This window comes from Caenimonas sedimenti (genome assembly GCF_007833165.1).
GTDB lineage: Bacteria > Pseudomonadota > Gammaproteobacteria > Burkholderiales > Burkholderiaceae_C > Ramlibacter > Ramlibacter sedimenti.
In genome coordinates this window covers 1-54,607 of record NZ_VOBQ01000011.1, presented here as the reverse complement: position 1 = coordinate 54,607, position 54,607 = coordinate 1, and the positions used below count along the sequence as shown (strand labels likewise).

General features: G+C 69.0%; 55 protein-coding genes and 1 riboswitch (1 of these 56 cut by a window edge). Of the genes, 29 read left to right on the top strand and 26 right to left on the bottom strand.

Annotated features, from left to right (window positions below; genetic code table 11):
* The 3 genes in view from FN976_RS13600 to FN976_RS13590 are tightly spaced (at most 42 nt apart) and all read right to left on the bottom strand, a layout consistent with a single transcriptional unit that may run on beyond the window.
* Positions 1–324, bottom strand: the start of a protein-coding gene (locus FN976_RS13600) for a DUF6929 family protein (RefSeq protein ID WP_145893584.1). The gene continues 600 nt to the left of window position 1, outside the view; only the first 324 of its 924 coding nucleotides appear in the window; it begins with the start codon at positions 322–324; its stop codon lies off the left edge, out of view.
* Positions 321–755: a DUF1810 domain-containing protein gene (locus FN976_RS13595; protein WP_255440411.1), complete on the bottom strand. Its 435-nt coding sequence runs from the start codon at positions 753–755 to the stop codon at positions 321–323. Before FN976_RS13595 ends, FN976_RS13600 begins: the two co-directional genes overlap by 4 nt.
* Positions 756–797: 42 nt before the next feature.
* Positions 798–1,811: a BLUF domain-containing protein gene (locus FN976_RS13590; RefSeq protein WP_186510883.1), complete on the bottom strand. Its 1,014-nt coding sequence runs from the start codon at positions 1,809–1,811 to the stop codon at positions 798–800.
* Between the two features lie 415 nt (positions 1,812–2,226).
* On the opposite strand from FN976_RS13590, the gene FN976_RS13585 reads away from it, so the two are divergent.
* Both FN976_RS13585 and FN976_RS13580 read left to right on the top strand, forming a co-directional pair.
* Positions 2,227–2,433: a hypothetical protein gene (locus FN976_RS13585; RefSeq protein ID WP_145893581.1), complete on the top strand. Its 207-nt coding sequence runs from the start codon at positions 2,227–2,229 to the stop codon at positions 2,431–2,433.
* A gap of 226 nt (positions 2,434–2,659) precedes the next feature.
* On the top strand, positions 2,660–3,205 hold the full coding sequence (locus tag FN976_RS13580; RefSeq protein WP_145893580.1) for a hypothetical protein: 546 nt from the start codon (positions 2,660–2,662) through the stop codon (positions 3,203–3,205).
* A gap of 13 nt (positions 3,206–3,218) precedes the next feature.
* On the opposite strand, the gene FN976_RS13575 is transcribed toward FN976_RS13580, so the two are convergent.
* The 3 genes from FN976_RS13575 to FN976_RS13560 form a co-directional block, all read right to left on the bottom strand.
* Positions 3,219–3,500, bottom strand: a complete 282-nt coding sequence (locus tag FN976_RS13575) for a hypothetical protein (protein ID WP_145893579.1) — start codon at positions 3,498–3,500, stop codon at positions 3,219–3,221.
* A 179-nt stretch (positions 3,501–3,679) separates the two neighbouring features.
* A complete protein-coding gene (locus tag FN976_RS13570) occupies positions 3,680–4,900 on the bottom strand; it encodes a hypothetical protein (protein ID WP_186510882.1) in 1,221 nt (406 codons plus the stop codon).
* Between the two features lie 96 nt (positions 4,901–4,996).
* Positions 4,997–6,064: a serine hydrolase gene (locus tag FN976_RS13560; protein WP_145893577.1), complete on the bottom strand. Its 1,068-nt coding sequence runs from the start codon at positions 6,062–6,064 to the stop codon at positions 4,997–4,999.
* 181 nt (positions 6,065–6,245) lie between these two features.
* Here FN976_RS13560 and FN976_RS13555 point away from each other — a divergent pair, with 181 nt between their 5' ends.
* Positions 6,246–6,566 (top strand): hypothetical protein, encoded by a 321-nt coding sequence (locus tag FN976_RS13555; protein WP_145893576.1) that lies wholly within the window; start codon positions 6,246–6,248, stop codon positions 6,564–6,566.
* A gap of 19 nt (positions 6,567–6,585) precedes the next feature.
* Here the strand turns inward: FN976_RS13555 and FN976_RS13550 are convergent, their stop codons facing one another.
* Together FN976_RS13550 and FN976_RS13545 are read right to left on the bottom strand one after the other, a co-directional pair.
* Positions 6,586–6,909 carry a hypothetical protein gene (locus FN976_RS13550; RefSeq protein WP_145893575.1) on the bottom strand — a complete coding sequence of 108 codons (324 nt, stop codon included), beginning with the start codon at positions 6,907–6,909 and terminating at the stop codon, positions 6,586–6,588.
* Between the two features lie 83 nt (positions 6,910–6,992).
* Complete coding sequence (locus FN976_RS13545) at positions 6,993–7,235, bottom strand: hypothetical protein (protein ID WP_145893574.1); 243 nt, start codon at positions 7,233–7,235, stop codon at positions 6,993–6,995.
* 51 nt (positions 7,236–7,286) lie between these two features.
* On the opposite strand from FN976_RS13545, the gene FN976_RS13540 reads away from it, so the two are divergent.
* The gene (locus tag FN976_RS13540; RefSeq protein ID WP_145893573.1) at positions 7,287–7,928 is read left to right on the top strand and encodes a LysE family translocator; all 642 of its coding nucleotides are present in this window, start codon (positions 7,287–7,289) and stop codon (positions 7,926–7,928) included.
* Here FN976_RS13540 and FN976_RS13535 read toward each other — a convergent pair.
* On the bottom strand, positions 7,894–8,787 hold the full coding sequence (locus FN976_RS13535; RefSeq protein WP_145893572.1) for a glycosyltransferase family 25 protein: 894 nt from the start codon (positions 8,785–8,787) through the stop codon (positions 7,894–7,896). The two genes, FN976_RS13540 and FN976_RS13535, sit on opposite strands and share 35 nt — an antisense overlap.
* 1 nt (position 8,788) lies before the next feature.
* The gene (locus FN976_RS13530; RefSeq protein WP_145893571.1) at positions 8,789–9,661 is read right to left on the bottom strand and encodes a glycosyltransferase family 25 protein; all 873 of its coding nucleotides are present in this window, start codon (positions 9,659–9,661) and stop codon (positions 8,789–8,791) included.
* A gap of 91 nt (positions 9,662–9,752) precedes the next feature.
* On the opposite strand from FN976_RS13530, the gene FN976_RS13525 reads away from it, so the two are divergent.
* Positions 9,753–9,953: a hypothetical protein gene (locus FN976_RS13525; protein ID WP_145893570.1), complete on the top strand. Its 201-nt coding sequence runs from the start codon at positions 9,753–9,755 to the stop codon at positions 9,951–9,953.
* On the opposite strand, the gene FN976_RS13520 is transcribed toward FN976_RS13525, so the two are convergent.
* Positions 9,928–10,782 carry a dienelactone hydrolase family protein gene (locus FN976_RS13520; RefSeq protein WP_145893569.1) on the bottom strand — a complete coding sequence of 285 codons (855 nt, stop codon included), beginning with the start codon at positions 10,780–10,782 and terminating at the stop codon, positions 9,928–9,930. The genes FN976_RS13525 and FN976_RS13520 overlap by 26 nt on opposite strands.
* Before the next feature lie 73 nt (positions 10,783–10,855).
* Here FN976_RS13520 and FN976_RS13515 point away from each other — a divergent pair, with 73 nt between their 5' ends.
* Positions 10,856–11,836, top strand: coding sequence for a GlxA family transcriptional regulator (locus tag FN976_RS13515; RefSeq protein ID WP_145893568.1), 981 nt, complete (start codon positions 10,856–10,858; stop codon positions 11,834–11,836).
* A 9-nt stretch (positions 11,837–11,845) separates the two neighbouring features.
* On the opposite strand, the gene FN976_RS13510 is transcribed toward FN976_RS13515, so the two are convergent.
* On the bottom strand, positions 11,846–12,880 hold the full coding sequence (locus FN976_RS13510; protein ID WP_222432814.1) for an AraC family transcriptional regulator: 1,035 nt from the start codon (positions 12,878–12,880) through the stop codon (positions 11,846–11,848).
* Positions 12,881–13,060: 180 nt separating this feature from the next.
* Between FN976_RS13510 and FN976_RS13505 the strand changes: the two genes are divergently transcribed.
* The 12 genes from FN976_RS13505 (at position 13,061) to FN976_RS13450 (ending at position 23,802) form a co-directional block, all read left to right on the top strand.
* Complete coding sequence (locus tag FN976_RS13505; protein ID WP_432417865.1) at positions 13,061–14,620, top strand: carboxyl transferase domain-containing protein; 1,560 nt, start codon at positions 13,061–13,063, stop codon at positions 14,618–14,620.
* Between the two features lie 5 nt (positions 14,621–14,625).
* Entirely contained in the window at positions 14,626–15,765 is a 1,140-nt protein-coding gene (locus tag FN976_RS13500) for an acyl-CoA dehydrogenase family protein (protein ID WP_145893566.1), read from the top strand.
* Between the two features lie 10 nt (positions 15,766–15,775).
* The gene (locus tag FN976_RS13495) at positions 15,776–16,561 is read left to right on the top strand and encodes an enoyl-CoA hydratase/isomerase family protein (protein ID WP_145893565.1); all 786 of its coding nucleotides are present in this window, start codon (positions 15,776–15,778) and stop codon (positions 16,559–16,561) included.
* A 10-nt stretch (positions 16,562–16,571) separates the two neighbouring features.
* Positions 16,572–17,207, top strand: a complete 636-nt coding sequence (locus tag FN976_RS13490) for a DUF4126 domain-containing protein (protein ID WP_145893564.1) — start codon at positions 16,572–16,574, stop codon at positions 17,205–17,207.
* Between the two features lie 5 nt (positions 17,208–17,212).
* Positions 17,213–19,201, top strand: a complete 1,989-nt coding sequence (locus FN976_RS13485) for an acetyl-CoA carboxylase biotin carboxylase subunit (RefSeq protein ID WP_145893563.1) — start codon at positions 17,213–17,215, stop codon at positions 19,199–19,201.
* Between the two features lie 93 nt (positions 19,202–19,294).
* Entirely contained in the window at positions 19,295–20,215 is a 921-nt protein-coding gene (locus tag FN976_RS13480; protein ID WP_145893562.1) for a 2-hydroxyacid dehydrogenase, read from the top strand.
* A 4-nt stretch (positions 20,216–20,219) separates the two neighbouring features.
* On the top strand, positions 20,220–21,128 hold the full coding sequence (locus FN976_RS13475; RefSeq protein WP_145893561.1) for a hydroxymethylglutaryl-CoA lyase: 909 nt from the start codon (positions 20,220–20,222) through the stop codon (positions 21,126–21,128).
* Positions 21,129–21,137: 9 nt separating this feature from the next.
* Positions 21,138–21,965 (top strand): helix-turn-helix domain-containing protein, encoded by an 828-nt coding sequence (locus FN976_RS13470; RefSeq protein WP_145893560.1) that lies wholly within the window; start codon positions 21,138–21,140, stop codon positions 21,963–21,965.
* A 24-nt stretch (positions 21,966–21,989) separates the two neighbouring features.
* Complete coding sequence (locus FN976_RS13465; RefSeq protein ID WP_145893559.1) at positions 21,990–22,424, top strand: SRPBCC family protein; 435 nt, start codon at positions 21,990–21,992, stop codon at positions 22,422–22,424.
* A 21-nt stretch (positions 22,425–22,445) separates the two neighbouring features.
* Positions 22,446–22,946 carry a YbaK/EbsC family protein gene (locus tag FN976_RS13460; protein WP_145893558.1) on the top strand — a complete coding sequence of 167 codons (501 nt, stop codon included), beginning with the start codon at positions 22,446–22,448 and terminating at the stop codon, positions 22,944–22,946.
* On the top strand, positions 22,943–23,167 hold the full coding sequence (locus tag FN976_RS13455) for a DUF1289 domain-containing protein (RefSeq protein WP_255440410.1): 225 nt from the start codon (positions 22,943–22,945) through the stop codon (positions 23,165–23,167). Before FN976_RS13460 ends, FN976_RS13455 begins: the two co-directional genes overlap by 4 nt.
* Positions 23,164–23,802 (top strand): 2-hydroxychromene-2-carboxylate isomerase, encoded by a 639-nt coding sequence (locus FN976_RS13450; RefSeq protein ID WP_145893557.1) that lies wholly within the window; start codon positions 23,164–23,166, stop codon positions 23,800–23,802. Before FN976_RS13455 ends, FN976_RS13450 begins: the two co-directional genes overlap by 4 nt.
* A 16-nt stretch (positions 23,803–23,818) precedes the next feature.
* Here FN976_RS13450 and FN976_RS13445 read toward each other — a convergent pair whose 3' ends face one another.
* The gene (locus tag FN976_RS13445) at positions 23,819–24,577 is read right to left on the bottom strand and encodes a transglutaminase-like domain-containing protein (protein ID WP_145893556.1); all 759 of its coding nucleotides are present in this window, start codon (positions 24,575–24,577) and stop codon (positions 23,819–23,821) included.
* A gap of 363 nt (positions 24,578–24,940) precedes the next feature.
* Here FN976_RS13445 and FN976_RS13440 point away from each other — a divergent pair, with 363 nt between their 5' ends.
* Both FN976_RS13440 and FN976_RS28880 read left to right on the top strand, forming a co-directional pair.
* Entirely contained in the window at positions 24,941–26,605 is a 1,665-nt protein-coding gene (locus FN976_RS13440; RefSeq protein ID WP_145893555.1) for an MFS transporter, read from the top strand.
* 77 nt (positions 26,606–26,682) lie between these two features.
* Entirely contained in the window at positions 26,683–26,847 is a 165-nt protein-coding gene (locus tag FN976_RS28880) for a hypothetical protein (protein ID WP_186510881.1), read from the top strand.
* 6 nt (positions 26,848–26,853) lie between these two features.
* On the opposite strand, the gene FN976_RS13435 is transcribed toward FN976_RS28880, so the two are convergent.
* Positions 26,854–27,177, bottom strand: a complete 324-nt coding sequence (locus FN976_RS13435; protein ID WP_145893554.1) for a hypothetical protein — start codon at positions 27,175–27,177, stop codon at positions 26,854–26,856.
* Positions 27,178–27,337: 160 nt separating this feature from the next.
* Between FN976_RS13435 and uvrA the strand changes: the two genes are divergently transcribed.
* From uvrA to FN976_RS13415, 4 genes are all read left to right on the top strand, one after another.
* A complete protein-coding gene (gene uvrA, locus FN976_RS13430; RefSeq protein WP_145893553.1) occupies positions 27,338–33,061 on the top strand; it encodes an excinuclease ABC subunit UvrA in 5,724 nt (1,907 codons plus the stop codon).
* Positions 33,062–33,200: 139 nt separating this feature from the next.
* Complete coding sequence (locus FN976_RS13425; RefSeq protein ID WP_145893552.1) at positions 33,201–33,701, top strand: hypothetical protein; 501 nt, start codon at positions 33,201–33,203, stop codon at positions 33,699–33,701.
* Positions 33,695–34,471, top strand: coding sequence for a gamma-glutamyl-gamma-aminobutyrate hydrolase family protein (locus FN976_RS13420; protein WP_145893551.1), 777 nt, complete (start codon positions 33,695–33,697; stop codon positions 34,469–34,471). Before FN976_RS13425 ends, FN976_RS13420 begins: the two co-directional genes overlap by 7 nt.
* A complete protein-coding gene (locus FN976_RS13415) occupies positions 34,468–35,310 on the top strand; it encodes a gamma-glutamyl-gamma-aminobutyrate hydrolase family protein (RefSeq protein WP_186510880.1) in 843 nt (280 codons plus the stop codon). Before FN976_RS13420 ends, FN976_RS13415 begins: the two co-directional genes overlap by 4 nt.
* Here the strand turns inward: FN976_RS13415 and FN976_RS13410 are convergent.
* From FN976_RS13410 to FN976_RS13400, 3 genes are read right to left on the bottom strand one after another with little or no spacing between them, the layout of a single operon-like run.
* On the bottom strand, positions 35,241–36,032 hold the full coding sequence (locus FN976_RS13410) for an HAD-IIB family hydrolase (protein WP_145893549.1): 792 nt from the start codon (positions 36,030–36,032) through the stop codon (positions 35,241–35,243). The genes FN976_RS13415 and FN976_RS13410 overlap by 70 nt on opposite strands.
* Positions 36,033–36,049: 17 nt before the next feature.
* Positions 36,050–37,219, bottom strand: a complete 1,170-nt coding sequence (locus FN976_RS13405; RefSeq protein ID WP_145893548.1) for a S41 family peptidase — start codon at positions 37,217–37,219, stop codon at positions 36,050–36,052.
* Between the two features lie 18 nt (positions 37,220–37,237).
* Entirely contained in the window at positions 37,238–38,878 is a 1,641-nt protein-coding gene (locus FN976_RS13400) for a peptide chain release factor 3 (protein ID WP_145893547.1), read from the bottom strand.
* Positions 38,879–38,970: 92 nt separating this feature from the next.
* On the opposite strand from FN976_RS13400, the gene FN976_RS13395 reads away from it, so the two are divergent.
* Both FN976_RS13395 and ligD read left to right on the top strand, forming a co-directional pair.
* Positions 38,971–39,531, top strand: coding sequence for a hypothetical protein (locus FN976_RS13395; RefSeq protein WP_145893546.1), 561 nt, complete (start codon positions 38,971–38,973; stop codon positions 39,529–39,531).
* 54 nt (positions 39,532–39,585) lie between these two features.
* Complete coding sequence (gene ligD, locus FN976_RS13390; protein WP_145893545.1) at positions 39,586–40,821, top strand: non-homologous end-joining DNA ligase; 1,236 nt, start codon at positions 39,586–39,588, stop codon at positions 40,819–40,821.
* Positions 40,822–40,824: 3 nt separating this feature from the next.
* Here ligD and FN976_RS13385 read toward each other — a convergent pair whose 3' ends face one another.
* From FN976_RS13385 to FN976_RS13345, 9 genes are read right to left on the bottom strand one after another with little or no spacing between them, the layout of a single operon-like run.
* Positions 40,825–41,910: an ATP-dependent DNA ligase gene (locus FN976_RS13385; RefSeq protein WP_145893544.1), complete on the bottom strand. Its 1,086-nt coding sequence runs from the start codon at positions 41,908–41,910 to the stop codon at positions 40,825–40,827.
* Between the two features lie 9 nt (positions 41,911–41,919).
* Positions 41,920–42,870 carry a lysylphosphatidylglycerol synthase transmembrane domain-containing protein gene (locus tag FN976_RS13380; protein WP_145893543.1) on the bottom strand — a complete coding sequence of 317 codons (951 nt, stop codon included), beginning with the start codon at positions 42,868–42,870 and terminating at the stop codon, positions 41,920–41,922.
* Positions 42,871–42,874: 4 nt separating this feature from the next.
* On the bottom strand, positions 42,875–43,273 hold the full coding sequence (locus FN976_RS13375; RefSeq protein WP_186510879.1) for a GtrA family protein: 399 nt from the start codon (positions 43,271–43,273) through the stop codon (positions 42,875–42,877).
* Positions 43,273–44,571, bottom strand: a complete 1,299-nt coding sequence (locus FN976_RS13370; RefSeq protein WP_145893541.1) for an NAD(P)/FAD-dependent oxidoreductase — start codon at positions 44,569–44,571, stop codon at positions 43,273–43,275. The genes FN976_RS13375 and FN976_RS13370 overlap by 1 nt, the downstream gene beginning before the upstream one ends.
* Entirely contained in the window at positions 44,571–45,512 is a 942-nt protein-coding gene (locus FN976_RS13365; RefSeq protein WP_145893540.1) for an NAD-dependent epimerase/dehydratase family protein, read from the bottom strand. Before FN976_RS13365 ends, FN976_RS13370 begins: the two co-directional genes overlap by 1 nt.
* Positions 45,509–47,611 (bottom strand): hypothetical protein, encoded by a 2,103-nt coding sequence (locus tag FN976_RS13360; RefSeq protein ID WP_145893539.1) that lies wholly within the window; start codon positions 47,609–47,611, stop codon positions 45,509–45,511. The genes FN976_RS13365 and FN976_RS13360 overlap by 4 nt, the downstream gene beginning before the upstream one ends.
* Before the next feature lie 14 nt (positions 47,612–47,625).
* Entirely contained in the window at positions 47,626–48,384 is a 759-nt protein-coding gene (locus FN976_RS13355; protein WP_145893538.1) for an SDR family NAD(P)-dependent oxidoreductase, read from the bottom strand.
* Between the two features lie 3 nt (positions 48,385–48,387).
* Complete coding sequence (locus FN976_RS13350) at positions 48,388–49,695, bottom strand: FAD-binding oxidoreductase (protein WP_145893537.1); 1,308 nt, start codon at positions 49,693–49,695, stop codon at positions 48,388–48,390.
* The gene (locus FN976_RS13345; RefSeq protein WP_255440409.1) at positions 49,689–51,155 is read right to left on the bottom strand and encodes a UbiA family prenyltransferase; all 1,467 of its coding nucleotides are present in this window, start codon (positions 51,153–51,155) and stop codon (positions 49,689–49,691) included. The genes FN976_RS13350 and FN976_RS13345 overlap by 7 nt, the downstream gene beginning before the upstream one ends.
* 62 nt (positions 51,156–51,217) lie before the next feature.
* Positions 51,218–51,303, top strand: a riboswitch (S-adenosyl-L-homocysteine riboswitch).
* A 67-nt stretch (positions 51,304–51,370) separates the two neighbouring features.
* Here FN976_RS13345 and ahcY point away from each other — a divergent pair.
* The 3 genes from ahcY (at position 51,371) to metF (ending at position 54,482) form a co-directional block, all read left to right on the top strand.
* Positions 51,371–52,816, top strand: a complete 1,446-nt coding sequence (ahcY, locus tag FN976_RS13340; protein WP_145893535.1) for an adenosylhomocysteinase — start codon at positions 51,371–51,373, stop codon at positions 52,814–52,816.
* A gap of 93 nt (positions 52,817–52,909) precedes the next feature.
* Complete coding sequence (locus FN976_RS13335) at positions 52,910–53,647, top strand: TlyA family RNA methyltransferase (RefSeq protein ID WP_145893534.1); 738 nt, start codon at positions 52,910–52,912, stop codon at positions 53,645–53,647.
* 10 nt (positions 53,648–53,657) lie between these two features.
* Positions 53,658–54,482 carry a methylenetetrahydrofolate reductase [NAD(P)H] gene (gene metF / locus FN976_RS13330; protein WP_145893533.1) on the top strand — a complete coding sequence of 275 codons (825 nt, stop codon included), beginning with the start codon at positions 53,658–53,660 and terminating at the stop codon, positions 54,480–54,482.
* Positions 54,483–54,607 lie beyond the last annotated feature (125 nt).

Sequence of the window (54,607 nt, the reverse complement as noted above, 5' to 3'; positions counted from 1 at the left end):
CAGCAAGGCGCCCTGGGGGTGGCCGCTCCAGGGCGGCAAGGCCAGCAAAGCCTCGCAGTCCGGCTTGTGTTTCTTGCGCGCCTCCTTGTCGCCGGGCAGCTCGCCGGGGCGCAGGCGGTGCAATGCGACGGGGTGGTCGTCGCCCGCATGGGCGAGCGGCAACGCGCCGAGGTGGTGCTCGTCATCGGCGACCAGGTACAGCCAGCCACCGGCCAGCACCAGCCCGCTGGCGGAACTCAGGTGCCGCTGGCCGCGCGGATGCAGCGCCGGCGACACCCGCAACTCGCGCAAGGGCTCGGTCAGCAACTCGCCGGCGGCCGTCACGCGCACAGCTCCAGCGTGCGCGGATCGGCTTGCCCGCCGTAGAACTTGCGCAGGCATTGCGCGAACAGCGGTTCGGCGGGCTCGGCCAGCCCGAACAGCGTGACGCAGGAACGGAACTTCAGGTCGTCCGGCGAACCCAGGATCGCATGCGCATCATGGCCCGGTGCCTGCAGCATCAGCGTGCAGCATTCGCGCAGCCGCGGGCCCAGCACGGGGTGGGCGAGGTAGGCCCTGGCTTCCTCCACCGATGCCAGCCCGTAATGCCGCGCCATCTGGCTGCGGCCCAGGGCCGTCAGCTGGGGGAACACGAACCACATCCAGTGGCTGGTCTTGCGGGCGGCGCGCAGTTCCGCCCGCACCGCCTCGATCATGGGGGCCTGGGCGGCGACGAAGCGCTCGAGCTGGTGCGGGTCCGCGTCCACATGGGCCATGGTGTCCATTCTGCGGCAAGCCGCCCGCGCTTTGCGCGGCGATCAGCTCACCCAGTTCGGCTGCGTCATGTCCCACTGCGAACTGCGCGGCGGGCCGATTTCCCGCAGCCGTTCGGCCACGGCGGACCACACCGCCGCGGAGTCCCTGATATCGAACAGGCCGAGCTGCGTGTACGAGAGCCCCGCCATGCGGCTGGCGACCGAGATGCGCGCATGGACCGCCGGGTCCATGGCCACACCGAGCAGGTGCGGCACGACCGGCAACCCCATGAAGGCCTCCCGCACCCGCTCCAGCAGGGCGGCGTTGCGCTTCGCGTCGTCTCCGAACAGCAGCAGCAGGAACGGCCAGTCGGGCAGGAAAGCGCGGCGCAGGCCGTGCTGCAGGCCGGCACGCGAGACGGCGATCACCCGGCATGGCCAGCCGTCCTGCAGGAACTCCGCATAGTCGCTGCCGCTGTCGAGATCGTGCTCGCCGGCGACCCGGCGCGTCTGGCCCGAGGCGTCCCGGCGGGTCGCGAGCCAGCGCACCAGCTCGAAGCTGCGGCCCTCGTCAGCCGAGCAGACGCCCACGCGGTGGAAGGACTCCGGCGCATCGGCCGTTTCCGGCCCGCGGACGCGCAGTGGCGCCGCGAGGCGCCGCATCACGGAAGTGGGCGGGAACTGCGTGCCGCGCTGGCGGGCCTGGAACAGCTGGCCGACCCGCAGGCCGAAATCCGCGAAGGTTTCGGTGGAGGGGTTCAGCATCATCGACCAGGCCGTGGGCAGGTAGCGCTCGCCGCGGCTGTGGTGCAGCAGATGGTGGGAGTGATGGCGCGGATCCTTGTCCACGCGCGCCAGCAGTTCGCGCAGCATGTCGCCAGGACCTTCGGCCCAGTGCACGTACCAGCCGCTCTGGTAGAGCAGCGCCGCGTGGATGCCGCCACGCTCGTTGTGCCGCATCGAGCTGACCCGGATGCGCTCCATCTCCGAATACTGCGAGAGTGGGCGCGTGACCATGCTGGCGCGGATGATCCTTTCGACCTCGGACGGGCCGGCCGAATGGGTGCGCGCGCTCATGGAGCACGCGCGGAGCTTGCCTGGTCGTCGTCCGCTGCGCCGCGCATCCGTGGGTTCCGCCTCTCGTGAGGACGCATTGGAAGGCTTCCAGCGGGATTCGGCGCCTACGGAGTTCCGTAGGGCCGCGCGTGGCAGGCGAGCGGGAGCCTGGTGGGCGCCACTGTGTGTCCCTACAGGGCGCGGTCCGGGCGTGAAGGCGGCGTGTCGCAACTTCGCTGGCCGGTAAAGCCCGCGTGCAGGCGTCAATGTTCGTCGGCAGCGGCGGCGGGTAGGACGTTTCCTAGGCATGCACGGCGCCTGCGGGCGCGCGGCTCGGACGGCACGCCGCCCTCTTGGGCGCCCCCGCTGATACCGCGCGACCCGCGGCATGCCGATAGTGAAGACATTCGCGGCGATGCTGTGAAGGAGATCAGAAATGTTGAATTCCGCGTCCGACCAGTTCCAGCTTTGCTTCCGCTCCCTGTTCGACAGCGGCCGCGGTTTCGCATTCCCCTGCGGCCCGGACGGCCAGGTGGACCTCGACCACCTGAGCGAACGCGCCCGCAACAACTACCTCTATGCCCGTGCGATGGTGGGCCGCGAGCTCGCAGTGCCGGCGGTGGAGCGCAGCGCGCTGCATTGACCGTTCGGTGAGGGGCCGGCCGGGCTGCCCTGCTCCCCCCGGCGCATCCTGGCCATCCTGCTGATGGCCGCGGCCGCCACCCTGTCGACGGCCCCGGTCGTGATGCTTTTCACGGCACGCCCCGGTCTGTCGGCCCTGACTGACAAATAGTCCCCCAGGCGTCCTACAGTCCAGCACCCTCCGCTCGCTTCAAGCATTCGCCGCAAGGCGGTACGCTACTTTTCTCATGGATTGGCTGATCGTCCTCGTCGCCCTCGCCACTTTTCTCGGCTTCGCGCTGGCCTGGCGCTTGGCTCGCCTGCGCGTGGAGCGTGCGGCCACGGCGCGCCGCAAGGCCGCGCGCGACCTGGTGGACAGCATGAAGGCCTATGGCGCCTGGATGGATGCGCGCCGCGACGAGCCGCTGGACGACAGCAGCCTCGATGAACTGACCGTGCCGCCGCCCTTGCGCCGCGCGGTCACCATCAAGGACGAGGCCTTCCCGCAGATGGCGCCCGCCATGGTGCGGCTGCTGAAGTCGCACAGCGCGATGATCGAGTTCCTGTGGCAGCAGAACATCCTGCGGATCGGCCACGCCGCGCCCGGTGTCCCGATCCATGCCGACCCGCGCTACCAGTCGCTGCGCGACAACCAGGACGCCGCGATCGACAGCATCATCGCGCAGAGCCGGCAGCTGATCGGCGAAGACCAGCCGGTCTGGCACGGCACCCGCAGCGATTTCATCTATTCCAGCGGATTGAGCCTGCCGTCCCACCCGTTCTCGCGCAGGTGAAGCGCACGCCGCTTCAATGCGGCTGGTTGTTGGTGAAGATGGCGTTGTAGCCGCCCACCGGGCCGTCGGCCTCGAACAGCTCGTCGCGCATGTCGCGCCCGTCGAGGCACGAGATGACGTTCATGTATTCCTGCGGGTTGTCGGTCTCGATGCTGAGGCAGATGTCGCCGTACTGGTTGCGGACGCCCACGCGCATGTGTTCCCCCGGGCCCGGCGCTTCGCAAAGCTCGAGCAGGGCCAGCAGTTCATCGTGATCCCGACGAATGTTGGTGCTTGGGACGCGCTTGATCCTCATTCGCTCACACCCTCCGACCCCTCCATTGGACCTCGGCGCCCGCTGGACGTCCAGTGCCACGCGCGAATCATCGCTTCCGCGTTGTGGCAATTCGCGGATTGGGGCTGGCCCTGCACCTTTGGAGGGCATGCGGAGTGCCGGAAGGCGATGAGTCGGTGCTAGTGGACGCTCACGTTCGTCTACCAGCTCGCCGCCAGGGAGTCCCGGGACCACCGGGCGTCGCCCGTCACGGCGGCGAGGCTGACGAACTCCATCTGCCCCATCGTCAGCGACTGCAGTTGCGTGATGGTCCGTGCATCCCAGGCCGCATTCGGCTCGCCCTGCACATAGAAGTTGGAGCCGATGTCCGCCACGTACAGGCCATAGCGCTTCATCGCGGTGGCGAGCGCGCGGGCTTGCGGCGTCCACTCCGCCGGGATCACGAAATCGGCCTTCAGTCGCAGCAGGGCACCGAAGGGGATGCCGCCGGGCGTGGCGCTGCCCGCCGCATGCCGGGCCGGCCATTCGAAAGCGTTGGCCAGCATGCTGTCGGTGAAGGTGACGCGCAAGGCATGGCGCACCTCGCCGGACGAGGCCTCCGCGGCCTTGGCGAGCAGGGGCGTCATCGGCAGGCCGGCGGCATCGGCCGACGTCCAGCCAGCTGGCCGCAGTGCGTTCGACTTCAGGTCCCAGGCCGCGGTGGACATCGCGTACCACTGGCTGCCGATGCGGTAGGCCGAATAGGCTTCCCACAGGCGGCAGGCCCCTTGCTCGACGACCAGCACGTGGTGGTCGCCGCAGGTGTTGGGGTCGTTGCATTGGCCGCCTTCGTTGCGCACGTTGTTCGCAAGTGGGAAGGGGAAGCGCCGCTGCGCGACCGGCACGGCGCTGCAGTTGCGGGTGAGCGTGAAGCCACTGCCGGCCGCCACCGCGCAATCGCTTTCGTCGGGCCAGCCGCGCTGGGTGCTGGCGCCGGAGGTGGCGAAATCGTAGGAGACCAGCGGCCACTCGGTGGTGGCCGCCGTGCCGTCCACGGTGTTCACCGGGATGCCGTAGTAGGTGGCCGCCTGCGCGGGGTTGTCGTTGGTGCCCCAGTCGGCGTGGAAGCGGACCGTGGTGCCGATGCCATTGATCCACGCGGCGCTGTTCGCGTGGGCAGGGAAGCGGCTGGTGTCGTCGATGCGCGTGTTGAAGACCGCGCTGGCCAGGAACATTTCGCACGCGCCGGCGACAGGCGGTGGCGCGGGCGTGGGGGCCGGCGCGGGCGCCGGTGCGGGCGCAGGCGCGGGCGCCGGTGACGGCGGCGCAGGCACGTCGTTTCCACCCCCGCCGCCACCGCAGCCGGCCACGGCCAGCCAGGCCACTCCAAGGAACAAGCGCTTCAACGACACGGGCAACTCCAGCTCGACAGGACGGCGCATTGTCCCGGCGCTTGCGGCGCGCGGCGCGTGAACAAACGCAAGGCCGTGCGTGCGGCCGTTACAAGCGGCCGGCCGCGCCCGGCGGGGACGCGGGCCTCAGCTTGTGCGTGAGCGCGCGCCCGCCGCCTCGGCCACCACCCAGCGCCGCAGGCGCTGCGCGTCGGCGCTGCGGCTCGCCTTGCTGCCCGCGTCCAGCAGCACCAGGATCACCTCGCGTCCGCCCATGCGCGTGCGCATCGCCAGGCACTGGCCGGCCTCGACGATGTAGCCGGTCTTCTGCAGCAGGATCTCCCAGTCGGGATCCTTCACCAGGCGGTTCGAGTTGACGTATTGCAGCGTGCGCTTGCCGAACGCCGCCTGGTAGCGGGGCGTGGTGGAGTACTCGCGCAGCAGCGCATGGCGCGACGCCGCGCCGGCCAGCAGGGCCAGGTCGCGCACGTTCGACTGGTTGCGGTTCGACAGGCCGGTGGGATCGACGAACGTCGTGCTCTCCAGGCCCAGCGCGCGCGCCTGGTTGTTCATCGCGTCGACGAAGGCCTGCAGGCCGCCCGGGAAGGTGCGGCCCAGCGCGTGCGCCGCGCGGTTCTCGCTGGACATCAGGGCCAGGTGCAGGGCTTCGCCCCGCGGCAGCGATGTCCCCACGCGCAGGCGTGAGCGGCTGTTGCGCGCCGTATCCACGTCGTCCTGCGTGATGGTGAGCATCTCGTCCATCGGCAGCCCGGCCTGGGCAATGACCAGCCCGGTCATCAGCTTGGTGAGCGACGCGATCGGCAGCACCGCCTTCTCGTTCTTCTGGTAGAGCACCTTGCCGCCGTCCGCCTCCACCACGATCGCCGCACTCGCCGTCAGGCGCAGGCCGTCCGGGGCGCGGTGCAGGCCGGCCAGCCGGCCGAAAGAGAGGTTCGGGTTCACCGGAGGGGTGGCCGACTCCGCCGTCTGGGGATCGCCTTCCTCTTCCGGGGGCGTGGCAGCGGCGGATGCGGTGGGGGCCGGCGGTTCGGCCGCCGGCGCAGCGGCCGGCGGCGTCACGGCGGCCGCCGATGGCGCCCGGTCGGGCGGCGCGGACGCGGTTCCGCCGGGCGCGGCCGTGCGGTCGCAGCCGGCGAGGGCTGCCGCGGCAGCCAGGACCAGCGCCGCCAGGGAGGGAAGGTTCTTGGGGTTCATCGTTGTGCCTGCGGAACGCTAACGCGTGCTGCGCCGGGGCGCGGACGGTGAAGAGACCAAGCCGGTGTAGGGCAGGTGCCCACGGCGCTGCGCGTACGCCGGACGTCGATAGCTTCCTACGGCTGGTGACGGCGCCGCGGCGCAAGCTGTCCGCCTACTCCTCCGTCCCGGACTTGCCGCCGTGAACAACTTGCCCTTCCGCACCCTGCTGTACCGGTACTTCTTCTTCGGCTGGTTGTTCAGGGAGTTGGACTCCGACGGCAACCTGTTCGAGCGAGCCGCGGTGCTGCGGCACAACCAGCGCCAGGCAGCCTGGTTGCCGGTCTACATCCGGCGGTGGCTGTGTTGTTGCGGGCTGTTCTGCGCCGCCGGTGCCGTGCTGGAAGGCTGGCTGGATGCGCCCGGCATGGGGGCCGCGTTCTATGCGTTGGGGGGCGTATGCCTGTCGGCCGCCATCACGACGACGACCGCCTGGATCGGGCTGCGTCAGCCGCTGGCTTGAAGCCGTCCGGGGCCGGCGGTCAGGCCCGCGGCTTGGCGCTGCGGCGCTTCTTCGGCGCGCGTTCGCTTGCTCGCGCCACGGCACGCTCGCCGCGCAACGAAGGCGCATTGGCGGGCTGCTGCTCCGCGCGCTGCAACATCTCGGCCAGCTGGCGCTCGACCGGGATCAGGTCGCCAAGGATCATGGCCAGCGCCACTTCGTGGTCGGCGTCTTCCGCCAGCTGCCTGTCATAGGCGCTCTTCAGCCGGCGGTAGTCGCCGTGGAGCTGCACCAGGCGGGGGCTGGGATGGTGGACGCGGGCCAGCGAATACGTGCGCCGCAAGGAGGTCAACGAGGAGCTCATGGCACCTACTGTGCAGCAATACCGCACGCTTGCCTGTAAGCGGTTGTTGCCCGCCCCTGTAGGCTGGGAGGCGACAGGAGCGGCTACTTCTTGTATGGGCCTTTTTCGCACCAGAAGCGGATCAGGTTGCGCGGTTGCTCCTGCAGCAGGTTGCTGGCCAGCGTGCAATTCGCCGCGTTGTACTTGTCGCCTTCCGACGCGTCGAACGTGGCGACGTGCTCGCGCTTGTTCGGGTCACTGGCGTTGCTGCGGTACAGGGTGTGCACGCCGTCCCCGCAACCCGCGAGGCAGGCGCCCAGGCAGGCGAGAATGGCGAGATGTCTCATGGCGGCGTCTCCGGCATCGGCTGAATGCTACTCGACCGGAGAAGAATTCCCATGCTGCCCGATCCCCCGTTGCTCCTGGCCTTCGTCGCCGCCAGCCTGGTGCTGGCGCTCACCCCCGGTCCGGCCGTCGTTTACATCCTGGCGCGCACGCTGGGGCAGGGGCGGGCCTGTGGGCTGGCCTCCGTCCTCGGCGTCGCCCTCGGCAACCTGGGTAACGCGATTGGCGCGGCGCTCGGCCTGGCCGCCTTGTTTGCCGTGTCGTCCGCCGCGTTCACGGTCGTGAAGTGGGCCGGCGCCGCGTACCTGGTCTACCTCGGGATCCGCTTGTGGCGCGCGGCGCCTGCGGGTACGGGCGTGGGCGAGGCCCCGCCCGCGCAGCCGCTCGCACGGGTGTTCCGCGACGGGTTCGTCGTGGCGTTGCTCAACCCCAAGACCAGCCTGTTCTTCGCCGCGTTCCTGCCCCAGTTCATGGACGCCCAGGGCAGCGCGCTGGCGCAGACGCTGGCGTTGGGCGGCGTGTTCGTCGGCATCGCCTGCTGCACCGACCTGTTCTACGTGCTGGCCGCCAGCCTGATCGCGCCGCGGCTGGGCAGCATCTCGCGGCACGCGGTGTGGGGCAACCGCCTGGCGGGCACTTCCTTCATCGGGCTGGGCGTGCTCACGGCGCTGGGGACGCGGCCGGCGCGGGTGTGAGCGGCGGGATCTCCGCCTGGGCTTCCATGCGCTGGTGCGCGGCGAGTTCGCGCAGCACCGCCCCGAACATCTGCAGGCCGGGGTCGGCCGGCGCCGCGGCGAAGGAGCGTGCCAGCGATTCGGCATCTCCGAGGCTCCCGGCATAGAGCAGGCGCCGCAAGACCATCAGCGAATCGTCCGGCATGCGCGCGCCATTCCCGATGTCGGAGCGGCCGTGCCACTGCAGCCCGGTCGTCGCAAGAAAGGGGATCGTGATGACGCCCCGCAACTTGCCACCCACCAGGCCGGACCTCATGCATTCGTCGAGAGGCATGGTCGGCCCTTCGGCGAGACCCGCGCGCAGCACATCCAGGACCGCGCCGCGACCGCCCGGCGGTACCAGGTAGGCCGGCGTGCCCCACTTGAAATACATCGCGGCATCCATCAGGTCCACGCCCTTGATCCGGCGGGTCCCCCCCACGAAGAAGCGTGAAGCGGTGTCCCAAAGAGCCGAGACGTGCTCCAGCGAGAAGTGCGGTTGGCACTCGAGCAGAGCGACGTCGAACGCCGGCAGCGCGGATTGCAAGGCCATGGCCAGGACTTGCGGAAGCTGGTCGCTCAGTTCGGTGTCGTCCTCCAGGACCAGGGTGAAGGCGTCCGGCGGGGCCCGTTCCAGCACTTGCAGGTGCGACAGGAAGCAAGCGTATTCGCCAGGCAGCAGCCGGCAACCGGCTGGCGGCGACACCTGCGCGCCATCGATCGCAGCAGCGCGCTGGACCCACCGCATGCCCAGGCGCTCGAGTTGGGCCCGCATGAACTCTGCGCGGGCGGTGGAACGGTCCAGATTGATGAAATAGCCCGCGAGCAAAGGTGTCTGCATGTCAGCTCCCGTCGCCGGCGGGCGGTGGCTGTGGCGGCAACTGCGCCACGGCGCGCTGGTACGCCGCAAGTTCGCGCAGCACCAGGCCGAACAGTCGCAAGGCCGGATCCGCCGGCGCCCCCGCGAACGAGCGCGTCAGTTCTTCGATGTCGCCGAATCCGCCCGCATAGAGCAGGCGCCGGAGCACGGTCAGTGGGTTCTGCGGCAGCCGGTCGTTGCTGATGGTCGAGCGGCCATGCCACCGCAATGACGGCGTGGCGAGGAACGGAACCGTGATGGCGCCGCGCAGTGCCTGCGTCGTGAATGCCTGCTCCAGGCAGCGGTCGATCGGCAGGATGGGACCGTTGGCCATGGCGCGGTGCAGCACCTCCAGCACGCGGCGGCGTGCAGCCGGCGGGACCACATAGGCGATCATGCCCCACTTGTAATGGCGCTGCGCATCCATGAGGTCCACGCCGCCGATCCGCCGGGTGACGCCGACGAAGTGGCGCGAGGCGACGTCCCAGAGCCGGGACACATCCGCCAGCGAAAAATGAGGCTGGCACTCGAGCAGGGCGATGTCGAAAGCGGGCGCGGCCGCCTGGACGATGCCGGACAGGAGTTCCGGCAAGTGGGGACTCAGCTCGACGTCGTCTTCCAGCACGAGGGTGACGGACTCGGGCGGCGCCTGCTCGAGGACCCGCAGATGGGACAGGAAGCATGCGTATTCGCCCGGCAGGAGGGTGCAGCCCGGCGGGAGCGCGCTTTGCGCGCCGTCGATGGCGACGTGGCGCTGCATCCCATGCAAGCCCAGCCGTGCCAGCTGCTCCTGCATGAATGCGGCCCGGTCTGGTGAGCGGTCCAGGTTGATGTAGTAGCCGGCGATGGGGTGCACGGCCCCATGCTAGCGCGTCCTCTTCCTCCTGCTCGGCCGTGGCGGGGAGTCGACAGGGTGCGCGTCCGGCGGTAGCATTTGCGGCAACGCCATGCAGCATTTCGAACCCACCCCCTGGCGCGACCCCGAGGTCAAGCCCCCCGAGTACCGTGTCCCGCGCGGCCGCAGCGGCGTGGGCGCCGATGCGGCCTTGATGACGCTCCTCGCCGACCTCGAGCGCATCCGGCGCGCCAAGGAAGCCTACGGCGACCTGCCGCGCCGGCCGTTCACGCCCCAGCAGCTGTCGTTCTGACGGCTTCGGTTGCCCGCCGCAGGCGCGCAGCGAAGAAATCCAGGATCTCGTCACGGGCCGACAGCGTCGGCTGCCCCGCCTCGTCGATGAGGTGCGCCGTCACCACGCTGTGCGGGCTCGCGACCACGTCGCGGAAGAACGGCGGCGTGTCGCGGCTGGCCGCGCTGTCGGGCAGCACGCGGGCGACGAAACGCGGTCCCAGCGCTTCGGTGAACGCCGCGAAGCGCTGCGCGGTGCACCACTTGTCACCGGCGAAGCGGTAAGCCCGCACCGTCAGGTCCTCGCGCTCCAGCCGCGCGCGCACGGCCGCCAGTTCGGCGGGGGCGATGCCGGTCGCGGCCGGGTTCTCCAGCGGCAGGCTGGGCTGGGAGAGCACCGGCGCCAGCACGGCGGGCTCGAGCATCATGCTGAGCGCGAAGTTGCCGGTGAAGCACATGCCGATCGCGCCCACGCCCGGCCCACCGCATTCCGCGTGGGCGAGCCGCGCCAGTGCACGGAGCCATTGCGTGACCGGGCTGGCTTCATCGGCCGCGAACGCACGGAATTCCGCGCTGACGCAGGCGCGCCGGAACACTTTGACGCCTTCCTCCGCCGTGGCCACGGCGCCGTCGCGGCCGAACAGCGATGGCATGTAGACGGTGAAGCCCGCGTCGCGCACCCAGCGGGCAAAGCGCGCGACGTGGGGGCTGATGCCGGGCATCTCGGCCATCACGATCACCGCCGGCCCGCGGCCCGCGACGTAGACCCGCTTGGTGGCGTCGTCCAGCGTGATCTCGCGCGGCGAGAAATCCGCCAGCGGGTCGTCTTCCTGCAGTTTGCGTTGTGTCATGGAGGTGCATTGAACCCGGCGGCGCGTTAGAGTGGGAGCGTCGCTTTTGACATCCTTCAGGCTTTTTCGGTCAATGCACGATTTCACCGTCCTGGTCCTGCCCGGCGCTTTCGCATCCAGCGTGGCGGCGACGCTCGACATGGTGGCTGCCGCCGCGGCGCTGGCGCCGCGGGCGTCGGCCGCGCCGCCGCGCTGGCGCGTCAAGTCGCCGGAGGGCGGCCGGGTCACGCTGGGCAACGGGATGACCGTGGACACGGACGCCCTCGCGCGGCGCGCCCGGCCGGACCGCTCGGCCTGGATCGTCCCCGGCCTCGGCACGGAAAATCCCGGGGCGATCCGCGCCCGGCTGGCGGAGCCCGGCGCGCAACGGGCCGTCGCAGCGCTGCGGGCGCAGCATGCGGCGGGAGGCAGCCTGGCGGCCTCGTGCTCCGCAGTGTTCCTGCTGCAGGCGGCCGGTGCGCTTGCGGGCCGGCGCGTGACCACCTCGTGGTGGCTCGCGTCCCGGCTGCAACAGATCGAACCGGCGTGCGTGGTGGCGGCCGAGCGCATGGTCTGCGTCGACGGGCCGGTGGCCACGGCCGGCGCGGCGTTCGCGCAGACCGACCTCATGCTGCACCTGCTGCAGTCGCGTTTCGGCACGCCGCTGGCGGAACTGGTGCGCCGCGTCCTCGTGCTCGATGCGCGCCAGGCCCAGGCGGGCTATGCGGTGCCGGCGATGCTCGCGACCGGCAATGCGCTGGTGGCCCGCGTCACGGCCAGGATCGAGGCGGGGCTGCCGCGCCCGCCCAGCGTGGCGGACCTGGCCGGCGAGTTCGCGATGTCGGAACGCACGCTGGCCCGGCACGTGCGGGCCGCGACGGGCCTGGGCCCGCTCGCGCTGGTGCAGAACGTCCGACTGCAGCGCGCGCGGGCGCTGATCGAGACCAGCAAGATGAGCATCGCCCAGGTGGCGGAGCAGGTCGGCTATGAAGATGCCACCGCGCTGCGCCGCATGATGCGGAAGTGGGCGGGCGCGAACCCGAGCGCTTTCCGCACGCACGTGGCGAGCGCCTGAGGCGGCGTGTCACTGCGTGCTGCGGAAGGCGCCGGGCGCAACGCCCACCCAGGCCCGGAACGCGCGCGCGAAGCTCTTTTCGTTGCGAAAGCCCACGGCCGCCGCGACCTGTTTCACGGGCCGGGTGGTGCGCAGCAACAGGTCCTTCGCGCGTTCCATGCGCACCTCGTCCTTCAACCGCTGCAGGCTCGCGCCTTCCTCCTTCAGCTGGCGGTGCAGCGTGCGGGCGGAGACATGGAGCACTTCGGCGAGCGCAGCGGCGCTGGGCGCGCGCTCCGGGTGTGCGGCCAGCGCCTGGCGCACCTGCCCCACCAGCAGGCGGTCGCGCCGGTACTGCAGCACGGTGATCGGCAGGGCGCGTTGCAGCAGCTGGTTCAAAGCCTTCTCGTCGCGGCGCAGCGGCAATGCCAGGTATTGCGCGTCGAAGCGCAGCTCGGCCTGCGCCGAATCGAACTGCCGCGGACCGGGGAACATGTGCTGGTACGCGTCGGCATGCGGCGGCGCCGGATACGGGAAGCGGGCGCCCTGCAGCGGGATGCGCGAGTCGACATACCAGCAGGCGAGGCCGTGGATGTTGCGCAGCACGAAGGCGATGCTCAGCTCGCGCACCTCGCGCGGCAGCGTGCGCTGTTCGCGCAGAGACACGATGGCGGTGCTGCCGCTCACCGCGAGCGCCAGCCGGACGCCGCCCGCGATCAGGCCGTGGTGCCGGCACCAGCGCTTCAGCGCCACGCCCAGCGTGGGGGCGGTGAGCGAGGCGCGCGCCAGCATGCCGTAGCTGCCCCACGGCAGCTTGCGCTCGAACGCGGCCAGGCCTTCGTCGTCCAGCTCCTGCATGGCCGCGGCCGACAGCAGCTCCATCTGGCGCGCGGTCATGCGGCCATCGGCTTTCTGCAGTTGGGCTGGCGTGATCCGTGCCAGTTTCAAGGCCCCGTCCGGGTTCTGGCCGTGCCGGCGGTAGGCGGCGGCGATGGCGCGGGCGAAGGCCATCGGGGTGGCGGCCGCCGCGGTGGCGGCAGGACGGCTTGGGGGCGCGGCGGGCATCGCCGGAAGTCTGGGGCAGCGTGGCACGATTTGCAACCCGCCTGGCGGCGGGCGCGGCCATCGCGCCGCCCGCCCGGCCCGCTTGGCGCTATCGTGGCGGGTTCACCAGGAGACAGCGTGCCGGTCCTCGCATCCCAACTCAATCCCCGCTCCGCCGACTTCCAGGCCAACGCGGCCGCCATGCGGGCGCTGGTCGACGACCTCAACGCGCAGGTGGCGGTGCACGCCGCCGGCGGCGGCGAGGCGGCGCGCGCCAAGCATTCGGCGCGCGGGAAGCTGCCCCCGCGCGAGCGCGTGCAGATGCTGTTGGACCCGGGCACGCCGTTCCTCGAGATCGCGCCCCTGGCCGCGCACGGCATGTACCTCAACAAGGACGGCGGCATGGACGCGCCTTGCGCCGGCCTGATCGCCGGCATCGGCCGCGTGAGCGGCGTGGACTGCATCGTGGTGTGCAACGACGCCACGGTGAAGGGCGGAACCTACTACCCGATGACGGTGAAGAAGCACCTGCGGGCGCAGGAGATCGCGGCCCAGAACCGCCTGCCATGCATCTACCTGGTGGATTCGGGCGGCGCCAACCTGCCCAACCAGGACGAGGTGTTCCCCGATCGCGAGCATTTCGGCCGCATCTTCTTCAACCAGGCCAACCTGAGCGCACAGGGCATCGCCCAGATCGCCGTGGTGATGGGTTCCTGTACCGCGGGCGGCGCCTATGTGCCGGCCATGAGCGACGAGACCATCATCGTCAAGGAGCAGGGCACCATCTTCCTGGGCGGCCCGCCGCTCGTGAAAGCGGCGATCGGCGAGATCGTCAGCGCGGAAGACCTGGGCGGTGGCGACGTCCACACGCGGTTGTCTGGGGTGGCGGATCACCTGGCCCTGAACGACGAGCATGCGCTGGCGATCGCGCGGCAGATCGTCGGTACGCTGAACCGCCCCAAGACCCCGGCCGTGCAATTGCGTGCGCCCGAGCCGCCGCGCTTCGACCCGAAGGAGCTGTACGGCGTGATCCCGACGGATGCGCGCAAGCCTTTCGACGTGCGCGAGATCATCGCGCGCGTCGTCGACGGCTCCGAGTTCCACGAATTCAAGGCGCGCTTCGGCGCCACCCTGGTCTGCGGCTTCGGCCACATCGAGGGCATGCCGGTCGGCATCATCGCCAACAACGGCGTCCTGTTCAGCGAATCGGCGCAGAAGGGCGCGCACTTCATCGAGCTGTGCTGCCAGCGCAAGGTGCCGCTGGTGTTCCTGCAGAACATCACCGGCTTCATGGTGGGCCGCAAGTACGAGAACGAGGGCATCGCCCGCCACGGCGCCAAGATGGTGACGGCGGTGGCGACGGCGACCGTGCCGAAGTTCACCGTGATCATCGGCGGCAGCTTCGGCGCCGGCAACTACGGCATGTGCGGTCGGGCCTATTCGCCACGCTTCCTGTGGATGTGGCCGAACGCGCGCATCTCCGTGATGGGCGGAGAGCAGGCGGCGAGCGTGCTGGCCACCGTCAAGCGCGACGGCATCGAGGGCCGCGGCGGCCAGTGGAGCGCCGAGGAGGAAGCGGCCTTCAAGCAGCCGCTGCTCGATCAGTTCACCCACCAGTCGCATCCCTACTACGCCAGTGCGCGGCTCTGGGACGACGGTGTCATCGACCCCGCGGACACGCGCCGCGTGCTCTCGCTGGGCTTGTCGGCTTCCCTGAATGCGCCCATCCCCGAGCCGAAGTTCGGCGTGTTCCGGATGTGACCGCGATGTCCAACGTTTCCATCTACGACTCGCCCGATCACGAGCTGCTGCGCGACCAGGTCGCGCGCTTCATCGCGAAGGAGGTCGAGCCGCACGGCGCCGCCTGGGAAGAGCAGGGCATGGTCCCGCGCGAGGTGCTGCGCCGCCTGGGTGCGGCCGGCCTGCTGGGATTGATGTTCGAGCCTGAATATGGCGGTGCCGGGGCCGACGCGATGACCAACCTGGTGTTCGCCGAAGCCCTGTCGCAATCGACCTTCGCCGGCTTCATCATCACCGTGCTGGTCCATACCGACATGGCCGGGCCGCACCTCCACCATGCCGGCAGCGCGGCGCAGAAGGACAAGTACCTGCGCAAGGTGACCACGGGTGAGCTGATTACCGCCGTCGGCATCACCGAGCCGGGCGCCGGCTCGGACGTGGCCGGCATCCGGACCAGCGCGAAGCGGGCTGGCGACCACTGGGTGTTGAACGGCACCAAGATGTTCATCACCAATGGCGTCCATGCGGACCTGTACTTCGTGGCGGCGAAGACCGGGCCGGGCAAACGCGAGGTCTCGATGTTCATCGTGGAGAAGGGCACGCCCGGCTTCACGGTCGGCCGTGCGCTCAAGAAGACCGGCTGGCTCTCGTCCGACACCGCCGAGCTCGTCTTCGACAACGTGCGCATCCCAGCCGCCAACCTGCTGGGCGAGGAGGGCAAGGGCTTCTACTCGGTCATGCAGAACTTCCAGACGGAGCGCATCGCCCTGGCGGCGATGGCCGTCGGCCACTGCCAGCAGGCGCTGAAGCACACGCTGGACTATGTGCGGCAGCGGCAGGCCTTCGGCGGCGTCCTGTGGGAGCAGCAGACCATCCGCCAGCGTCTCTCGATGCTCGACGCCAAGACGCGCGCCGCGCGCCAGTTCATGTACCACTGCGCCTGGCGCGTCACGCAGGGGCATGACATCGTGCAGGACGTGTCGATGCTGAAGGCGCTGACGGGCGAACTCGTCAACGAGGTGGTGCAGACCTGCCAGCAGTTCCACGGCGGCATGGGCTTCATCCGCGAGACGGCCATCGAGCGCCTGTGGCGCGACGCGCGGGTGCTGGCCATCGGCGGTGGTGCCACCGAGGTGATGCTGGAAGAAGTGGCCAAGCGCTATTGAAGGGACACGGGTGAAGAATCTGCTGCTCGAATTCCACGGCGCCGTCGCGACCGTGACCTTGAACCGGCCGGAAGTCCGCAATGCCTTCAACGAGGAGGTCATCGCCGAATTGACCGCGGCCTTTGCCGGGCTGGGGGAGCGCGAGGAGGTGCGCTGCATCGTGTTGGCCGCGGCCGGCACCGCGTTCTGCGCGGGTGCGGACCTGAACTGGATGAAGCGCATGGCGGACTACACGCGCGAGGAGAACCTGGCCGATGCCGCCGGCTTGGCCGAGATGCTCCGCACCATCCACGAATGCCCGAAGCCGACCATCGCGCGAATCCACGGCGATGTCTATGCGGGCGGCACCGGCCTGGTCGCCGCATGCGACATCGCCGTGGCCGTGGAAAGCGCCTCGTTCTGCCTGAGCGAGACGCGTCTCGGCCTCACGCCGGCGACCATCAGTCCCTATGTCATCCGCGCCATGGGCGCCCGCGCGGCGCACCGCTGGTTCCTCACGGCTGAACGGTTCAGCGCCGCCGAGGCGCACCGGATCGGCTTCATCCATGAGGTGGCGGCGGGGGACGCGCTGGATGCGAAGGTCGCGGAGATCGCCGCCGCGCTGGTGAATGCCGGCCCGGCCGCCGTGCGAATCACCAAGAAGCTGGTGCGGGAGGTTGCGGACCAGCCGCTGGCGCCGGGGGTGGTCAAGATGACGGTCGAGACCATCGCCGACATCCGCGCCTCGGCCGAAGGGCGGGAGGGCGTGCAGTCCTTCCTGGCGAAGCGCAAGCCGAACTGGTTGCTCCCCGAGTAGTCCAAGTCCCATGGAAGCCCTCAGCCACCTCATCGACGCCCCGCAACTGCTGGCGCTCGCCGCCGCGCTCGGCTGGGTCAGCGGCATCCGGCTCTATGCAGCGGTTTTCCTGGCCGGGGCGGTTGGCTACCTCGGCTGGATGGAACTGCCTCCGGCCCTGCAGGTGCTGCAGCACCCCGGCGTGCTGGCGGCCAGCGGCTTCATGTGCTTCATCGAGTTCTTCGCCGACAAGATCCCGCTGGTCGATTCGCTGTGGGACACCGTGCACACGCTGATCCGCATTCCGGCCGGCGCCGCGCTGGCCTTCGGCGCGCTGGGTGCGGAAGGCCCGGCCGCGGCCTGGATTGCCGCCATCCTGGGCGGGACGCTGGCCGCGACCAGCCACGCCACCAAGATGACGACGCGGGCCGCCGTCAACACCTCGCCCGAGCCGTTCTCCAACATCGGCGTGTCGCTGGTCGAGGACGGGCTGGCGGTGTTCATGCTGTTGCTCGCCGCCACGCACCCGCTCATCTTCGCCGCCGTGCTGTTCGTTTCCATTGTCTGCGCCATCGTGGCGCTGGTGGTGCTGTTCAAGTTCCTGCAGACGGTGGGCCGCGGCCTGCGGGCTTTCCTGGCCGGCCGCCGCGCGCCGCAACAAACCTAGACCCCATGTTCAAGAAGATCCTGATTGCCAACCGCGGCGAGATCGCATGCCGGGTGGCGGCGACCGCCAGCCGCATGGGCGTGCGGACCGTCGCCGTGTTTTCCGACGCCGACGCGAACGCCAAGCACGTGGCCGCCTGCGACGAGGCCGTGCACATCGGCGGCAGTGCGCCCAAGGAAAGCTACCTGCGCTGGGAGCGCATCATCGAGGCGGCCAAGGCCACGGGGGCCGAAGCCATCCACCCCGGCTATGGGTTCCTGAGCGAGAACGAAAACTTCGCTTCCGCCTGCGCCGCGCAGGGGCTGGTCTTCATCGGCCCGCCCCCTTCCGCCATCCAGGCCATGGGCCTGAAGGCGGAGTCCAAGCAGCTGATGGAAAAGGCGGGTGTGCCGCTGGTGCCGGGCTATCACGAGGCCGACCAGTTCCCGGCACTGCTGCAACGCGAAGCCGAACGCATCGGCTACCCGGTGCTGATCAAGGCCAGCGCGGGCGGCGGCGGCAAGGGCATGCGGGTGGTGGAAAAGCCCGAAGACTTCGCGGCGGCGCTGGCTTCGTGCCAGCGCGAGGCGCGCAACAGCTTCGGCGACGACGCCGTGCTGATCGAGAAATACGTGACCCGGCCGCGCCACATCGAGATCCAGGTGTTCGGCGACACGCACGGCAACTATGTGTACCTGTTCGAGCGGGACTGCTCCGTGCAGCGGCGCCACCAGAAAGTGCTGGAGGAAGCGCCGGCGCCCTGGATGCCGGAGGGCATGCGGCGCGAGATGGGCAGGGCGGCGGTGGCCGCGGCTCGGGCGGTGCACTACGTCGGCGCGGGCACGGTCGAATTCATCGTGGAGCAACGCGGCGGCGGTGCCATGGACTTCTTCTTCATGGAGATGAACACGCGGCTGCAGGTGGAGCATCCGGTCACCGAGGCCATCACCGGGCTGGACCTGGTGGAGTGGCAGCTGCGGGTGGCAGCGGGTGAGCCCTTGCCGCTGGCGCAGGAGCAACTGCGCATCCACGGGCATGCGATCGAAGCGCGCATCTGCGCCGAGAACCCCGACAACAACTTCCTGCCCGCCACCGGCACGCTGCAGGTCTATCGCAAACCGCCGGCCACCGCGTTTGAACGCGGCATGGTGCGGGTGGACGACGGCGTGCGTGAGGGCGATGCGATTTCGCCCTACTACGATTCGATGATCGCCAAGCTCATCGTGCATGGCGAATCGCGGGAGCAGGCGTTGGCACGGCTCGACGACGCACTGGCCGCCACGCACATCGTGGGCCTGCACACCAACGTGCAGTTCCTCCGTTACGTGCTGAAGAGTCCGTCATTCGCCCAGGCGAACCTGGACACGGCGCTGATCCCGCGCGAGGCTGCCGTGCTGTTCAACCAGGAGCCGGTCGGGCTCACGCTGGCCGCGGCCGCGGCCGTGGCGAAGACCTTGCTCGACGAGCAGGCGTTGAGCGGCGCGGACCCGTTCAGCCGGCGCGACGGCTGGCTCTCGCATGGTGTCGCCAAGCGCCGGTTCGAGTTCGACTTCCATGGCGCCCACACCAAGGCCGAACTCACCACCTTGCATGACGGCGCGCAAGTGCTGGCGGTCAACGGGGTGGCCGCGCCCTTGTCGTTCCGCGCCGAGGGCGGCACCATCACGCTCACGTACGGGGCGCAGCGCGCCAGCGCCACCGTGTACACGCAGGGCGAAACCGACCACGTCTTCACGCCGGCCGGGGCCACGCAGATCGTCTCCATCGACCTGCTGGCGCACGCCGGTGACCAAGCGGCAGAGGGCGGCCGCCTGACGGCGCCGATGCCGGGCAAGGTGGTCTCGTTCGCGGTGAAGGCCGGCGACGCGGTGACCAAGGGCCAGGCACTGGCGGTGATGGAAGCGATGAAGATGGAGCACACCATCGCCGCACCGGCCGATGGCACGGTGGTGGAGCTGATGTATGCGCCGGGGGACCAGGTGGCGGAGGGCGCGGAGCTGCTGAAGATCACTTGAAGTCATCCCAGCGCAGGCTGGGATCCAGGGCATCGAGGAAAATACACAAGGCCCCTGGATCCCAGCCTTCGCTGGGATGACGGCCGACTTCCAATGCGCATCTACTTCCACTCCGCCGACACCAAGCCCGCGCCCTGGGTCGACGCCCTGAAATCCGCATTGCCCGAGGCGGACGTTTCCGCGTGGCAACCCGGCGCACCTCCTGCCGATCACCTGGTCGTCTGGGCGCCGCCGCAACAGTTGCTGGACGAGCAGGCGGGCGTTCGCGGCATCTTCAACATCGGGGCCGGGGTGGACGCGCTGCTCAAGCTGAAGCTGCCCGCAGGCGCGACGCTGGTGCGGCTGGACGACGCCGGCATGTCGGTGCAGATGGCGGAGTTCGTGTGCCACGCGGTCATCCGTCACTTCCGGGAACTCGACGTCTATGCGGACGACGTGTCGCAAGGCAAGTGGTCGTTCCGCAAGCCGCGCATCCGCAGCGAATACCCGGTGGGCATCATGGGCCTGGGCGTGCTGGGCGAGCGCGTGGCACAGGCCATCGGCCAGTTCGAGTTCCCGGTGCTCGGCTGGAGCCGCTCGCCCAAGAAGATCGGCGGCGTCCAGTGCTTTTCAGGCGCCGCCGGCTGGAACGACTTCCTCGCCGGTTCCCGCTTCCTGGTCTGCCTGCTGCCCCTCACGCCCGAGACGCGTGGCATCCTGAACCGCGACAACCTGTCGCGGCTGAAACCCGGCGGCTACCTGATCAATGTCGCGCGCGGCGGCCACCTGGTGGAGGAAGACCTGATTCCGTTGCTGGACAGCGGCCAGCTGGCCGGCGCGACGCTGGACGTGTTCCAGACCGAGCCGTTGCCGGCGGAGCACGCATTCTGGCGGCATCCCAAGATCACCATCACGCCGCACACTTCGGCGCGCACCTTGCGCGACGAGACCGTCGCCCAGATCGCCGGCAAGATCCAGGCGATGGAGCGCGGCGACCCCGTCGCCGGCGTGGTGGATCTGCAACGAGGATACTAGTCCGATGAAACTCCCATCCAGAGTCAAGCTGGTCGACGTGGGCCCCCGCGACGGCCTGCAGAACGAGAAGGGCGAAGTGCCCGCGGCCGTGAAGATCGGCCTGGTGCACCGCCTGCAGGACGCCGGGCTGAAGGAGATCGAGGTCACCAGCTTCGTGTCGCCCAAGTGGGTGCCCCAGATGGCCGACAACACGCAGGTGATGGCCGGCATCCAGCGCAAGCCTGGCGTGCGCTATTCGGTGTTGACACCCAACATGAAGGGCTTCGAAGCGTCCGTCGCGTCGAAGCCGGACGAGATCGTGGTGTTCGGCGCGGCCAGCGAGGCTTTCAGCCAGCGCAACATCAATTGCTCGATCGCGGAGAGCATCGAGCGTTTCGCGCCGGTGGTCGAGGCGGCGCGCGCCAAGGGCATCTATGTGCGCGGCGCGATCTCCACCGCGGTCGGCTGCCCGTACGAAGGCGATGTGGCGCCGGAGCGCGTGGAGCTGGTCGCGAAACTGATGAAGCAGATCGGCGTGCAGCACGTCGGCGTGGCCGACACCATCGGCGTCGGCACGCCGCGCAAGGTGCAGGCGGCGATGGAAGCGGCGCTGAAGCACTACGAGCTGGACGACGTCTCCGGGCACTTCCACGACACCTATGGACAGGCATTGCCGAATACGTTGGCCACGCTGGAGATGGGCGTTTGGCAATACGACTCCTCGGTGGCCGGCCTGGGCGGTTGCCCTTATGCCAAGGGTGCGACGGGGAATGTGGCGACGGAGGACGTGGTCTACATGCTGCATGGCATGGGGATCGAAACCGGCATCGATCTCGACAAGCTGATCGACGCGGGGAAGTACATCAGCGACTTCCTGGGGCGCAAGCCGAATTCGCGGGCGGCGACCGCGTTGTTGAACAAGCGGGCGGGCTGAGGCACGGCCATGCGGTTCTACCCGGCCCCGGCGGCTCTCGCGCCCGAGGTGCTGGGGGTGGTCATGCTGCGCACGGCGGAGGCGCAGGCGGTGCCCGTGCCTGCGCATGCGGCGGCGCTCTTCACGATCGTGCTGCGCGGCTTCGTGTCCTCGGCCGAGGGCCGAAGTCTCGGCGCGGGAGGGTTCGCCGGTGAAGGCAGCGCCGCCCAGGCGCGCGTGCTGCACGTGGGTGCGGACACGATCGTCGCGACGGTGCTTTGCCGGGCCAGCATCCTGCCGCGCCTGAGTGGCGAGCCGGCGCGGCTGTTCGCCGGGCAGGCCTTGCCGGCGGAGCTGGCCAGGCGCCCCGACATCGAAGACTGGATGGCAGGCGCGCACGACGACGCCCTGGTCGCGGCGCGGGCCCTGGCCTGGGCGGCGGGACTGTTGCGCGCTGCGCGCCAGCCGAAGGCCTGCGCCAATCGGTTCGCCTCCGCCCTCGCGAACTGGGGATCGCTGGAAGGCGGCCGGGTCGTCGCGCCCGAAGGCTGGGGCGAGCGATCCTGGCAGCGCGCTTGCCGCGACGAACTGGGCGTGTCGCCCAAGCTGCTGGCGCGGCTGGCGCGCCTGCATGCGAGCGTGCGGGGCCAGGCCGGCGCGACAAGGCAACCCTGGGCCGAGCATGCGATCGATGCGGGCTTCAGCGACCAGGCCCACCTGGCGCGCGACTATCGGCTTCTGGCCGGCACGCCGCCCATGCGGGCGGTGGCGCATCAGGCCTTGCGCCTGGGCGCCAGCGAACTCGCGCCCCGCTTTTTCGGCCGGGCCGCGGCTGTCGGAAATTTCCAAGCCGCCTGAGGCCCCGCGCCCTACGCTGCGGGCATGCAGCCGCCACCCATTGCCTTCTCCATCCACATCTCGGCCTCGCCCGAGGCCGTGTACGAGGTCTATGCCGATGTGCCGGGCTGGCCGCGATGGGACCCCGACACCCGCGCGGCCGGCCTCGACGGGTCATTGCAGGCGGGTGCACGCGGCTGGCTGAGGCCGCGCAAGGGACTGAAGGTGGCCATGCACGTGGCGGAGGCGACCCCGGGCCGCAGCTTCACGGTCGAATGCCCGGTGCTGGGCAGCCGCATGCGGTTCGGCCACGAGCTGGTCCCGGCGGCCGGCGGTGTGCAGGTCACGCACAGTGCCAGCTTCCATGGCTGGCTGGCGGGCTGGTTGGACCGGACAGTGGGCAGGGATGTGCGCGCCGGCTTGCCGGCCACCCTGGTGTCCCTGAAAGCCCACGTGGAGCAGGGGGGAGCAGGGCGCTGACGGAGGCGATACGATGTCCGGATGTGCGGCTCCGAACTCAGCTCCCTCCCCGACGGCGTGCAGCGCGTCGCCCGTGCCCTGCAAGACAAGGGCCATCCCCACACCCCCGTGATGCTCGACGACGCCGCGCGCACCGCGCAGCAGGCGGCGGATGCGCTTGGCATCCAGGTCGGCCAGATTGCCAAGAGCATCATCTTCCGCCGCAAGTCGGACGACGCGGCCGTGCTGGTCATCACGTCCGGCGACCGTCGCGTCGATGAGAAGAAGGTCGATGCCATCGTCGGCAAGACCGGCCGCGCGGATGCCGAGTTCGTCAAGGCGAAAACCGGCTTCACCATCGGTGGCGTTTCGCCGCTCGCCCATGCTCAGCCGCCGGTGACGCTGATCGATCGCGAGCTGTTCCGCTTCGAAGAAATCTGGGCAGCGGCTGGGCACCCGCACGGGGTCTTCAAGCTGCGGCCGCAGGACCTGGAGACGCTGACCGGTGCGCCGGTGGCCGACGTGGTGCAGGTGCCGGCGTGATCACGGCCAAGGAGCTGGTGCTCGAGCGGGCGCGCACCGTGGAATCCGCCGCCCCGGTGCCGTCGCCCTGCATCTCCATCTGCCGCATCGACCCGGTGAGCGAAATCTGCCAGGGCTGTTTCCGCACGCTGGACGAAATCGCCGCGTGGAGCACGCTCGACGACTTGCGCAAGCGCGACATCTGGCGCGCCATCGAACGACGCGCGGAGGCCGCCGCATGAAGCACATCACCTTCTACCTTGACTTCATCTCGCCCTACGCCTATCTGGCTTTCGAGAAGCTCCCCGAAGCGCTGAAGGGCCTGAGCTACCATGTGGACTACCGGCCGGTGCTGTTCGCGGGCCTGCTCAAGCACCATGGCCAGCTCGGCCCCGCCGAGATCGCGCCGAAGCGCGACTGGACCTACCGGCAGGTGCTGTGGCTCGCGCATGCCCACGGCATCCCACTGGAGATGCCGGCGTCGCATCCCTTCCATCCGCTGGCGTTGTTGCGACTCGCCGTGGCCTGCGGCGAGAACGGGCTCGCGAACCGTTATGTGTGCGAGACGATCTTTCGCCACGTCTGGCGCGGTGGCGCCGAGGCCGCGGACGCGGGACGCCTGCAGGAACTGCAACAAGCCCTGGTGCCGCAGCGCGACCCGGGCAGCGACGCGGTGAAGGCGGAGCTGAAGGGCAACACCGAGCAGGCCATCGCGGACGGGCTCTTCGGTGTTCCCACCTGCGCGGTGGACGGCAAGTTGTTCTGGGGCTTCGATGCGCTGGCGATGCTGCGTGCGTACCTCGAGGGCGATGGCTGGTTCGGGCCTGGCTGGGACGCCGCCGCGCAGGTGCCGGCGGGCATCAAGCGCGGCGGATAAGGCGGTCCTCTCGCCGCTATGCGGGAATGGAGGAACGCCCGCCGGACCGGGGGCGCGCGGCGGGCTGCCGCGACCGCAGCCCGTGCAGCGCACGCGAAAGCAACGCGCGCTGGCCGGTCCACAGGGCCCAGTGGCCCAGGTACCGAACGCGCTGGAAGAGGCCCAGCGACCGCGCGAATTCCGCGGCGTCGTTGTAGCGGTGCTGGTCGGGGTCGGCCCCCGCATAGTCAGGGCCCAGCACGGAAACACTTCGCGTTCCATCCCAGTGGATGGCGCCGGACAGGGTGACGCCATAGCCCGCGTCGCGGTGCTTGTGGTGCAACCGGTGATGCGCGGCGCGGACGTAGCGTTCGTCGAAGATGAAGGTGTCCGTCCGCAGCCATTCGCCCTCGATGCAGGCCTCGACCATCGGCCGGGGCCCGCAGCAAACGTCCACGGGCAGCCCGCGGAGCGCCTCGGCCGGCGGCTCCGCGAACAGCAGTCGCGCGGGGATGTCGCCCAGGCGCAGCAATGCCACCAGCAGGGTGGCTTTGTCCACGGCGTCGCCCTCCCGCCGGCGCAGCACGGCGCTGGCGGTCGCGGGCTTCGCCTGGTGGCGAAAGGCCAGCGGCATGGCGCGCACCTTCGCATGGGCCGCGAGGGCCCGTTCGCGCTCCTTCTTGCCAGTGGCGATCGATCGCGCCATGGCGCTCAGCGCAAGATCGCTGAAGTCCATGAGGTCGCTGGGCCCCAACCACTCACGCGGCTCGGGCGCCGCCTTGCTCTTCGTGTTCAATCTTGCTGCTCCTTGTTCGGCCGCGAAGTGTCATCCGTTTGTGTCACGGGAGGACATCGCGCGCCGATGAAAGGGCGCCGAACGGTCGCCAACGGAAGGCGGAGTGACATGTGTTCACGCGCCTGCTCTTCTCGTCACAGACCGTGCGTTGGCGTTACAGATCGCCCTCATCTTCCATCGTGAAACGACAGCCCTGGGTTTCACCCTAATCCGTCAGAGCGCGTTCAGTTTCATGCAAGGCCCCGTTGGCTTCGCGCAAGAACATGTTGGTTTCGCGTCAGAGGGGGGTCAGAGCCATCTCCAAGAATCCAGGTTGCCAGCATCCAGTCCCGGATGCGATCAACCCCTTCGAGGAGACAACACATGGCATCCGCAGCAGTGGCCGAGAACCGGCCCATGACGCCCGAGGAAAAGAAGGTCATCTTCGCCTCGTCGCTAGGCACCGTGTTCGAGTGGTACGACTTTTACCTCTACGGCTCGCTCGCCGCGATCATCGCGAAGCAGTTCTTCTCCGGCCTCGATGCCGGCTCGGCGTTCATCTTCGCGCTGCTGGCGTTCGCGGCCGGCTTCATCGTGCGGCCGTTCGGCGCCATCTTCTTCGGCCGCCTGGGCGACATGATCGGGCGCAAGTACACCTTCCTGGTCACCATCCTGATCATGGGCCTGTCGACCTTCATCGTCGGCATCCTGCCCACCTACGCCAGCATCGGCGTCGCGGCGCCGGTCATCCTGATCGCGTTGCGCCTGCTGCAGGGCCTGGCGCTCGGCGGTGAATACGGCGGCGCGGCCACCTATGTGGCGGAGCACTCGCCGCACGGCAAGCGCGGGGCCTACACGGCCTGGATCCAGACCACGGCCACCCTGGGCCTGTTCCTGTCCCTGATGGTCATCCTGGGCACGCGCACGCTGATCGGCGAAGCGGCCTTCGGTGACTGGGGCTGGCGCATTCCGTTCCTGGTGTCCATCTTCCTGCTGGCCATCTCGGTGTGGATCCGCCTGTCGATGAACGAGTCGCCGGCCTTCCAGAAGATGAAGGCCGAGGGCAAGACGTCCAAGGCGCCGCTGACCGAATCGTTCGGCCAGTGGAAGAACCTGAAGATCGTGATCCTGGCGCTGATCGGCCTCACCGCCGGCCAGGCCGTGGTGTGGTATTCGGGCCAGTTCTACGCGCTGTTCTTCCTGACGCAGGCGCTCAAGGTCGACGCTTCCACCGCCAACATCCTGGTCGCCATTTCGCTCCTGATCGGCACGCCTTTCTTCATCGTCTTCGGCTCGCTCTCCGACAAGATCGGCCGCAAGCCGATCATCATGGCGGGCTGCCTGCTGGCCGCGCTGACGTACTTCCCGGTGTTCGAGGCGCTGACCAAGGCCGCCAACCCGGACCTGCACGCCGCCCAGCAGAAGAACAAGGTCGTCGTCACGGCCGACCCCAACGAGTGCTCGTTCCAGTTCAACCCGACCGGCACCGTGAAGTTCACCAGCTCCTGCGACATCGCCAAGCAGGTGCTGGCCGGTGCCTCCGTGAGCTACGAGAATGCCGTTGCCGCCCCCGGCACCGCCGCCTCCATCAAGGTGGGCGAGACCGTGATCCCGGGCTACAGCAGCAAGGGCCTGCCGGCTGACGAGGCGAAGAAGCAGGACGCAGCCTTCAAGAAGGGCGTGGCGGATGCGCTGAAGGCTGCCGGCTATCCGGCCAAGGCGGACCCGGCCAAGATGGACAAGTTCATGATCGTCGTCATCCTCAGCTACCTGGTGCTCCTGGTGACCATGGTCTACGGCCCGATCGCCGCCATGCTGGTGGAGATGTTCCCCACGCGCATCCGCTACACCTCGATGAGCCTGCCGTACCACATCGGCAACGGCTGGTTCGGCGGCCTGCTGCCCACCACGGCCTTCGCCATCGTGGCGCAGACCGGTAACATGTACAACGGCCTCTGGTACCCGATCATCATCGCCGCCGCCACGTTCGTGATCGGCACGCTGTTCATCAAGGAAACCAAGGACGTCGACATCTATGCCAAGGATTGATGCCGAAGTCTGACTGAAGCGCCCTGGCCCGCCAGGGCGCTTTGGCCAGAACTCAACAGCCTCCAGGAGACATTGCCATGTGGAAGATTGCCGTCGGCTTCATCGCTTTTGCCGCCCTCGCCCTGTTCGTCATCTTCAAGGGTGGCGACCAGATCGACATGGGCGGCGAGAAGCATGGGGCCGATGCCGTGCATGCGCCGGCGGCCGCTGCATCCGGCGCCGCTTCCGCGGTCAAGCACTAAAGGGTTTCAGGCCCAGGAATTCCTGACCCGTGCGACCATCGTGCGCGGCAGGATTTCCTGGAAGGCCGGTGCCAGCTCGTTGAGGCGGTCGGTGGCGAGCGACTGGCAATGCTGGCTGGCCACCACCTGGAAGATGGGACCGCGCAGCATCCAGAGATCCTGCGCGCATTCGGCCGTGTGCAGCCGCCAGCGCAAGCGGTCGCATTCCACGCCCTCGCAGTCGTCCAGGATGGACAGCACCTGTTGCCGCACGGTCTCCACACCGGCGGGTGGAGAGGAGATGTGCGGCAGGTCAAGCTGGCTCGAAAGCCATTGGGTCCAGGCGGCCATGGTCGGTTTGGCGGGAGGGTCGCCCAATCTAGGCGCCGACTGGCGCACGGATGTGTAGGAATTCACCCACTCGGGCGGTAGGACGTCTGCCAATCCCCCATGACAGAAGCTGGCAGGGCCGCGTCCCTAGAATGTCGGGCCTCCTCTTCCGAAGTCCTCCATGTCCCAGCAGGGTTCCATCCGCATCCGCGGCGCCAGACAGCACAACCTCAAGAACCTCGATCTCGACCTGCGCACCGGGGAGCTGACGGTGGTCACGGGGCCCAGCGGCTCCGGCAAGTCCAGCCTGGTGTTCGACACGCTCTACGCGGAGGGCCAGCGCCGCTACGTCGAGACGTTCTCCGCCTATGCGCGGCAGTTCCTCGACCGCATGGACAAGCCGGCAGTCGACCGCGTGGAAGGCGTGCCGCCCGCCATTGCCATCGACCAGACCAATCCGGTGCGCTCCTCGCGCTCGACCGTCGGGACGATGACGGAGCTGAACGACCACCTGAAGCTGTTGTTCGCGCGAGCCGCCCAGTTGTTCGACAAGCAGACGGCGCTGCCGGTGCGGCACGACTCGCCCGAGACGATCTACGAGCAGTTGATGGCGCGGACGAAAGAGGGCGATCCGCGCCTGGTGGTGACGTTCCCGGTGGAATTGCCGGGGGGGACGACGCCCGAGGAAGTCGAGCAGTGGCTGGCGGCCAGCGGCTTCACGCGCGTCCATGCCGAGCGCGAGGTGGCCACGCCCACGGGTCCGCGCAAGGTGCTGGACGTCGTGGCCGACCGCTTCCGCATCCAGGGCACGGAGAAGATCCGGGCGATCGAAGCCATCGAAGTGGCCTTGAAGCGCGGCGCGGGACGGCTCACCGTCTACGCCCAAGAATTGGGGTCAGATTCCAATTATTTGACCTGGAAGTTCTCCACCGGCCTGCATTGCCCCGACAGCGACATCCGCTATGCGGATCCGGTCCCGTCGATGTTCTCGTTCAACTCGCCGGTGGGGGCCTGCGAGGTCTGCCGCGGCTTCGGCCGGGTGATCGGCGTCGACTACAACCTGGTCATCCCCAACGACAAGCTCACGTTGCGCGCCGGCGCGATCAAGATCTTCTCCACGCCCGCCTGGTCCGAATCGCAGGACGACATGATGCGGCACGCCGAAGCGGCCGGCGTCCCGCGCGACACGCCCTGGTACAAGCTCACGCCCGAGCAGCAGGGCTGGGTGATCAACGGCACGCCCGGCTACAAGGAGGGCCAGTGGAACAAGCAGTGGTACGGCATCAAGCGCTTCTTCCAGTACCTGGAGAGCAAGGCGTACAAGATGCACATCCGCGTGCTGCTGTCCAAGTACCGCAGCTACACGCCCTGCGAAACCTGCAAGGGCGCGCGGCTGAAGCATGAACCGCTGTTGTGGCGCCTCGGCAGCAAGCAAGACGCCGACGTCGGCTTGCCGCCGGAGAAGCGCTTCATGCCCGCCGGCGTGCAATGGTCGCGCGAACAGCTCGAAGCCCTGCCCGGCCTGAGCCTGCACGACCTGATGCTCATGCCGATCGCGCGGCTGCGCAAGTTCTTCGCGCAGGTGGAGCCGGAGGCCGAGGCGCATGCCGGCACCGGCGACCTGCAGGCGCTGAAGATGCTGTTCGAGGAGATCCACACCCGCCTCAAGTACCTGTCGGACGTCGGCATCGGCTACCTGACGCTGGATCGCCAGAGCCGCACGCTGTCAGGCGGCGAGGTGCAGCGGATCAACCTGACCACGGCGCTCGGCACCTCGCTGGTGAACACGCTGTTCGTGCTGGACGAACCCAGCATCGGCCTGCATCCGCGCGACATGCACCGCATCACCCAGGCCATGCAGCGGCTGCGTGACGCCGGCAACACGTTGGTGGTGGTGGAGCACGATCCGGCGGTGATGATGGCCGCCGACCGCATCATCGACATGGGCCCGGGCCCGGGCGAGCGCGGCGGCCAGATCGTCTTCGACGGCACCACGAATGACCTGCGCCATGCCGACACGCTGACCGGCGCCTACCTGGGCGCGCGCAAGCACGTGGGCATGGGCTTCAAGCGCGCCGTGACCGACGCGACGCCGCGGCTGGTGCTGGAAGGCGCGCGCGAGCACAACCTGCGCGATGTGTCGATCGAGTTCCCGCTGCAGCGCCTGGTGTGCGTGACCGGCGTCTCCGGCTCGGGCAAGTCCAGCCTGATCCAGGACATCCTGGCGCCGGCGCTGCTGCGCTACTTCGGCCGCGCGACGGAGTCGGCGGGTGCGCACGACCGGCTGCTGGGCGCCGACCACCTGAGCGACGTCGTGTTCGTGAACCAGTCGCCCATCGGCAAGACGGCGCGCTCCAATCCCGTGAGCTACGTGGGCGCCTGGGATTCGCTGCGCGAGATCTTCGCGACGGCGCCGCTGGCGCGGCAGCGCGGCTACACGGGGTCCAAGTTCAGCTTCAACTCGGGCGACGGCCGTTGCCCCACCTGCGGCGGCTCGGGCTACGAGCACGTCGAGATGCAGTTCCTCTCCGACGTCTACCTGCGCTGCCCCGATTGCGACGGCAAGCGCTACCGGCCGGAGATCCTCGAAGTGACGATCGACCGGCAGCCGATCGGCGCCCTCCACCCACGCCGGATGAACGTGGCCGATGTGCTGGACCTCACGGTCAGCGAAGCCGCGGCACTGTTCGCCAATGACCGTGACGTCATCCGTGCGCTGCAGCCGATCGTGGATGTCGGCCTGGAATACGTGAAGCTGGGGCAGCCCGTGCCCACGCTGTCCGGCGGCGAATCGCAGCGCCTCAAGCTCGCGGGGTTCCTGGCGCAAGCCGCGCGCGACGCGACTTCGAGCCGCCAGGCCAAGGCGACCAAGGGCACGCTGTTCCTGTTCGACGAGCCCACCACGGGCCTGCACTTCGACGACATCGCCAAGCTGATGCGCGCGCTGCGCAAGCTGCTGGAGGCGGGACATTCGCTGATCGTCATCGAGCACAACCTCGACGTGATCCGCGCGGCCGACTGGCTGGTGGACCTGGGCCCTGAAGGTGGTGACGAGGGCGGCCTGTTGGTCGCCGAAGGCCCGCCGGAGGATGTGAAGCAGCATCCGACCTCGCACACCGCCAAGGCGCTGCGGGACTATGACGCGACCCTGGGCACGCATCTGCTGGCGCACGAACCGACGCCGAAATCGGAATCTGACCCCAATTTGCGCGTGAACGCCATCCAGATCGTCAACGCCAAGGAGCACAACCTCAAGAACCTCACCGTCGACATTCCGCACGGCAAGTTCAGCGTGATCACCGGCGTGTCCGGCTCGGGCAAATCGACGCTGGCCTTCGACATCCTGTTCAACGAAGGGCAGCGGCGCTACCTGGAATCGCTCAACGCGTACGCGCGCAGCATCGTGCAGCCGGCCGGCCGGCCGGAAGTCGACGCGGTGTACGGAATCCCGCCCACGGTGGCGATCGAGCAGCGGCTCTCGCGCGGCGGGCGCAAGTCCACCGTGGGTACCACCACCGAGGTCTGGCACTTCCTGCGCCTGCTGTACGTCAAGCTGGGCGTGCAGCACTGCGTGAACGAGGGCGCCGAAGTCCGGCCACAGACACCCGACAGCATCGTCGCGCAGATCATGAAGCGCTATCGCGGCCAGCACATCGGCCTGCTGGCGCCGCTGGTGCTGAACCGCAAGGGCGTCTACACCGAGCTGGCCGACTGGGCGCGGCCGCGTGGCTATACGCACCTGCGCGTGGACGGCAACTTCCTGCCCACCACCGGCTTTCCGCGCATCGACCGCTTCAAGGAGCACACGATCGAACTGCCGGTGTGCGACCTGGACGTCACGCCGGCCAACGAGGAACTGCTGCGTGCCAAGCTGGCGACGGCCCTCGAGCACGGCAAGGGCATCCTGCACGTGCTGGCGCCGCTCGACGGCCTCAAGGCGGCCTTCCATTCAGGCAAGCACGACGGCATCGGCAAGATCGAAGTCTTCTCCACGCTGCGCGCCTGCCCGGTCTGCGCGACCAGCTATCCCGAGCTCGATCCGCGCCTGTTCTCGTACAACAGCAAGCACGGCTGGTGTCCCGATTGCGTGGGCACCGGCGTCCGCCTCACCCGCGACCAGCGCAAGGCTTTCGACGACACGCTGGTGGCGGCCGAGGACAAGGGCCGCGAGCAGACCTTCGCCGAGCCCGAAGTGGAAGGCGTGGCCGACGAGGCCTGCTCGACCTGCCACGGCACGCGCTTGAACATCCAGGCGCGCGCGGTGCGCTTCGACAAGACCGGGATTGCGGACATCGCCTCGCTGTCGGTGAAAGACGTGCGGCGCTGGGTCGAAAGCCTGCAGGTGGCGGATGTCCTGTCCGTGCGCGAGCAGGGCATCGCCCGCGACCTGATCCCCGAGATCAAGTCGCGGCTGGAGTTCCTGGAGGAGGTCGGCCTGGGGTACCTCACCCTCGACCGCGGCGCGCCCACGCTCTCCGGCGGCGAGGCCCAGCGCATCCGCCTGGCCGCGCAACTGGGCTCCAACCTGCAGGGCGTGTGCTACGTGCTCGACGAGCCCACCATCGGCCTGCATGCACGCGACAACCAGATCCTGCTGAACGCGCTGCACAAGCTGGGCGACAAGGGCAACACGCTGGTGGTGGTGGAACACGACGAGGACACCATCCGCCGCGCGGACCACATCATCGACATCGGCCCCGGCGCGGGCAAGCGCGGCGGCCGGGTCGTGGCGGAGGGCCAGGCCGCGGACATCTCGGCGGACGGCGAATCCGTGACTGGCCGCTACCTGCTGCATGCGATGCGGCACCCGGTGCAGGCGCGCCGTGCCGTGCCGCGCAAGATCCCCAGCCTGGAGCTGCGGGGCGCGGACCTGCACAACCTCGACGACATCGACGTCAACGTTCCGCTGCAGCGCCTCGTGGTCGTCACCGGTGTGTCCGGTTCCGGCAAGTCGACGCTGGCGCGCGACGTCTTGCTGCAGAACGTGCAGGCCATCGTGCAGCAGCGCACCACCAAGGCCGGCCGCGATGCCGACGAGCGCGGCAAGCGCCCCGCGCTGGTGGGCTGCAAATCGCTGGACGGCTACCAGACCGTGGATCGCGTGCTGGAAGTCGACCAGACGCCCATTGGCAAGACGCCGCGCTCCTGCCCCGCCACCTACATCGGCTTCTGGGACACCATCCGCAAACTGTTCGCCGACACGCTGGAGGCGCGCGCGCGCGGTTACGGGCCCGGCCGCTTCTCCTTCAACACCGGGGAGGGCCGTTGCGCGCTGTGCGAGGGCCAGGGCGTGCGCACCATCGCCATGAGTTTCCTGCCCGACGTGAAAGTGCCATGCGAAGCCTGCCGTGGCGCGCGTTTCAACCCGGAGACGCTCGCCGTCACCTGGCGCGGCAAGAACATCGGCGACGTGCTGCAGATGGAGATGGACGAGGCGGTCGAGTTCTTCTCGGCCATGCCCAACATCAGCCACCCCTTGCAGTTGCTGCGCGACGTCGGCCTGGGATACCTCACCCTGGGGCAGCCATCGCCGACCTTGTCCGGTGGCGAGGCCCAGCGCATCAAGCTGGTGACCGAGCTCAGCAAGGTCCGCGACGACGTGACGCGGCGCGGCCAGAAGGCGCCACACACCCTCTACGTGCTGGACGAGCCCACGGTCGGCTTGCACATGTCCGATGTCGAGAAACTCATCCGCGTGCTGCACCGGCTGGTGGACGGCGGCCACAGCGTCGTCGTGATCGAGCACGACCTGGACGTGATCGCCGAAGCCGACTGGGTCATCGACCTGGGTCCGGAAGGCGGAACGGCGGGTGGCAAGGTGGTGGCAGCCGCCTCGCCGGAGGACGTGGTGGCCCGTGGCACCCACACAGGTGTGGCGCTGGCCCCCGTCCTGGCGCGCGGCTGAAGCAGCCCAGCCGGACGTGCGCTTCCACCCACAGCCACCGGTGGGTTTGTCTGACACGAGGTAGGCCCGGGTTCCCGCAAACCCGTGCCTCGACTGTTCGTACTCTGGCGCTCCCCATGAACACCTGAGGTTGCCTCGAATGAACAAATTTGCTGCCCGCTCTTTCGCCCTGGTCGCGGTTGCCGCCGCACTGTCCGCCTGCGGCGGTGGTGACGACAACGAGCCCTTCCCGTCCGCATTGAACGCCCAGGTCGCTGTCGCCTCCGGCACCGAGGCCGCCCTCAACGGAACGTATTCGAGCAACACGGTCTCGATCAACGACGTCGAGAAGTTCAACCCCATCGGCGGCGATCCGGAAACCTGCCGCTTCCGCTTCTCGGGCCTGCAGCAGACCGGCAGCAGCCGCCTGATGGACGGCGACATCCGCTACATCCCGGGCACCAACGAGCTGCGCGTCACGTTCATCTCGATCAACGGCACCGAGTTCCGCCTGCAGGGCACCGCCCAGGCCGCCGTCGACAAGGTCAACAACGAGATCGACTACACCGGCGCGACGCTGACCTCCACGCAGGGCACGGGCGCGACGATCACCCTGTCCGGCAGCATCCCGATGCGCGGCAATCGCCCCGAGGGCTGCTGATCGCGCGCGACCGCGTCAAGCCGCTGGTCTGGCTGCCGGCCTGTCACCGGCACCTCGACCTCTCGGACCCCGGCGGCTACACCGTCCTCGCCGACCGCTACGCGGCGGCGGTGAGGGCCCTCGGCCTCCAGCCGGTCCTGTTTCCGCTTGCGGCGGCGGAGGACGTCCAGGCCCTGCTGCCGCTGGTGGACGGTGTCTTGCTGACCGGCTCGCCGTCGAACGTCGATGCCGCGCACTTCGGCGCTTCGGCCCTGCCGACGGACTTGCTGGATCCGCGGCGCGATGCCCTCACCATGCGCCTCGTCCGCGACGCACTGGGCCAGGGCGTGCCGCTCTTCGGCGTGTGCCGGGGACTCCAGGAGATGAACGTGGCCCTGGGCGGCAGCCTGCACCAGACGGTGCACGAGCAGCCCGGGCTGATGGACCATCGGGAACCCGACGACCCCGACCTCGCCGTCCAGTTCGCCGAACGCCATGAGGTGCTCCTGACGCCCGGCAGTGCGTTCGCGGGCTGGGCCGGGGGAACGCGCGCCGTCGTGAATTCGCTGCATGGCCAGGGCATCGCCCGGCTCGGCAACGGGCTGGTCGCGGAAGCTCTCGCCCCGGACGGCCTGGTGGAGGGCGTCCGCGTGGAAAGCGCGACCGCCTTCGCCTATGGCGTGCAGTGGCACCCCGAATGGCGCCACGAGCAGCACCCCTTCTACGACAACACGCTGCGCGCCTTTGCCCAGGCCTGTCGCGCCCATTGCGAGGCCCGGGGCCAGTCATGAACCCGGTGCCGGTGCCCTGTGTCTGGGTGGTCGCGAGCCATCGGGAGCTGGGCAATCCGGACGGCAACCCCCAGTGCTACACGGTGATGGATGAGGCCGGTTCCCGCACGCTGGTGAACATGGGGATGCAACCTGTCTGCTATCCGCGGGTGCCGGACGAACGGCTGGAGGCCGTGCTGGCGCACGTGGACGGCGTGCTGCTCGGCGGTTCCGACACCAACGTCCATCCGCGCCTGTTCGCGGAAGCGCCGGCCGCGCCGGACCTGCAATACGACGCGGAGCGCGACCGGCTGGCGCCAGCGCTGATCCGGCTGGCCATCCGCCATCGCGTGCCGGTCATCGCTTTCTGCCGCGGCTCGCACGACTTCAACGTCTGCATGGGCGGCAGCCTGCACCAGTCGCTCAGGCAACGGGCTGGCGGCGTGCAACATTGGGAAGAAGAGGGTGAATCGCTCGACGAGCAATACGCCGAGCGCCACGACGTCAGTTGCGCGCCCGGCGGGGAACTGGAGCGCCTCACCGGCCTGTCGCGGTTCCCGGCAAGCTCACTGCACTCGCAGGGCGTGAAGGTGCTGGGCCACGGCTTGGTGGCCGAGGCCCATGCCGACGACGGGCTGGTGGAGGCGTTCCGCTGGCACGACCCCAGCCTGTTCGCCTGGGGCTTCCAGTTCCACCCGGAATGGGGCTGGCGCTGGCATCCGGCCTACGGGCGCATCATGGACACCTTTGCGCAGGCGTGCTGGGCCCGCCTGGCGCAGCGCGGCGGCGCTCAGCGCGCCGAAAGGATCGCCGCCGCCACCTCGGCAAAGCCCGCGCCACGCTCACCGTCGCTGATGTAGCGCGGCGCATGCGTCAGCTGGTCGGCGAACCGGCGGATGTTGGCCACCCCCACGCTGTGCGGGAAGTGCTCGAACATGAGCACGTCATTGGTCGAGTCGCCCACGTAAACCCATTGCTCGATCTCCTGGTCGAGTTCGCGCCCCAGCAGTTCCCGCACCACCCACCGCGCCCCGGAGCGCTTGTTGTGGTCGCCATACCAGCCGTTGATGTGGATGGAGCTCACGGTGGCGTTCATGCCTTCCAGCTGCATCAGCTCCACCACGCGCTCGACCGATGCTGGCGGCAGGTGCGTGTATTCGCTGTGGTCGATCGCGATGTCGGTCTCGCGGCCTGCGCTGTCGCGGGCCAGGGCGGTACCGGGCACTTCACGGAGGATGCGCTGCGCGACCTGCTGCATGCGCGCGAAATTCGCCGCGCGCAGTTCCTCGTCCTGCACATGGAGCTTGCGCAAGGCGCCTGGCAATGGCGCGCGTGTGAGCGCGACCGCGCCGTTCTCGGCGACGATCGCGGCCACCGGCCATTGCAGCGCGAACGGCTCGCTCCAGCCGACCGGGCGGCCGGTGATCGGGATCACCTGCACGCCAGCCTGCGCCAGCGCGTCCAGCGCCGCCAGCGCGTCGCCGGTCACCACGCCCTCGGTCGTCAGCGTGTCGTCGATGTCGGTGAGCACACCGCGGATGCCCGCCCGCTGTTGCGCGGGCCACTCGCGCAGCGGCCGCATGCCGCCCCCATCCACGCTCACCGCTCCGGGCGCAGCAGGCGCCCCGCCCACGACGGCCGCATGGTGCCCGCGGACGCCGCCTGCGGCGCGGCGGACTGCAGCAACTGCGACGCCGTTCCGGCTGGACAGCGGCCTGTGTCGATGTGCAGCAGCGCCGTGGTCAGCAACGGATCGGCGGCACTGCCGGCGGCCGTGGCCGGGTTGTCGTTGACGGCGCAGGTCGGCTTGAAGCCGGCGGTGTAGTCACCGAAGCCCTTGGCGTTGAAGCCCTGGAACTCGATCGGGAAGTAGGCGAAGCCGCAGTTTTCCTTGCGGTGGAAGCCGTAGGGCTTGCCGCACGTGGTTCCGCCCACCAGGATCACCTCGACATTGATGCCGCGCAGGCTGTTGACGAGCGATTCGCTCGATGAGCAGGTCTGGTTCGAGCTCAGCACATAGAGCCGCGGCAGGTTCAGCTGCGGCAGCAGGGTGTCGCGCGGGTATTGGGTTTCCGCGAACTGCACCCGGTTGGAGAACGTGAGGAAGCTCGACGCCGTCTCCGCGCTGCGCTTGTCGTTGTAGCGCAGCTGCTCGAACACCAGGCCCTCGCTGGCCGGGCCCGTGACCATCGAGGCAGCGGCGATCGCCACGTAAAGGAAGCCGCCGCTGTTGTAGCGCAGGTCGAGCACCAGGTCTTCCACCCGGGCGTCCTGCATCTGGCGGAAAGCCGTGATCAGGTCGTCCTGCGACCCTTCCTCGTGGTCGTTGAACTGGATGTAGCCGGTACGCCGCCCGGCCGGGCTGGTCACGACCTTGACGACGGGGACCGCGTCGGTGTGGTTCTTCAGCAGGCCCTGCGGCAGGCTGGCCTGGGAGCTGGGCAGGATGGCGCTGAACCGGTCCTTCGGCAGGCCGTTGACGTCGGGCGTGGTGACCAGCAGCGCCTCGAAGTAGTCCGGGATGTTGTTGAAGGCGGCCGCGTTGACCGACGGGATCTCGCCGTACCAGAGGTAGGTTTCATCCAGGTAGCTCCGGACGAACTTCTTCTGGTCCGCCAGGCTGCACATGCCTTCGAAGCTGCTCGACGCGCCGAAGGTGGACGAGGGCGGCGGGCTGGGGGCGTCGCCGCCACCGCCGCCGCAGCCGGCCAGGATGGCGGCGGCAGCCAAGGCAGCGGTCACTGGACGCCAGAGGGGGAACTGCTTCATGGTATGGACTTCGTGGGTTCAGCCGGCATTCTGCAGCGCCAGCCCCGCATGTTCGCGCAAGGGGTGGAAGTGGATCTTCGGAAAGCGCTCCTGCGCCAGCCGCACGTCATAAGGCGAGGTGCAGAGGAAAGCCAGCGCGTTGGCCGCGTCCAGCGCCATCCGCTGCGGATAAGCGTCGGTGAAAGCCTTCAGCTCGGCCGGCGTGTCCGCCGTGATCCAGCGTGCGCCCGTGTACGGACAGCCTTCCAGGCGGACGTCGCAGTCGTACTCGGCGCCCAGGCGGTGCTGCACCACCTCGAACTGCAGCTGGCCGACCGCGCCCAGCAGCATCGGCCCGCCGATCTCCGGGCGGAAGACCTGGATCGCGCCCTCCTCGCCCAGCTGGGCCAGGCCCTGCTGCAGCTGCTTGGTACGCAGTGGATTCTTCAGCACGACGACCATGAAGAGTTCCGGCGCGAAGAAGGGCAGCCCCGTGTACTGCAGGCTCACGCTGCCGTCGGTGATGGTGTCGCCCAGCTGCACGCCGCCGTGCGTGGTGAAGCCGATGATGTCGCCGGCATACGCCTCGTCCACTGCCTCGCGCCGCTGCGACAGGAAGGTGACCACAGACGTCGGGCGCAGCTCCTTGGAGGTGCGCTGCACCTTCAGCTTCATGCCCGGCGTGTACTTGCCGGAGGCCATGCGCACGAAGGCGATGCGGTCGCGGTGCGACGGGTCCATGTTGGCCTGCACCTTGAACACAACGCCCGAGAATGCCGGGTCGTCCGGCGCCACGATGCGCTCCACCGGCTGCCGGTTCACCACCGTCGTGCTCTTGCGGGATTGCGGCGAGGGCGCGAGGTCCACCAGCGCGTCCAGCACCTCCATCACGCCGAAGTTGTTGACGGCGGAACCGAAGAACACCGGTGTCTGCTTGGCCGCGAGAAAGGCGGCGTGGTCCCAGGTCGGCGATGCGCCGGCTGCAAGTTCCATGCTTTCGGCGGCGGCCTCGTACTCGGAGCCGAAGCGGCCGCGCAATGCCTCCGTGTCGGTGAGCGGGACCGTGTCGAAGTCCTGCGGGCGGCGCTCGCTGCCGGACTCGAACACGGTCATGGCCTGCCGGCGCAGGTTCATGATCCCGCCGAAGGTCTTGCCCTTGCCGACCGGCCAGGTCATGGGCACGCAGGGCATGCCCAGCTCGCGCTCGACTTCGTCCAGGATGTCGAGCGGATCGCGCACTTCGCGGTCCATCTTGTTGACGAAGGTCAGGATGGGCGTGTCGCGCTGCCGGCACACCTCGATCAGCCGGCGCGTCTGCGCTTCGACGCCGTTCGCGGCATCGATCACCATCAGCGCGGCATCCACCGCGGTCAGCACCCGGTAGGTGTCTTCGGAAAAATCCTTGTGGCCCGGCGTGTCCAGCAGGTTCACCACGTGGTCGCGATACAACATCTGCATCACCGACGAGGCCACGGAAATGCCGCGCTGCTTCTCGATTTCCATCCAGTCCGAAGTGGCGTGGCGCGAGGCCTTGCGGCCCTTCACGGCGCCGGCGATCTGGATGGCACCCGAGAAGAGCAGCAGCTTCTCGGTCAGCGTGGTCTTGCCGGCGTCCGGGTGGGAAATGATGGCGAAGGTGCGGCGGCGCCGCGTTTCGTCCAGGAGGGAGAGGGTGGCCATGGAATGCGGGGCTGGCGCCGGCTTCGGCCCGCGCGCCGGGCGCGGGGGGATGGTCGAGCCAGCGTGGAAAAGATAGGATTATCGCGGCTGCCATGAAACTCCGGCTCGCTGCCCTCCTTGTCCTGTCCGGCGCCTGGTGCCCCGGCTGGGCGCAGCCGCAGTTGGCCACCAACGAGGTGGTGTTCAAAAGCGGCAACTGGTTCGTGGTGCGCTCGGCGCGGGCCCGCTCCGACACGGTGGGCTGCACGGGCTACTACAAGTCCGAACGCGACGTCCAGCTGGGCGCCGACCAGCTCATCCTCAAGGTGCCGGGCAAGCCGCGCCAGATCGTCGTGCGTTTCAACGACGAGGTTTCCCTGCCCTCACGCGCCGCGACCAAGGCCGAGCAGCAGCTCGGCGCCATCGTGATCGGCGGCGACCAGTTCGAGAAGCTGCAGACCAGCCGCCGGCTCAATGTCGAGTTCTCCAGCAAGGAAAAGCGCAGCCAGGTGGCCCTGCGGCTGCAAGGCTTGCCGGAGGCCCTGGCCAACATCCGCAACGGTTGCCCGCCCGCCGCCAAGCCGGCGGCTTCCTCGCTGTGCACGGAGCCGCTCATGGCGCGCATGCGCGCCAACGGGGTCACGGCCGCGCAGGTCGAACGCATCTGCAGGTAAGGGGAGGCCGCCGCCGACCCACGGCGCACCGCAAACCGTGTAGCGTCATGGCGCATGGGCGCAGCTGACGATTCGGTGGTGGTGCCTGCCGGCGATCGCGACATCGTCGTCACCCACCCCGGCAAGATCCTCATCCCCACCGCGGGCGTCACCAAGCTCGACCTGGTCAGGTACTACCTGGCCGTGGCGGAGGGCGCCTTGCGAGGCGCCGGTGGCCGGCCCTGCGTGCTGGTGCGCTACCCGGACGGCATCGACGGGGAGTTCTTTTTCCAGAAGCGCGCGCCGGCCAAACGGCCGGACTGGCTGGAGGTGGCGCAGATCCGCTTTCCTTCCGGCCGCTCGGCCGAGGAGGTGGTGCCGCGCCATGCCGCCGACCTCGCCTGGATGGCCAACCTCGCCTGCCTCGAACTGCACCCGCATCCGGTGCGCGCCTCCGATCTGGATCATCCGGACGAATTGCGCGTGGACCTCGATCCCGTGCCCGGCGTCGAGTGGCCGCAGATCCGCGACGTGGCCGCCGTGGTGCGCTCCGTGCTGGACGACTACGGGCTGCAGGGCTGGCTGAAGACGTCCGGCTCGCGCGGCTTGCACGTGCTGGTGCGGATCGCGCCGCGCTGGAGCTTCGACCAGGTCCGGCGGGCCGCGCTGGCGCTGGCGCGCGACGTCGAGCGGCGCGCGCCCGAACTCGCCACCAGCAAGTGGTGGAAGGAGGAGCGCCACGGCGTCTTCATCGACTACAACCAGAACGCCAAGGACCGCACCGTGGCATCGGCCTACTCGGTGCGGCCCAAGCCGGATGCGCGGGTTTCAGCACCGATTTCGTGGGACGAACTGGCTGCTTGCGACCCGGCCGACTTCACGCTGCACACCATGCCCGAGCGCCTGAGCCGCGTCGGTGACCCGCACGCCGGCATCGACGAAGCACCATGCTCGCTCGACAGCCTGCTGGCGCTGTCCGAGCAGCAGGAGGCGGCCGGCCTGGGTGATGCCCCCTGGCCGCCGCACTACCGCAAGGCGGCGGGCGAGCCCCGGCGCGCCCCGCCCTCCACGGCGGCGAAGAAAGTGCGCGCGCCGCTGATCGAAGTCGCGCGGGCCGACCGCGAGGCCGAGGCGCTGGCCCAGCTGGAAGCCTGGAAGACCGAGCATCCCAAGGCGGCGGCCCACCTGGAGCCTGCGGACGTGCTGGTGGACCGCATGCGCGGGAGTTCATCGCTCTGGTACCGCGTGCGCGTCAACCTCACGCATGTGCCGGCACGATTGCGCCCGAAGGATGGCAAGCCGAAGGCGTGAACGTCAGGCGCCGAAAACCTTGGCCAGCTCGAACGGCGTCGTCACCTCCAGCTGGTCGTAGCGGCATTGCTCCGGCGGCTTGTCGGGCCGCCAGCGCAGGAAGATCGCGGCGTGGCGGAAGCGGTCGCCTTGCAGGTGGTCGTATTTCACTTCGCACACGCGCTCCGGGCGCAGCGGTTGCCAGCTCAGGTCCTTGCCGCCGCTCCAGCGGCTCTGGGCGCCGGGCATGCGTTGCGACTCGGCCGACGCCGCATCGGCCCAGTCGCGCCACGGATGATTCTCCAGGGCGTTCTTGCGCAGCGGCGCCAGGTCCTGGGCCAGCTGCTCGCGCATCGCCATCGGGAAGGCGGACGTCACACCCACGTGCTGCAGCTGGCCGGCATCGTCATGAAGCCCCAGCAGCAGCGAGCCGACGGCATCGTCACGGTCCTTGTACCAGCGGAAGCCGGCCACCACGCAGTCGGCGCTGCGCACGTGCTTGATTTTCAGCATCGCGCGCTTGCCGGGCTGGTAGGCCGCCTTTTCCAGCTTGGCCATCACGCCGTCGAGGCCGGCGCCTTCGAACTCCGTCAGCCACTTCTGCGCCTCGGCGCGATCGCTGGTGATGGGCGTCAGCCGCAGCGGCGGCTTCGCGCTGCCCAGCAGGCGCTCCAGGCGCTCGCGGCGTTCAGCCTGCGTCAGGCCCATCGTCGAGCGGCCGCCCGCGCTCAGCAGGTCGAACGCGATGAAGCTGGCCGGTGTCTCCTTGGCGACCCGGGCAATGCGCGAAGGGGCCGGGTGGATGCGCTGTTGCAGGGCGTCGAAGTCCAGCCCCTTCGGTGTCGCGATCACGATCTCGCCGTCCAGCACGCAGCCGCGGGGCAGCATTTCATGCAGCGCCTTCTCCAGCTCGGGGAAGTAGCGGTTCAACGGCTTCAGGTCGCGGCTTTGCAGGTAGGTTTCGTCCGGCCCGCGGAAGACGAGGGCGCGAAACCCGTCCCATTTGGGTTCGAACAGGTAGCCTTCCTGCTCGGGCAGCGCCTCGGCGGTCCGGGCCAGCATCGGTTCGATCGGGGGCACAAGTGCCTGTGGAGTGTTCTTGGTGGCCATGGGTCCCTTTTAACTTGCCGGCACCGGTTTGTGTGCGCCGGTGCGCCTTTCGAGCTGCGCGATGGCCACGAAGCCGCAGGCGACCGAGAACCACAGCCCGGCCAGCCGGATGGCCACGGCGGCGAGCGTCGCGATGCCCAGCGGCACGGCGTGCAGGGCGAGCAACACGACGATGACGGCCTCCGTCGCGCCCACGCCGCCCGGCAGGAAGGACGCCGCGCCCACCAGCATCGCGGTGGGATAGAGCGACAGCGCGGCGGTGGCTTCCAGCACGATGCCCAGCCGCCCCAGCAGCCAGACGAAAGCCCAGGCGGAAATGCCCCAGGCCGCCAGCCCGAGCAGCAGGCTGACCAGCAGCTCGCGCGGATGGATCCACTCGCGTGCGCCCGACAGGCCATCGCGCAGGGTACGCAGCAGGCGGGCGAGGCGCGGCATCCGCCGCTTCCTGGCGGTGGCGGCGATGCTGCCCAGCAGCCGCGGTTGGGTGGCCAGGACGGCGACCACCGCCAGCAGACCGAGCACGAAGGTCAGCAACAGCGCGAAGTAGCGGCTGTCGTGGATCGCCAGCGCAGCCAGCAAGGCGACGGCGATCACGTCGCAGGCCCGTTCGAACACGAACACTGCCAGCACCCTGGCGGGCGGCACCCCCAGCGGCAGGAAGTAGCGGATGCGCAGCAACTCGCCGACCTTGCCCGGCGTCGCGGTGAATGCGAATCCGCTGAGGTAGGCCCACCAGCCATGCAGGAACGGCGTCTTGTGCCCGATCCGCGCCAGCAACCACCACCAGCGCAGGTAGCGCAACGCATACGAGAACAGCGACATGGCCATCAGCGCGGGCAGCAGCGCCGCGACTTCGGGCAGCCGGTCGAACACGCGGTTGCGCGAATCGGCCCAGAACAGGGCGGCCACGTACAGCACGGTGACCGCCGCCGCCGCCCAGAAAGCCTTGCGCAGCTTCACGGGCTCACCGGAACGAGAAGCGCTTGTGGCCGAGGTAGCTGGTGAACACCGGCACCATGACGCCGATGCCGTGGGCGATCTCGTTCACGAAGGCACGCACGCCAAGTGCCGGCAGCACGTAGTAGGCCAGCGCCACGCTGATGATCCAGGTCTGCGCGATGGCGACCAGGTTCACCAGCACGAAGAAGGTCGCGGAGCGCTGCACCGATTGCGTGGAGCCCGCGAACACGAAGGCGCGCGCCAGCAGGAAGGCCGTGACCATGCCGAGCAGGTAGGCCACCACCACCGCCACTGGGAACGGCATCCAGAGGTTCAGGACGATCCGCGAACCGAAATTCACCAGTGCCGCGATGCCGCCGGTGACCAGGAAGGCCAGGAACTGCCGCGAGGCGAAGGCACGCATCACGCGGCGGCCGCCTTGCGCGCCATCATCCGGCCGAAGTCAATGCTTTCGGAGATGCCGCGGTCTTCCGGGTAGTAGTACGAGGTGTCGGCCACCCAGAGGCCACGCACCGGCAGCTCGAACGGTGGCAAGGTGTCCAGGAAGCCCGGCGGGCAGACCGGCTGGGCGTAGCGGTAGCGGCTGGCGCGCATCGCCAGGAAGTCGTCGTCCGTCAGCGCCGGCTGGATCGTCTTCAGGTAGTGCTTCACCTTGTCGAGGAAGGCCTGGTCGGGCTCGGCGAACTTGGGGTGCTCGCCCGGCATGTAGAAGGGCACGTAGACCACGTGCTCGTCGCCCAGCGGCCGCAGGTTGCTGTATTCGACGAGGCCGGGAATGTCCATCTCCGGGTCGTTGACGTTCAGCCAGAAGTTGGGCGTGACCTGGCGGCGCAGCTTGGCGATGACGCAGACCACGGCGATGTTCTGGAGCGCGCGGTACTTCTCCAGCAGCTCCTCGGGCAGGTCAGGCAGCAGGCGCGGCACGAACGGCAGCGGCACGGTGCTGACCACCTTGTCGAAAGCTTCGAAGCCTTCGGCGGTCTCCACGCCGGCGACCGCGCCGCCTTCCAGCCGCACCTTCTTCGCCGGGTGCCGCAGCCGGATCTCGCCGCCGTGCTTTTCGATGTCGTCCTTCAGGCCTTGCAGCAGCGTCTGGGAGCCGCCTTCCAGGTGGCCCAGCTTTTCGCTCATCAGGCTGGAACGCGAGCGGCCGATGCGGCGGATGCGGCTCCAGATCCAGGCGGCCGACAGGTTGTGCGCCTTGTCGTAGAACTTGTAGTCGAACAGCCGGCGCCACAGCACTTCCCACGCTTCTTCGCCGACCCAGCGGCGGATCCAGCCCGTTGCCTCCACGTGGTCCAGCGGCTTCCAGTCGGTGCGCTTCGTGCACAGGAAGGCGTGCAAGCCATAGCGGAACTTCGCCACCAGGCTCAGGCCACGGAACTTCAGCAATGCCACGGGGTTGCCCCAGGGCTGCAATTGCCGCTGGTACCAATAGCCCATCTTCGTTTCGACCCAGCGCATCTTGCCGGCCAGGCCCAGTTCGTCCAGCACCTTCAGGAACGCGTGATCCGAGAGGCAGTGGAAGTGGTAATAGCGTTCGATGGTGAGTCCGGCGAAGTCGAACATCGCCGTCATGCCGCCGACGCGGTCGTCGGCTTCGAACACCACCGGCCGGTGGCCGTCGCGCGCGAGCTGGTAGGCCACCGCCAGGCCCATGGGGCCGGCGCCGAGAACCGCGATGCGTTGTCCGGTGGTCATCAGAATTCCAGGACGATCTGCCCGTATTCGGGATCGTTGAAGGTTTCGTGGACCGCCATGGCGAAAGGTGTCGCCTGCACGCCGAAGATGCCCGGCCAGTCGATGACCTCGAACTCGTCGTGCGCCACCAGGGCCTTCAGCTGGTCCGCGGTGAACGGCGGGTTCTTGTCGAACAGCGCCCAGGTCTGCAGCAGCACGCGGAACAGGCCATAGGGAATCTTCAGGATGACCGAGCCGGCGCGCGTCGCCTGCTTGATCTCGCGGATCATGTCGATGTAGTCGATGCGCTCGAGCCCCGAGATGTTGAACACCTGGCCCTGCACGCGCTGTTCGATGCAGCTCACGATGATGCGGCAGAAGTCGGCGGCGTAGAGCGGCTGCCGCATGTAGCGGCCGTGGCCGGGCACGGGGAACACCGGCACCTTCTTCATGAAACGGGCCAGCCAGCCGAGATGCTTGCGGTCGAACCAGCCGAACATCAGCGTGGGCCGCAGGACCACGCAGGGAACGCCGCTCGCGAGCACGATCTCCTCCTGCCGGCGCTTGGTGTTGGTGTAGTGGTCGTCCGCCACCGATTTCACCACCGAGGAGCTGATGTGCACGAGGTAGGGCAGTTGCGGCTGGCGCCGCATCACCTCCAGCACGCGCTCCGTCGACGTGATGTTGTTGCGCACGAAGGGCTCGGGCGCCAGGTCGCCGATCTGGGCTTGCAGCATCACCACGGCGGCGGCACCTTCGAAATGCCGCTCCCAGTCGCCGGGCTCGGCCAGGTCGGCCTCCACCACCGTGATGTCCGGCTGCACGCGGCGCAGCACTTCGAGGTTGGCGCGATGCTTGTCCAGCACCACGAGATGGCGGTAGCCGGCGCGCTTGAGGTGCGCCACCAGGTTCTGTCCCACCAGCCCGGCGCCGCCGGGGAGCAGGATCTTTGCGTCGTTCATGGTTTGTCGATGATGCCGATGGCGGACCACTCACCCCAGCCGGCACCGGCATCGGTCAGGGTCAGGGTGAATTCTTGCGGAAGCAGGGGATTGTCGAACACCACGGCGGACCAGCGGTCCGCCCGGGGCATGGTGCCCGCGAACTGCCGCCCGTCGTCCACCTGGAAGCGCTGGCTGCCGTTCACGGGCCCGTTGCGGTAGACGAAAGCGGCGCCGCGTTTCAGGCGCAGCTGGATCGTGCCCGTGTCCTGGTCGCCCTGGATGATGGTGCCCAGCGTCCGGAAGCCGGGCGCGCTCGAACGCAGGTAGTCGGTGCCTTGCCAGCCCTCGTTGCGCAGGACCGCGCCGCTGGTGACGTTCACCTTCGACAGGGCCATGATGGTGGGCGTGATGTCGAAGGGGGGCGCGGGCGGACCGGTCACGCGCAGCGCGCAGCCGGCGTCCGCCGGGACGACGGCGAGCGGGCCGTGCGCCGCGCGCGTCAGGACGTAGCCCTTGAAGAAGCGCGTGTCCGCCACGTTCCCGAGGTCCGCGCGCGGCTTCCTGTTGCGCTCGCTGGCCAGCGCATAGCCGACGACGTCACCGGCAGGGTCCACGACGCGCAACGTGTGGATGTTGTTCTCGCCCGTGGCCGGCGCGATCCAGCCGACCAGGCGCCGGAACCCGGGCTCGCCGGGCAGCGTGTCCATTTGCACCAGCGCGCCGCGGCAGGCCGCCTCCGGCACAGGACCCGCAGGCCGGCCGAGCAGGGTGCCGGCGTCCTTGAGCCAGGGCCGGCCGAACACGCTGAGGTCGACGGGTGCCGCCCGCGCCCCGTAGTACACGCCAAGTTCGGGGCTGAAGATGATGCGGATCAGCTGCTCGTGGTCCAGCACGCCGAGTTCCATCGCCACCGCGGCGACGTCCCGTTCGAACAGCATGGGCCGCTGGGATCGCCGGGCGTCGAGCTGCAACACGAGCAGCAGCGCCAGCAGCGCCAGCAAGGGCCACACGATGCGGTGGCGCCAGCCGGCGAGCTGGCGCAGCACCGTGGGAAGGTAAAGCGCCAGCAGCGCCATCCAGGCCATGAGGGCGGGCGTCGTGTACCGCTCGGCGGTGGCTTGGCGCAACCCGAACACGAGGCGGCCCGCGCCCGTGCCGAACGCGGTGCCGCCGATGTACATGATGAAGGCGAGCAGGCACAGCTGCAGCGCGTGCTCACGCGGGGCCCGCAGGCAGCGCACCGCCTGCACCGAAGCCAGGACGACGAGCGCGAGGCCCGCCAGCTGCCCCAGCGGCAGCGAGCGCTCCTTGACCATGTGGAACCACGGTGAGCCCAGGTACAGCAGCACGTATTGCACGAGCTTCTCGGGCCGGTAGCGCAGCACGTCGCGCAGGCTGCCGTGCCCGGGCGTGGACTGGTAGTCGGTGAAGTACGCGACGAGGCAGAGGACCGCCAGCGCCGCCAGCACGCCGATGCGCCGCCAGCCCATGCGCTGCAGGGCGGCGTACACCACCATCAGCGGCAGGGCGATCACGCCGCTGGCCATGGTCATGATGCACAGGACGCCGACGATGCAGGCGAGCGCGAAGTCGCGGCTCGCCTCCGGCACCGGCCGCGTGGCCCGGTACAGCAGCCAGAGCGCGAGCAGCGGCAGCCACTGCGCCAGGAAGAACTGGCTCTGGAAGCCCCAGGTCAGGTTCTCCTTCTGCATCCAGGAGAACAGGCACAGCAGCACGAACAGGGAGGCCAGGGTGACCGGCTTGCTGTCCGCATCCGCGCCCGCGCGCTCGCGCAGGATGGCGCGGAAGGTCAGGAAGGCCGCGAACACCAGAAGGTAGTTCACCACCAGCAGGAACCACAGCGTGCCCGAGAACAGCCGGTGGTCGAGCCAGAAGAGCAGGCGCGCGAGCACGATGCGGTGCTCGTTGTGCAGCGACCACCAGTCGCCCCCATGGCCCTCGCCGATCCGCAGGTAGAAGTCGACGTAGCTGGGCCACATGTCCCAGTGCGGCACCTCGGTGTAGTTGCGCACCGCGCCGACGACGGCGAGCAGGACGAACAGCGGGGCCAGCACCCGCAGCGTCCAGGTGACGAGCGCTTCGCGAGAAGGAAGCATCTTCGAAATCAGGCTCAGATGTCCATCTTGTTGAAGACGAAGCGCGGCAGGTGGCGGATGACCATCATGATCAAGGCCCACTTCGCTGGCGCATACACCACGGGGGCACCGCGCTCGATGCCGTCCACGATGGCGGCCGCGACCGCGCTCACATCGGCCAGCTTCGCCCCTTGCGCCTTCAGGTGCGCGGTCATCGGCGTGTCGGTCGGGCCGGGCTTGACCAGGGTCACCGTCACCGGCGTCGCCGCCAGGCGGTGCTGCAGGCCCTGCGCGTAGCGTGTGACCAGGCCCTTGGCCGCGCCGTACACGTAGTTCGACTTGCGCCCGCGGTCACCCGCCACGGAGCCGATGATGCCGATGCGGCCGCGGCCGGCGGCCTGCATGGCGCCCGCGAAGGCTTCGGCGAACAGCACCGGCGAGATGGCGTTCACCCGCATGGCCTCCGCGGCGCTGTCCAGGTCCTGCTGGCAGGCCGCCTGGTCCGGCAGCGACCCGTGCGCGATCAGCACGGTAGCCGGTACGTTGCCCGTAGCCAGGAGGCCGGAGACGGTCTCGCGGACCGCCGCCGGCTCGAGCAGGTCGGCGGTCACGACGTCGATGCGGGCCTGCGGTCCGCGCACGCGCAGGTCCGTCGCCAGATGTTCCGTGCGCGCGGCGTCCCGTCCCACCAGCACGAGGTGGGTGGCGCCGCGCTGCAGCCACAGCCGCGCGCAGTGCTCGGCGATGGAGGAGGTCGCGCCGACGATGACGACGGTGCCCTGGATGGATTGCATGTTCTAGTCCGGTGAAGCAGGCATGACGCGCTGCGCGAACGCCGAGCGGATGCCCGGGTCGCGGAAAGGCAGGAACTCCGCGAGGCGCGGGTAGCCCGATTCGAACAGGTCGCGCGGCATGCGGGCGTCCTTGGCCGGATAGATGCGTCCGCCCGCCTCGCGCACGACCGCGTCGAGGCGGTCGAACAGGCGCAGCGTGGCGTCGCCATGGTTGGGAAAGTCCAGCGCCAGCGTCACGCCGGGCCGCGCAAAGCTGAGCATCCCGGGCGCGGCGCGTTCGCTGAAGGTCTTGAGCACGGCGAGGAACGAGCCCTCGCCCGAGGCCGCGATCTCGCGCAGCAGGCCTTGCGTGCCCGCGAGCCCGGCGGCGCGCGGCAGCACGCACTGGTACTGGTAGAAGCCGGGCCGGCCGTAGACCCGGTTCCACTCCAGCAGGTGGTCGAGCGGATAGAAGAAGGGCACGTAATGCACCCGCTGGCGCCCGGCGCGCTGCCGGTGGTGGTGGTAGTAGACCCAGTTGAAGGGACGCACGCTGAAGCGGTTGACCAGCGAAACCGGCGGCGCGAACGGCACGGTGCGCGCGTGATCGGGCGGCGCGCGGCCGCCGGTGGAGTCGCTCATGTTGCCGCGCATGAAGATGCCGCGGGCGCCTTCGCCATGCATGCAGTCGACCCACGACACCGTGTACTCCCAGCCGGCTTCCGAGCTGTCCGCCAGCGCGAAGAATTCCTCGAGCGATTCGTAGGGGATGCTTTCCACGTCCAGCCAGGGGCCGGGCACCTGGATCAGCCGCAGCGTGGCCTGCGCGATGACGCCGGTGAGCCCCAGGCCACCGACGGTGGCGGCGAACCAGTCCGCGTGGCGGTCCGGGCCGCATTCGATGACCGTGCCGTCGGTGCGCAGCAGCCGCAGGTGCGTGACGTGGTCACCGAACGAGCCGCGCACGTGGTGGTTCTTGCCATGCACGTCGTTGGCGATCGCGCCGCCGACCGTGACCACCTGCGTGCCGGGCGTCACGGCCAGCATCCAGCCGCGCGGCAGGAAGGTGCGCTGGATGTCGCGCAGCAGCACGCCGGCTTCACAGGTCAGCAGGCCCTGCTCCTTGTCGAACGCCAGGAAGCGGTCCAGGCCGGGCGTCGTCCACAAGGTGCCGCCCGGGTTGAGGCAGACGTCGCCGTAGCTGCGCCCCATGCCGTAGGCCAGCCCCTGCCGGCCCGGTGCCAGCGGCAGCGTGGGCAGCCCGTGCTCCGTCAGCGGACGCACGTCATGCGGCCAGCTGCCCAGGCGGCCCCAGGACCCGACGTTCACCATGGCCAGCTGGTGCCGAGAAACAGCACCGCGCCGAACAGCACGCCGGCGGCCACGCTGGCCTTGTCGCGGAAGGCGAAGACCAGCGGGTCGTCGTGCATGTCGCCGCGGAAGGCGCGCAGCCACATCCAGCTGACCCACCACACCATGATCGGCACGGTGGCCCAGACGAATTCCGGCCGCGCGTAGAAACGCAGCACCGTGTTCAGGTAGAGCGCCAGCACGACCACCGCGGTGTAGCCCGACACGATGCCCAGCACCTGGATCAGCGGGGCGTCCGAGGTCAAGTAGGCCCGCCCGTGGGCGTGCGTGCGGCCCTCGGCGGCCTGCGCCTGCAGTTCGGCGTAGCGCTTGACGAACGCCAGCGACAGGAACAGGAAGCCGGAGAACGCCAGCAGCCAGAACGACAGCGCCAGCGAGGCGGCCGCGGCGCCCGCGACGACCCGCAGGGTGTAGAGCCCGGCCAGCGTGAGGCAATCGACCAGCACCACCCGCTTGAGCCGCCATGAATAGGCCCAGGTCAGCGCGAAATAGATGGCGAGCCAGCCCAGGAATTCGAGGTTGACGAGCAGCGCCAGCGCCAGGCTCGCCGTGGCCAGCAGCGGCACCAGCAGCACGCCGACCCAGATCTGCACCGTGCCCGCCGCGAACGGCCGCGCCCGCTTGCGCGGGTGGTGGCGGTCGCTCTCCAGGTCCATCAGGTCATTGGCGACGTACACCGAGGAGGCACAGAGGCTGAAAGCGGCGAACGCCAGCAGCAGGTGCACCCAGGCGTCAAGGTTATCGACCTGGTGCGCGGCGAACAGGGGCGCGAACAGCAGGGCATTCTTCAGCCACTGGTGCGCGCGGACCAGCTTGACCCAGGTCCAGGTGGTCACCGGCAGCGAAGGGAACACCTTCTCGACGGCGCAGCAGGCCTGCGCCCCGGCCAGCACCGAGGGGCGCGCGTTCACGACGATGGCGCGCCGTGCGTGCGGCCAGACCGCCAGGTCCACCGTCGCATTGCCGGCGTAGTCGAAACCGCCCGCGCCGAAGCGGCGCACCAGGGCCTCCGCCTTGCGCTGGCCGTCCAGGTTGGTGGTGCCGTCGCTCGCCAGAACCTCGTCGAAGATGCCGCAATGGGCCGCGATCTCGCGGGCCAGCTTGTCGTCCGTCGCGGTGCACAGCACCAGGCGCCGGCCGGCCCGGTGCTGCTCACCCAGCCATGCCAGCAGTTCCGTGTTGTACGGCAGAACGGCGGCGTCGAAAGGGGTGCGCTCGGCCAGTTCGCGCTTGAGCACCGCCTTGCCGGCCGCGAGCCAGCCCGGGATGCGGAGGGTCGCCAGTGGCGCGTCGCGGAACAGCCGCACCGAGGACTCGTGCAGCATGTCCGTGCGGATCAGCGTGCCGTCCAGGTCGACGACCAGGGGCGGCTCGGCGGCCGGCACGACGGTGGGCGGCGGGGGGACGGTCGAGGAATCCAAGGGTGCGGGCGGCGAAAGGGCCATGAGTTTAGCTGCCCGGCCTCCTGCGTTAGAATCATGGCCAATCCGAGGAGCGTTGCAGCGCCGCCATCTTCCACGATGCGCCGGCGTGAGGCTCGGACCTGATTCGCAACGACGCTCACCCACTTCTGACGTGCGGTGAGTCCCGGGCGCAGAGGTGGCTGAATTGTCAACCACTCTTTCTGGAGCCCTCCATGAACGCCGTTCTCAAACCCGCCCCATCCGCGTCCGCGCAGGATTGCGCCATCGCCGACCTGTCCCTTGCCGCCTGGGGCCGCAAGGAAATCCGCATCGCCGAAACCGAAATGCCGGGCCTGATGGCCATCCGCAGCGAGTTCGCCAAGGCGCAGCCGCTGAAGGGCGCCCGCATCACGGGCAGCCTGCACATGACCATCCAGACCGCCGTGCTGATCGAGACGCTGCAGGCCCTGGGCGCCACCGTGCGCTGGGCCTCCTGCAACATCTTCTCCACGCAGGACCACGCCGCCGCCGCCATTGCGGCCACCGGCACGCCGGTGTTCGCCATCAAGGGCGAGACGCTGGAAGATTACTGGGATTACACCCACAAGATCTTCGAATTCGGCGCCAAGGGCACCGACGGCGAGGGCCCCAACATGATCCTGGACGACGGCGGCGACGCCACCATGCTCATGCACCTGGGCAAGCGCGCCGAGAAGGACGCCTCCGTCATCGCCGGCAAGCCGGGCAGCGACGAGGAGCGCATCCTGTTCGCCTCGATCAAGGCCAAGCTGGCCGAAGACCCGACCTGGTACAGCCGCAAGAGCGCCAGGATCATTGGCGTGACGGAAGAGACCACGACCGGCGTCAACCGCCTGAAGCAGATGGCCGCCCGCGGCGAGCTGATGTTCAAGGCCATCAACGTCAACGACTCCGTCACCAAGAGCAAGTTCGACAACCTGTACGGCTGCCGCGAATCGCTGGTGGACGGCATCAAGCGCGCCACCGACGTGATGATCGCCGGCAAGATCGCGCTGGTCGCCGGCTACGGCGACGTCGGCAAGGGCTCGGCCCAGGCCCTGCGCGCGCTGTCGGCCCAGGTGTGGGTGACCGAGATCGACCCGATCAACGCGCTGCAGGCCGCGATGGAAGGCTACCGCGTCGTCACGATGGACTACGCCGCCGACAAGGCCGACATCTTCGTCACCGCCACCGGCAACAAGGACATCATCACCCATGACCACATGGTGAAGATGAAGGACCAGGCCATCGTCTGCAACATCGGCCACTTCGACAACGAGATCGACGTCGCCGGCATCGAGAAGTACGAGTGGGAAGAGATCAAGCCCCAGGTCGACCACGTCATCTTCCCGGACGGCAAGCGCATCATCCTGCTGGCCAAGGGCCGCCTGGTGAACCTGGGCTGCGGCACGGGCCACCCGAGCTACGTGATGTCGTCGTCCTTCGCCAACCAGACGATCGCGCAGATCGAGCTGTTCACGCGCAGCGAGTCCTATGACCTGAACAAGGTCTACGTGCTGCCCAAGCACCTGGACGAGAAGGTCGCGCGCCTGCAGCTGGCGAAGCTGGGCGCGATGCTGACCGAGCTGTCGGATGACCAGGCGTCTTACCTGGGCGTGGCGAAGACTGGCCCGTACAAGCCGGACACGTACCGCTACTAAAGGTCTGTCATTGCGGGCTTGACCCGCAATCCATCGTGGCGTGTCCGCATGCCGCCATGGATCCCGGGTCAAGCCCGGGATGACAACCACGTCATGCGCGCCGACCAGCTCCTCGTGCAACGCGGCCTCGCCACCACCCGCTCGCAAGCCCAGCGGCTCATCGCCTCGGGCGTGCAGTGGTCGGACGGCGCGGCCTGGAAGTCCGTGGCCAAGAACGGCGACGAGTTGCCGGAGGCCGCGCAGCTGCGCCTGCTCGATACCGCGGAAACGCGCTACGTCTCGCGCGGCGGCCTGAAGCTGGAAGGCGCGCTGCGGGCCACCGCGCTCGACGTGCGCGGCTGGACCTGCCTCGACGCCGGCCAGTCCACCGGGGGCTTCACCGACTGCCTGCTGCAGCAAGGTGCCGCGCGGGTGGTCGGGGTCGACGTCGGCCAGGGCCAGTTGCATGGCAAGCTGCGCGGCGATCCACGGGTGACGGCTTTCGAAAAGGTGAACGCCCGCCATCTCGACGCCGCGCAAGTGGGCCGCGATTTCGATCTCGTCACCGGCGACCTGTCGTTCATCTCGCTGACGCTGGTGCTGCCCGCGCTGGTGCCGCTGCTGAAGACCGGAGGCGAGCTGTTGATGCTCGCCAAGCCCCAGTTCGAACTGCAGCCCGCGCAGATCGGCAAGGGTGGCCTGGTGAAAGACCCGTCGCTGCACGCCGAAGTCGAAAGGCGCTTGCGCGACTGCTGCACGACGCTGGGCCTGGCGGTCCAGGGTTGGCACGACAGCCCCATCGCAGGCGGCGACGGCAACCGCGAATTCTTCATTCACGCACGAAAACCATGAGGAGGCACGCATGAAGCTGCCCATCAGCCTGGAATTCTTTCCAACCAAGACCGACGAAGGCGCGCAGAAGCTGCGCGTGGCGCGCCAGAAGCTGTACGCGCTGAAGCCGGAGTTCTGCTCCGTCACCTTCGGCGCCGGGGGCTCCACGCAGGACGGCACGCTGGCCGCCGTGACCGAGATCATGGGCGAAGGCTGCCAGGCCGCCCCGCACCTGTCGTGCGTGGGCCAGTCGCGCGAGAGCATTCGCGACCGCCTGGCGGCCTATGGCGCGGCCGGCATCAAGCGCATCGTCGCGCTGCGCGGGGACCTGCCCAGCGGCTACGGGCTGGGCGGCGAGTTCCGCTACGCCAGCGACCTGGTGGCTTTCGTCCGCGCCGAGACCGGCCGGCAGTTCCACATCGAGGTGGCCGCCTACCCCGAGACGCATCCGCAGGCCAAGTCGCCCGGCTCCGACCTCGAAGCCTTTGCGGCCAAGGTCGAGGCCGGCGCCGACTCCGGCATCACGCAGTATTTCTTCAACCCCGATGCGTACTTCCGCTATGTGGACGACCTGACCGCGCGCGGCGTCCGCGTGCCCGTGGTGCCCGGCGTGATGCCGATCACCAGCTCCACCCAGCTGATCCGCTTCTCCGATGCCTGCGGCGCGGAGATCCCGCGCTGGATCCGCATGCGCCTGCAGAGCTTTGGCGATGATTCCGAGTCGATCAAGGCTTTCGGCCTCGACGTGGTGACCGCGCTGTGCGAACGCCTGGTTGCGGGCGGCGCGCCCGGCATCCATTTCTACACGATGAACCAGGCCAACGCGACGCTGGAGATCTGCGAGCGGCTGAGCTAGGAGCCTGGGCGGCAGAGAAACGGGCCTGCGTTGGGCCGAGAACAGGGCTCAGGCTAGGCGCGGGCGCGGGTCAAGACTTGCCGTCTTGACCCGTGACCGGAACGACGCATGAGCCCTGTTCTCGG

Excerpts from the sequence above, each read along its gene's own strand:
- FN976_RS13595 (WP_255440411.1), bottom strand. The coding sequence starts at position 755 with ATGGCCCATGTGGACGCGGACCCGCACCAGCTCGAGCGCTTCGTCGCC.
- FN976_RS13590 (WP_186510883.1), bottom strand. The coding sequence starts at position 1,811 with ATGAGCGCGCGCACCCATTCGGCCGGCCCGTCCGAGGTCGAAAGGATC.
- FN976_RS13585 (WP_145893581.1), top strand. The coding sequence starts at position 2,227 with ATGTTGAATTCCGCGTCCGACCAGTTCCAGCTTTGCTTCCGCTCCCTG.
- FN976_RS13580 (WP_145893580.1), top strand. The coding sequence starts at position 2,660 with ATGGATTGGCTGATCGTCCTCGTCGCCCTCGCCACTTTTCTCGGCTTC.
- FN976_RS13575 (WP_145893579.1), bottom strand. The coding sequence starts at position 3,500 with ATGAGGATCAAGCGCGTCCCAAGCACCAACATTCGTCGGGATCACGAT.
- FN976_RS13570 (WP_186510882.1), bottom strand. The coding sequence starts at position 4,900 with ATGCGCCGTCCTGTCGAGCTGGAGTTGCCCGTGTCGTTGAAGCGCTTG.
- FN976_RS13560 (WP_145893577.1), bottom strand. The coding sequence starts at position 6,064 with ATGAACCCCAAGAACCTTCCCTCCCTGGCGGCGCTGGTCCTGGCTGCC.
- FN976_RS13550 (WP_145893575.1), bottom strand. The coding sequence starts at position 6,909 with ATGAGCTCCTCGTTGACCTCCTTGCGGCGCACGTATTCGCTGGCCCGC.
- FN976_RS13545 (WP_145893574.1), bottom strand. The coding sequence starts at position 7,235 with ATGAGACATCTCGCCATTCTCGCCTGCCTGGGCGCCTGCCTCGCGGGT.
- FN976_RS13540 (WP_145893573.1), top strand. The coding sequence starts at position 7,287 with ATGCTGCCCGATCCCCCGTTGCTCCTGGCCTTCGTCGCCGCCAGCCTG.
- FN976_RS13535 (WP_145893572.1), bottom strand. The coding sequence starts at position 8,787 with ATGCAGACACCTTTGCTCGCGGGCTATTTCATCAATCTGGACCGTTCC.
- FN976_RS13525 (WP_145893570.1), top strand. The coding sequence starts at position 9,753 with ATGCAGCATTTCGAACCCACCCCCTGGCGCGACCCCGAGGTCAAGCCC.
- FN976_RS13520 (WP_145893569.1), bottom strand. The coding sequence starts at position 10,782 with ATGACACAACGCAAACTGCAGGAAGACGACCCGCTGGCGGATTTCTCG.
- FN976_RS13515 (WP_145893568.1), top strand. The coding sequence starts at position 10,856 with ATGCACGATTTCACCGTCCTGGTCCTGCCCGGCGCTTTCGCATCCAGC.
- FN976_RS13510 (WP_222432814.1), bottom strand. The coding sequence starts at position 12,880 with ATGCCCGCCGCGCCCCCAAGCCGTCCTGCCGCCACCGCGGCGGCCGCC.
- FN976_RS13505 (WP_432417865.1), top strand. The coding sequence starts at position 13,061 with ATGCGGGCGCTGGTCGACGACCTCAACGCGCAGGTGGCGGTGCACGCC.
- FN976_RS13500 (WP_145893566.1), top strand. The coding sequence starts at position 14,626 with ATGTCCAACGTTTCCATCTACGACTCGCCCGATCACGAGCTGCTGCGC.
- FN976_RS13490 (WP_145893564.1), top strand. The coding sequence starts at position 16,572 with ATGGAAGCCCTCAGCCACCTCATCGACGCCCCGCAACTGCTGGCGCTC.
- FN976_RS13485 (WP_145893563.1), top strand. The coding sequence starts at position 17,213 with ATGTTCAAGAAGATCCTGATTGCCAACCGCGGCGAGATCGCATGCCGG.
- FN976_RS13480 (WP_145893562.1), top strand. The coding sequence starts at position 19,295 with ATGCGCATCTACTTCCACTCCGCCGACACCAAGCCCGCGCCCTGGGTC.
- FN976_RS13475 (WP_145893561.1), top strand. The coding sequence starts at position 20,220 with ATGAAACTCCCATCCAGAGTCAAGCTGGTCGACGTGGGCCCCCGCGAC.
- FN976_RS13470 (WP_145893560.1), top strand. The coding sequence starts at position 21,138 with ATGCGGTTCTACCCGGCCCCGGCGGCTCTCGCGCCCGAGGTGCTGGGG.
- FN976_RS13465 (WP_145893559.1), top strand. The coding sequence starts at position 21,990 with ATGCAGCCGCCACCCATTGCCTTCTCCATCCACATCTCGGCCTCGCCC.
- FN976_RS13460 (WP_145893558.1), top strand. The coding sequence starts at position 22,446 with ATGTGCGGCTCCGAACTCAGCTCCCTCCCCGACGGCGTGCAGCGCGTC.
- FN976_RS13450 (WP_145893557.1), top strand. The coding sequence starts at position 23,164 with ATGAAGCACATCACCTTCTACCTTGACTTCATCTCGCCCTACGCCTAT.
- FN976_RS13440 (WP_145893555.1), top strand. The coding sequence starts at position 24,941 with ATGGCATCCGCAGCAGTGGCCGAGAACCGGCCCATGACGCCCGAGGAA.
- FN976_RS28880 (WP_186510881.1), top strand. The coding sequence starts at position 26,683 with ATGTGGAAGATTGCCGTCGGCTTCATCGCTTTTGCCGCCCTCGCCCTG.
- FN976_RS13435 (WP_145893554.1), bottom strand. The coding sequence starts at position 27,177 with ATGGCCGCCTGGACCCAATGGCTTTCGAGCCAGCTTGACCTGCCGCAC.
- uvrA (WP_145893553.1), top strand. The coding sequence starts at position 27,338 with ATGTCCCAGCAGGGTTCCATCCGCATCCGCGGCGCCAGACAGCACAAC.
- FN976_RS13425 (WP_145893552.1), top strand. The coding sequence starts at position 33,201 with ATGAACAAATTTGCTGCCCGCTCTTTCGCCCTGGTCGCGGTTGCCGCC.
- FN976_RS13415 (WP_186510880.1), top strand. The coding sequence starts at position 34,468 with ATGAACCCGGTGCCGGTGCCCTGTGTCTGGGTGGTCGCGAGCCATCGG.
- FN976_RS13410 (WP_145893549.1), bottom strand. The coding sequence starts at position 36,032 with ATGCGGCCGCTGCGCGAGTGGCCCGCGCAACAGCGGGCGGGCATCCGC.
- FN976_RS13405 (WP_145893548.1), bottom strand. The coding sequence starts at position 37,219 with ATGAAGCAGTTCCCCCTCTGGCGTCCAGTGACCGCTGCCTTGGCTGCC.
- FN976_RS13400 (WP_145893547.1), bottom strand. The coding sequence starts at position 38,878 with ATGGCCACCCTCTCCCTCCTGGACGAAACGCGGCGCCGCCGCACCTTC.
- FN976_RS13395 (WP_145893546.1), top strand. The coding sequence starts at position 38,971 with ATGAAACTCCGGCTCGCTGCCCTCCTTGTCCTGTCCGGCGCCTGGTGC.
- ligD (WP_145893545.1), top strand. The coding sequence starts at position 39,586 with ATGGGCGCAGCTGACGATTCGGTGGTGGTGCCTGCCGGCGATCGCGAC.
- FN976_RS13385 (WP_145893544.1), bottom strand. The coding sequence starts at position 41,910 with ATGGCCACCAAGAACACTCCACAGGCACTTGTGCCCCCGATCGAACCG.
- FN976_RS13375 (WP_186510879.1), bottom strand. The coding sequence starts at position 43,273 with ATGCGTGCCTTCGCCTCGCGGCAGTTCCTGGCCTTCCTGGTCACCGGC.
- FN976_RS13370 (WP_145893541.1), bottom strand. The coding sequence starts at position 44,571 with ATGACCACCGGACAACGCATCGCGGTTCTCGGCGCCGGCCCCATGGGC.
- FN976_RS13365 (WP_145893540.1), bottom strand. The coding sequence starts at position 45,512 with ATGAACGACGCAAAGATCCTGCTCCCCGGCGGCGCCGGGCTGGTGGGA.
- FN976_RS13360 (WP_145893539.1), bottom strand. The coding sequence starts at position 47,611 with ATGCTTCCTTCTCGCGAAGCGCTCGTCACCTGGACGCTGCGGGTGCTG.
- FN976_RS13355 (WP_145893538.1), bottom strand. The coding sequence starts at position 48,384 with ATGCAATCCATCCAGGGCACCGTCGTCATCGTCGGCGCGACCTCCTCC.
- FN976_RS13350 (WP_145893537.1), bottom strand. The coding sequence starts at position 49,695 with ATGGTGAACGTCGGGTCCTGGGGCCGCCTGGGCAGCTGGCCGCATGAC.
- ahcY (WP_145893535.1), top strand. The coding sequence starts at position 51,371 with ATGAACGCCGTTCTCAAACCCGCCCCATCCGCGTCCGCGCAGGATTGC.
- FN976_RS13335 (WP_145893534.1), top strand. The coding sequence starts at position 52,910 with ATGCGCGCCGACCAGCTCCTCGTGCAACGCGGCCTCGCCACCACCCGC.
- metF (WP_145893533.1), top strand. The coding sequence starts at position 53,658 with ATGAAGCTGCCCATCAGCCTGGAATTCTTTCCAACCAAGACCGACGAA.